Origin of the sequence: Pantoea sp. SIMBA_079, assembly GCF_046940275.1 — a bacterium.
Lineage (GTDB): Bacteria > Pseudomonadota > Gammaproteobacteria > Enterobacterales > Enterobacteriaceae > Pantoea > Pantoea borealis.
In genome coordinates this window covers 229,000-286,670 of record NZ_JAWRYR010000003.1, presented here as the reverse complement: position 1 = coordinate 286,670, position 57,671 = coordinate 229,000, and the positions used below count along the sequence as shown (strand labels likewise).

Here is a 57,671-nt window from a genome sequence, read left to right as displayed (position 1 = left end):
TGCACCACGATCATGCGCAGGAAAGGCTCAGGGGCAAGGCGGAAAAAGGTGGAGATACGGATCTCCGCTTTGGCTTTCAGGTTGCCGCCCTGTACGCGCGAAATCGCCGTGTGCAGCCCCAGTGCATGCTTCATCACTTTGATTTTATTATCCCAGAGGATTTTGCTTACCGGCGGTGCGCTGCGCATATAACGATTTTTTATCGCCTGCGTGTAGTCATACAGCGCGCGATCGCTGACCACGTCATGCGTTTCAGGATAGCGCTGCTGCAGGAACGTGCCTAATCGCTGATGATCGATCAGCGTTTGCACCTGTTCGAGGATATTTTCAGGGTAACCCTGCAGATAAATTAATGACATTGGGATTCCTGACGAAAGACAGTATACTGCGCCCCCCTTTTCAGGGCGAAAATTGCGCAAAGTGTACCACGCCGGAGATTCCATGAGCCAACTTGAACTGACCCATAGCACCCTTACGCTGGAGCGCTTTCCGCCGATGCGTGAAGAGAGCCCTTTACAGGCGTGGGATGCCGCCGATGAATATCTGCTGCAGCAGACGCTGCCGGAAGGTCCGGTGCTGGTGTTCAACGACAGCTTTGGGGCGTTAACCTGTGGCCTGCAGGACCGGGAAATCTGGCACGTCAGCGACTCCTGGCTGAGTCAGCAGGCAGCCAGGCAGAATCTGCGCTTAAACGGCCTGTCTGACGATCGCATTCACTTTATCGACAGCCTGAGCGCGCTGCCTGCAGCACCCGCGGCTGTTTTAATCAAAATTCCCAAAGCGCTGGCACTGCTGGAGCATCAGCTGCGCGCACTGCGCAGCGTGGCCACGCCGGACACGCTGATTCTGGCGGCAGCCAAAGCGAAAGATATTCATAACTCCACGCTGCAGCTGTTTGAGCGCATTCTGGGCGAAAGTAAAACATCGCTGGCCTGGAAAAAAGCCCGCCTGATCTACAGCCGCTACAGCGCACCGGCGCTGGCTGAGGCGGCAGAAACTACCGTCTGGCCACTGGATGAGACGCCTTACCAGATCCATAACCACGCCAACGTCTTTTCACGCACCTCGCTGGATATTGGTGCGCGGCTGTTTATGCAGCATTTGCCACACAATATTGAAGGCGAAATCATGGATCTTGGCTGCGGCAACGGCGTGATTGGCTTAATGGCACTGGAGCAAAATCCGCAGGCTGAAGTGCTGTTTTATGATGAATCTTATATGGCAGTGGCCTCCAGCGAGCTGAACGTTAAGGTTAACCGCCCGCAGGATCTGTCACGCTGCCAGTTCCGCGTTAACAATGTGCTGAGCGGCTTTCCGTCTGACCGGCTGCATGCGGTGTTGTGCAATCCGCCGTTTCATCAGCAGCATGCGGTTACGGATCACCTTGCATGGCAGATGCTGCGCGACGCAAAACGCTGTCTGCAGTATGGCGGTGAGCTGCGTATCGTGGGCAACCGGCACCTCGGCTATCACCAGAAGATGAAGAAGCTGTTTGGCAACTGCGAACTGGTGGCATCCAGCGCGAAGTTTGTAGTGCTGCGCGCGGTAAAACTGCGCTGATCACAGACTCAGCGCGAGCGCGGTAGCCTGTGCAATAGCCCGCCGCGCGTCCAGCTCCTGCGCCACATCTGCGCCGCCGATTACCCGCACCGTTTTGCCACGTGCGGCCAGCTCGTCAGCCAGCAGGCGCAGCGGCTCCTGACCGGCGCAAACCACGATGTTGTCCACGGCCAGCGTGACCGGTTTGCCCTGGTGCCGCAGATGCAGCCCTGCATCGTCAATGCGCAGATATTCCACATCGCCCCACATCTGTACGCCATGCGCCTGCAGACTGGCGCGGTGGATCCAGCCGGTGGTTTTCGCCAGCCCCGCTCCGGGTTTTCCGCTTTTGCGCTGCAGCAGCCAGATTTGCCGGCCGGGTAATGGCGGTCGGGTGGGAACAACGCCGCCGCGCGCCTGCAGCGTGCGATCGATCCCCCAGCGCTGGTAAAAATCTTCCGGGGAATGCAGTAAATAGGCGGCCGTATCAAAACCGATGCCGCCTGCACCAATAATGGCGATGCGCTGTCCCACCGGTTTTTTGTGGTGCAGAAGGTCCAGATAGCTGACCACGCTGGCATGATCGATGCCGGGAATGGAGAGCTGGCGGGGCGTCACGCCGGTGGCAATGACAATTTCATCCGCGTCTATCAGCTCACCGGCACGGACCCGGTGGTTAAGCCGCAGCGTCACCTTAGCTGCTGCCAGCTGATGGCGGAAGTAGCGCAGGGTTTCATGAAACTCCTCTTTGCCCGGGATCTGCCGGGCGATGGCAAATTGCCCGCCAATCTCCGCTTCCGCTTCATAAAGCGTCACCTTATGTCCGCGCTGAGCCGCCTGCAGGGCAAAAGCCATGCCTGCCGGACCGGCACCAATGACAGCCAGCTGCTTTGGATGCGTTACGGGCACAACCGGCATCAGGGTTTCATGACAGGCGCGCGGATTGACCAGGCAGGATGTCACGTTGCCTGCAAAAATCTGATCGAGGCACGCCTGATTACAGGCAATACAGGTATTGATGGCTTCAGGCTGGCCCTGCGCCGTTTTGGAGACAAACGCGGCATCTGCCAGAAATGGCCGTGCCATTGAGACCATATCGGCGGTACCTTCGCGCAGCAGGGCTTCAGCTACATCAGGGTGGTTAATCCGGTTAGTGGCAATTACCGGTACGGAGACGCGTTCGCGCAGGTAGCGGGTTACCCACGCAAAGCCAGCCCGCGGGACACAGGTTGCTATCGTCGGGATGCGTGCTTCATGCCAGCCAATACCGCTGTTAAACAGCGTCACGCCACACGCCTCAAGCGCCTCAGCCAGCATCAGCGTTTCGTCCAGCGTGCTGCCGTGCTGCACCAGGTCGAGCAGCGACAGCCGGAAAATCACAATAAAGTGCTCGCCGGTGGCCTGACGTACCGCCTGCGTCACTTCACGGGCGAAGCGCTGGCGCCGCAGCACATCGCCCCCCCAGCCGTCAGTGCGCTGGTTGGTCTGCGCCGTCAGAAACTGATTAATCAGATAGCCTTCGGAGCCCATGATCTCTACGCCATCATATCCTGCCTGCTGCGCCAGACGCGCGCAGCGGGCAAAATCAGCAATAGTCTGTCTAATTTCTGCTTCGCTCAGCGCATGCGGAGTAAAAGGATTTATGGGTGCCTGGAGTGCGGAAGGGCCTACCAGCGACCGCTGATAGCTATAGCGTCCGGCATGCAGGATCTGCAGCGCAATTTTCCCGCCCTGCGCATGGACCGCGGTGGTGATCTGACGATGCCAGTCGCACTGGTTTTCCCGGGTCAGCATTGCGCCACCCTGTGCCACCACACCCTGCGCATTCGGCGCGACGCCACCGGTCACTATCAGCGCCACCCCTTCACGTGCGCGCTCGGCATAGAAAGCAGCCAGGCGTGCAGCGCCGTCGGGATGCTCCTCCAGCCCGGTATGCATCGAGCCCATCAGAAAACGATTTTTTAACCGGGTAAATCCCAGATCGAGAGGCGTGAATAAGCAGGGATAGTGCTCGATCATAATCAGGCGCTCAAAAGTGGTCGGATGAGTCAACTCTAACGGTAATCGCGCATGATGGAAGAGAGGAACACTCAGCGTGTGAGTGACGTCAAAAAAAGCAGGGCGGCAGGTTACGCACGAGGTTTCAGCTTGCCTTCGTTACGCACGGGAAGGACCGGCACGCCCTGAACGGGTCAGAGTACAGGGCTAATGACTTAGCACTTTTTTTAAGGTCAGCATGGATTCCTTTTTCTGAAAAGCCCGGATAATAACTACACAGCGGCAAGAACTGTTTATCGCAACCGGGCGGGTTTTTAAACATTATAGTGGGAAAGTAATCTGGAAATAAGCCTTCAAATAGCGCCAGGAAGAGAATTTATCATTTTAATCGCTATTTTAATGTTATTAATAATGCCTGTTAATCCCGGAGTGTAGCTGAATGGCGTTATCTGGTGAGTGTTATATTTATTGCATGCCGTGCCGGGAAGATAGCGGCAGTTATCAGCAGAAGTGCGTCATTTGCCAGGTGATTTCACTCTCTCTTTTATTTGTGAAGTGGATGATTTTATATTTTAATAATTTTTTATTTTCCAGCTTTATATAATTACCTGAATAATCACATTGTGAAGAAGGTTTTCCTGCTATTACCAATGAGTTAACTGAAAAGGTTAAACGATATAACCTTTTACCTGTAATGTGCTTTTTAGAGGAGAGGCAGATTGGATTCAAACACTCAGCCAGTCCGTGTTGCTGTTCTCGACGGTCACCCTATGATCCGTCTGGTTTTTGAGTTGTGTCTGAAAAACCATCCCGATATTCAGCTTGTTGCCGCCTGGTCGTCCGGCAGCGAGCTTTTCAATGCGTTAAATACGCACAGGATCGATGTTCTGATCCTGGATTTTCTGCTGGGTGAACGTGAAGTTGATGGCCTGACGTTAATAAAGCAAATACGTAACCACTATCCGACGCAAAAAATGCTGGTGTTAACCTCTGCAGAAAGCCCGGCAGTTGCCAGGATGGCGCTCCGGGCCGGCGTAAACGGTTTTATCGGAAAAAGTCATCCCTTTGAAGAGGTGCTGGCGGCGGTCAGAGTCGTTGCTGAGAATAACCTGTTTTTAGCCGCACACCTTGCTGAAGAAATTCAGACGCTTTATGCCATTTCCGAAAAAATAGCGGATGAGCATTTTTGTATCGGCTGCACACCAGCGCTTCACGAAAAAATAAGGTTATTAAGCCCGCGTGAAGCGGAGGTAATTCGCTGCTTTCTTGATGGTATGAGCGTTTCACAAATTGCGGCCAAGTTCAGGCGGAGCCGGAAAACGGTGAGCGGGCAGAAGCAGTCGGCGCTGAAAAAGCTTGGCGTCCGTTCTGATTCAGAATTATTTAAATATAGCCGGGAGTTGCTGTCAGCCCGGTAATCAGGCAGAACGACCGGGCCCGGTTGCAGTAACCTGACAGCCAGTTCACGTTCCCGGTAACATCTTTTCTGTAACATTGTTCTGAGTGATGTTCATCACAGTTTTATACCGTTTAACCCGTTTTTATAGTCATCACATAAACAGACTCACGGGAAAAACATGAACATCGAAACGCAATCCTGCGTCATCAGCGGCAAACAGCAGGTCAGTGTCGCACAGCAGAACGTGCAGTGGGATGGCTCCGGCACGCTGGTGCGCATTACGCGCGGCGGAATCTGTGGCTCCGATCTGCATTACTATCAGGAAGGAAAGGTCGGCAGCTTTGCGCTGCAAATGCCTATGATACTCGGGCATGAAGTAATTGGTTATGTCATAGAAAGCGACGATCCCCGCCTGCAGCCACAGCAAAAAGTGGCTATCAATCCGGCGAAACCCTGCGGTGAATGCAAATATTGTCAGCGGCAGCAGGAGAATCAGTGTACCGCAATGCGTTTTTTTGGCAGCGCAATGTATGTCCCGCACGTTGATGGCGGATTTACCCGGCACAAAGTTGTGGCGAGCAGCCAGTGCGTGCCTTTTCCAGCGGATGCCGATGAAACGGTAATGGTGTTTGCTGAGCCGCTGGCAGTCTGCATTCACGCCACGCATCAGGCTGGCGATCTTGCCGGCAAACGTATCTTTATCTCCGGCACCGGGCCGATTGGCTGTCTGATTGCCGCCGCCGCACAGGCGCGTGGTGCTGCAGAGATTATCTGCAGTGATATCAGTGAGCGTTCGCTGGATATGGCGCAGCAAATGGGTGCTACGCAGGTGGTTAACGCTGCAAGCGGCGATTTCACTGCCTGGATGGCAGATAAGGGCTACTTTGATGTGGCGTTTGAAGCGTCCGGTCATCCGGCGTCACTGCAGCGCTGCCTGGAGGTCGTGTGTGCCAAAGGCACGGTAGTGCAGGTAGGGATGGGAGGCGCTTTTCCTGATTTCCCTCTGATGATGCTGATTGCCAAAGAGATAACCCTGACAGGCTCGTTCCGTTTTACACATGAATTCAATACGGCGGTTGAGTGGCTGGCGCAGGGCGTTATCAATCCGCTGCCGCTCTACAGCGGTGAATACCCGCTTCAGGATATCGATGCGGCGCTGCAGTTTGCCAGCGATAAAACCCGCGCGGCAAAAGTTCAGCTGACTTTTTAGGGAGACAATATGAGCGCACTCTTTTCTCTGACCGGCAAGCGCGTACTGCTGACCGGTTCAGCACGCGGTATCGGGTTTCTGCTGGCGCAGGGCCTGGGTGAAGCCGGGGCCGAAGTGATTATCAACGCGACCACAGCTGAAGGCGCAGAGCGCGCCGCCGGCGCGCTGCGTGAGCAGGGGATCGCTGCCCGGGCCAAAGCCTTTGACGTAACAGATTCCGGTGCGGTGCATCAGGCGATCGATGAAATTGAAGCGCAGTGGGGCGCCATCGATATCCTGGTGAACAACGCCGGGATCCAGCGGCGTCGGCCTTTTCTGGAGTTTCCGGAGCAGGACTGGCACGACGTGATTGCGGTAAACCAGACCGCGGTGTTTCTCGTCTCGCAAAAAGTGGCACAGCAGATGGTGACGCGCCAGCGCGGCAAAATTATCAATATCGGCTCGATGCAGAGTGAGCTGGGCCGCGACACGATCACCCCTTACGCAGCCTCCAAAGGCGCGGTCACCATGCTGACGCGGGGGATGTGCGTAGAACTGGCACGCTACAATATTCAGGTTAATGCGATTGCGCCAGGCTACTTTGTGACCGAGATGACGCAGCCGCTGGCTGACGATCCTGCGTTTACCGGCTGGCTGACTAAGCGTACGCCTGCTGCGCGCTGGGGTAAGCCGGAAGAGCTGATTGGTGCCGCCATTTTTCTGGCATCTTCTGCCTCAGATTTTGTTAATGGCCATCTGCTATTTGTTGATGGCGGTATGCGCGTAGCCGTGTAATGCGTGGTGCGTAGCCGGATAGTCTGTCTGGCTGCGCCGGCATACGGCTGACTTTTCTCTCTTTACCGGACTAATAAAAATGCCAATTACGATAATTGTGCTGGGCGTGATCCTGCTGCTGGTACTGATGATTGTTTTCAAAGTGAATGGGTTTATCGCGCTGGTGTTCGTCTCAGCGGTGGTCGGTATTGCTGAAGGTATGACGCCGCTTAATGTGATGGCGTCGATTCAGAAAGGCATCGGATCAACGCTGGGCAGTCTGGCGATGATCCTGGGGTTTGGTGCCATGCTCGGACGACTGGTCTCTGATACCGGTGCCGCACAGCGGGTCGCCACTACGCTGATTGCGGCCTTTGGTAAACAGCGGCTGCAGTGGGCGCTGGTAGTGACAGGGCTGATCGTCGGCCTGGCGATGTTTTATGAAGTGGGGTTTGTGCTGCTGTTGCCGCTGGTGTTTACCGTGGTCGCCGCCGCCAGACTGCCGCTGCTGTATGTCGGCGTGCCGATGGTGGCCGCACTCTCAGTCACCCACTGTTTTCTGCCCCCGCATCCCGGGCCCACGGCGATTGCCACCATTTTCGGTGCGAATCTTGGCACCACGCTGCTGTATGGCATGATCATCACGATCCCCACGGTGATTATTGCGGGCCCGGTGTTCTCTAAATTTTTAAAGCGGTTTGAAAAATCACCGCCTGAAGGACTCTACAATCCGCGTATTTTTTCAGAAGAGGAGATGCCAGGCTTTGGGATCAGTATTTTTGCTGCGGTGATCCCGGTGGTGCTGATGGCAATAGCGGCAATATTCGAACTGACCACACCTAAAGACGATCCGCTGCGACAGTTTTTCGAATTTATTGGTAACCCGGCGGTGGCGCTGTTTATTGCTGTCGTGATTGCCGTATTTACGCTGGGATTACGTAACGGCCGCCGCATGGAAGAGGTCATGGATATGTGCGGCAGTTCGATTGCGGCTATCGCCATGATTATCTTTATTATCGCAGGCGGCGGCGCTTTCAAGCAGGTGCTGGTAGACAGCGGTGTGGGTAACTATATTGCCGATATGATGAAAGGCTCTTCGCTCTCGCCGCTGCTGATGTGCTGGACCGTCGCGGCCATGCTGCGGGTAGCGCTGGGATCGGCAACGGTAGCCGCGATCACCACTGCCGGCATCGTTACGCCGATTATTGCCGTAACGCATACCGATCCGGCGCTGATGGTACTGGCAGTCGGATCGGGCAGCGTGATCGCGTCACACGTCAACGATCCGGGCTTCTGGCTGTTTAAAGGCTACTTCAACCTCAGCGTAACAGAAACGCTGAAAACCTGGACCGTTATGGAAACGCTGATCTCATTGCTTGGCCTGGCGGGTGTGCTGACGCTTAACGCCCTTATCCACTAACCGCCCGTTTTCCCGGGCAGTAAAGCGGTTAACGACGGCGGATCCACGAAAAGCGCGACTGGTATCCACAATCGAAGTGGGTATTGCGCCGGTAGCTGGAGCCCGCCTCGGCCATACAGTAGGTGCATACCTCTGCCACATCAATCTGCGCTGCCCCGAGCCCATGCTGCAATAAAATGCTGCGTGCCAGCCCGGGCAGACTGAACCAGACCCCCTGCTGCTGCGCCTGCGCCTGCGGACGTACCGCCTGCAGGTTCACGGGTTGCTGCGCTGTCCACTGCAGCGGCGGGAGATCGCTGCGCTGCTGCATCTGCCGGATGCGATCGTCGCCTAACTCATAGCAGCAGGGACCAATGGCCGGACCGATGGCGACGCAAAGCGTATCAAGGCTTGCTCCGCGTGCAAGCAGGGCATCAAGCGCACTTTGTAAAATACCGTTCAGAGTGCCGTTCAGCCCGGCATGGATCGCCGCCACCTGCTGCTGCTCAGGATCGGCAAACAGTACCGGCAGGCAGTCGGCAGTGTAAACGGCTACCGGATGGCTATCTTCAGCAATCACACCGTCAGATTCACAGCTTTTTGGCGGCCGGTTCTGTCCTGACAACACCACGCGGGCGCTGTGGCGCTGATGTCCGTAAGCGGCAGCTTCAGGCGCAGGCAGACCGGCAGGCTGAAAGGCATATTCCAGCCATGTCAGGCTATCAAGCAGTGCTGAACGCGGACCGCAGACTTTACTCTCCATACTTCTCTCCTGTGACCTGACCGTAACCGGTGACTGCGCACAGCTTACGTTAACAGGTACGTTTTTGCAGCGCGTCCGCAGATATCTTTCACATACCGGATAACGTCATACACTCGCCCGTATTACCGGTCCGTGCCTCACGATTATGCAGGCTGCGGTATGGTGCAAAAGCGGAAAACTGCATAAAAGGATGGGACGACAAATAATTCGGCAACTGAAAAAACATCCGGTCGCGCAGGGAATTGCATTTTACCGTCAGATCCACGCATATTTACATTTTGCGTTAGCTGTCAGGCTGTGACGTAATCTCCCGATATATCACCAGATTATCCGTTGGTCATCAGTGAATTATTTCGAGTCATCTGGCTGGTTACAAATTATCGTGCTAATCATTAATTTTAATAACTAAGAACTATCCTGGTTATAACGTAGTAATTCACCATGGCGGTGCACGCATTCCCTGAATGATATGTAATTTTTTGTCAGTCAATTCTGTACGGAAAATTTTTATATTTTTTAAGTGCTGAAATGAAACAACTTTAACTAATTATTTTCTTTTAAATATGCTTGCTCAAACTTACTTATTAGTTACCTTTCCTGACCTTTATTTTACAGAGCGGCTGTCATCTCAGGGGGTTAAATAATTAAGGTGCAACTTAAATCTTAAGCAGCTATAACCAATTTTTGTGAGGCAACGCTGCTTTGTATCCGCTGCAGCTATTTATGGCCTCTTATACAGGGAATGTATTACCCGCAGATCGGTTACGCAGGCATAAAGAGAAGATGATTGTGATGACACAAAAACCAATATTAGTGAATTATCGCGGAGCCGGTTTGCCGCGTCATAAATATAGCGCAGGCTGTGCTGAACACTACCCGCGTCATCTGTACTGCAATCAGCTGAGGACAATGTGCCATGAACGTTAAAACGCTGCGGCAGGATATTCCGGCCGGCCTGGTCGTCTTTCTGGTTGCGCTGCCACTCTGCCTGGGGATTGCTCAGGCCAGCGGACTGCCGCCTTTTGCCGGTCTGCTTACCGGTGTGATCGGCGGGCTGCTGGTGACCGCGCTGAGTCCGTCGCGTTTTGCGGTCAGTGGTCCGGCCGCCGGACTGGTAACAATTGTTGTAGCCTCCATTCAGACGCTGGGCAGTTTCTCTGCCTTTCTGACCGCGTTGATTCTGGCGGGAGTACTGCAGTGTCTGCTGGGGCTGCTGCGCGCAGGGCGGTTTATCGCGCTGGTGCCAGGCAGCGTGATTAAAGGCATGCTGGCGGCAATCGGCATTTTGCTGATTATGCAGCAGATCCCGGTAGCGCTGGGCGCAGCCGGTGAGGGCGGGCTGGGGGCGCTGGTGTCAGGCAATATAGCGTTTTCAGCCAGTGCTATTGGGGTAGCTGCCGCGGGCCTGCTGACGCTCTGGCTCTGGACCACGCCGCTGATTAAGTCAGTAAAGGCGCTGAGCTGGATCCCCGGACCGCTGGTGGCGGTGCTGATTGGCTGTATGGCAACCCTCGCCGGAGATAAGCTTTTTCCGGCGCTGGCTGACGGGCTGCCGCGTATCACGCTCCCTGCCTTTGACAGCTTTTCCGCGCTGGTGGCTGAGCTGGAAACGCCGGACTGGCTGGCGTGGCAAAATCCCGCTGTCTGGGTGGTTGCGGTCACGCTGGCTCTGGTCGCCAGCCTGGAGACGCTGCTCAGCCAGGAAGCGCTGAAAAAACTGCGTCCGCAGCATCCGGCTCCTTCGCCCAACAAAGAGATGTTTGCGCAGGGGATAGGGAACTTAACGGCAGGGTTACTGGGCGCGATGCCGATTACCGCCGTTATTGTTCGCAGTTCGGTTAACGTCAGCGTCGGTGCACAGAGCAAACTCTCTATTCTGATCCATGGCGTGCTGCTGCTGGTCTGCGGCCTGTGGTTCAGTTCGCTGCTTAATGCAATTCCGCTGGCCAGCCTGGCCGCCGTACTGCTTTACACCGGCTATAAGCTGGCAACCCCGCGCCTGTTTGCTGAGCAGATCCGGATGGGGTGGGCGCAATATGTGCCTTTTCTGGCTACCATTGGCGGTATCATCCTGCTGGGTATGCTGGCCGGTATTTTCCTCGGGATTGCCGTGCAGATCCTCTGCAGCATTTATCAGAGTCACCGCAATGCGCTACAGCTCACCCGCCATGACGATCACTATGTCCTGCGTTTTCACCAGAACCTGACGTTTATGCATAACCCTAAGCTGCAGGGCGTGCTGGCAGAAATCCCGGAAAACAGCGTGGTCATTGTTGAGCAGGGTAACGCTGAATATCTCGATCCGGATGTGAAAGCGGTTCTGCGCGACTTTGGTGAGAATGCGCCGGAGCGGGGCATACGGCTGAGCCAGTGGCCGGTAGCCGTTAAATAAGTAAATGATTGTACCGGATAAAAATCGGCTATCACGGATAGCCGATTTTTGTTCGTGCGTGGCATAATTGGCCGCACAACATCTGCGTGAACCGGATGCCTTAGCCAGCCGAACAGGAGAGTAAACCGAAGCCTGTTCGCTGAATTGACACCGGACGATCTGATGTTCAATAAGAGGGGTGCCACTGCAACGCGGCAACGATTTCAGGTTACAGGATGCGGATGAATGCGCGTTTCGCTGTTTGATGAACATAACGTTAAGAAAAATGCTCTCACGCTGTTCTTTATCACGCTCTTTTTCTGTTTTCTTGGCAGCCACCTGCGGGTTCCTGAAGAGTTCTCACTGTTCTGGCCTGTCAACGCGCTTATCGCCGGGCTGATTGTCCGTCAGCCCTTTCTGCATAATCCTTCCAGCTACCTTGTTGCTCTGGCGGCGATGATTTTCAACGACACGGTGTTTTCAGGCTGGGCCTTTGCCGCTGTGACGATCAATATTGCCAATATTCTGTTTACCCTTGTGGCGGTCTGTATGCTGATCAGGCCGCTGCAGACACCGGCTGCCAGCAGCCAGGTCGTCAATGCGATGCGCATTTTTCCCGCCTGTTTACTCGGTGCTGCCGCCTGTGCGACCTGGGGCGCCTGGGCGCAGGGCATCGATTTCAATGCGCGCTTTGTGGTCGCATGGGCTGACTGGTTCAGCGAACAGATCTCGACCTCGCTGATGCTGCTGCCTGTCATGCTGGCACGTCCGCTGCGCAGCGTTTCCCTTCGCCAGCTGCTGACGCCGGCAACGCTGCTGCCGCTGGTCGCCGTGGTGCTGTCGCTGACAGCGGGCGCGCTGATTGGCGGCGCCGGCAGTCTGACCTTTCCGGTACCGGCGCTGATCTGGTGCGCTATTGTGCTGCCTATGCCGGTTACCAGCGTGGTGATCCTGCTGACCGGTATTACAGAGATTGTGCTGGTTTCTCACGGCGTAATGAATATACAGGGCAACGATGCGCTGTTGCCGATTGGCCATCTGACGTCAGCGCGCCTTGGCGTGGCGACCGTTGCACTGAGTCCGCTGCTGGTGGCGGTCAGCATGGACGCTATCCGGCAGCTTAATCAGCGTCTGGCGCTGCGGGCAAATGTGGATGTACTGACGCAGCAGCTCTCGCGCTCTGGCCTGTATGAACAGCTGAAACAGATGCCGTTCTCTCTGCATCGCCATACCGGCGTAATTATGCTGGATGTCGATTACTTCAAAACCATCAATGACAATTTCGGACACGACGCCGGTGACAGCGTGCTGGAAGAGATTGGACGCCGCATTCAGCAGGTTGCACAGCAGCAGGGCATGATCTGCCGCTTTGGCGGCGAAGAGTTTGTGATTGTGGTGTTTGATGCCGTGCCGGAACAGCTCTACCGGCTGGCGGAGTCCGTGCGCCAGGCGCTGGCGCGCGAAAAGTTCTGGATCAAAGGCAACAGCGTGACGGTGACCGCCAGCATGGGCCTGGCGTGGGATTGCGCCAGGCATGAGCGCGAGTGGCCGGAGGTGATTAACCGGCTGATTTCCGCAGCAGATAAACATCTCTATAGCGCCAAGCACAATGGACGTAACCAGGTGGCACCCGCCTCTGCGCTGAGTGCCAGCAACGTGGCCTGAACCACGTTGCTGGCGCTTACATAGTGCTGGCCAGGCGCTGACGCTGCTGATGCCGCGCCTGCGCCAGCTCAATCAGGCGGCTGATCAGATCGCGGTAGCTCAGATCCGCCGCCTGCCACAGCTTGGGATACATGCTGATATTGGTAAAGCCGGGCAGGGTATTCACTTCGTTAACCACGATCTCGTTGCCATCCGTCAGAAACACATCGACACGCGCCATGCCGAAGCACTCAAGCGCTTTGAAGGCGGCAAGGGCAGTAGCCTGGATAGCCTCGCTGTTTTCCCGGCTGATGTTTGCCGGCACCACCACCTGCGCACCGCTGGCGCTGATATATTTGGTGTCATAGGCGTAGAACGCATCCTGCACCACCACTTCACCGCAGGGGCTCGCTTCCGGTGCGTCATTACCCAGCACCGCGCACTCAATCTCGCGCCCCTTAATCCCGGTTTCAATCAGGATTTTGCGGTCAAAACGGAACGCCAGATCAACAGCAGCGTTAAACTCTGCGGCATCGGTAACTCTGCTGACGCCTACTGACGAGCCCTGATTAGCCGGTTTGATAAACAGCGGCAGACCCAGCTGTGTGATAACGGCTGCAGCATCCAGCGTAGCGCGCTCTGCCTGCGTTACGCTGATCCACGGCGCAACGCGAAGACCGGCATCACGCAGCAGGCGTTTGGTAAAATCTTTATCCATGCTCACCGCGGATCCCAGAACATCGGAGCCGACAAACGGGACATCCGCCATGCGCAGCAGCCCCTGCAGTGAGCCATCTTCCCCCTGCGTACCGTGTACAATCGGAAAAATAACATCAAGGCGGGGCAGCGGCTCTGCGTGTTCACAGCTGATAAACTGCGCGCGTTCGCTGCCGGGCACCAGCGCCACGGCTTCTCCCTGCGGGTGCAGCGCAATGCGCGCCGGATCCGTGGCGTTCAGCAGAAAGCGATCGGCGTCATAGCGCTGCCAGCGGCCCTGCTTATCAATGCCCAGCAGCACCGCGTCATATTTTTGCGCATCCAGCGCATCCAGAATATTTTTTGCTGATTGTAACGAGACTTCATGCTCAGCAGATTTGCCGCCGAAGACAATGCCCACGCGCTGTTTTGCCATTGTTTCTTATCCGATTGCAGTTAAGCGAGCAGCTAAGATAGCACGCGTATTCCGGGTCAGGGGAGCGCAAATCGCATCAGAACGGCGCGCATTGTGCCGTGCTCCTGCTGTTGCAAAAAACGGTCAATCTTCCCTAAACAGACGGGAAATCAGTTTGATTACGCGATGCTCTGTGCTTAAAATCGCGGCGGTTTACTTAACAGGAGCACTATTTTGGACAACTGTTCCGAACGATCGCAAAAGGCGCCTGCGCTAAGATAGTGTTCCCGCTGTCTTGACCGCGCGTTGAGATGGCTTATTCCCTCATGAATTGCCTCTGTTTACCTGCTGCCTCACATGCAGCACGTCGCCCGCTGCGATCCATTCTTTCATTCTGAGCTGTTGTCAGCACCTGCTGACATGCGGAGGATAAAATGGACTGGAAAATTTTCCTGCTGCGGGTGACTGCAGCACTGATTCTGGGTGCGCTGATCGGCAGCGAACGCCAGCTGCGGCAGCGCCTGACCGGCCTGCGTACCAACGCCCTCGTCAGCACCGGCGCCTGCCTGTTCGTACTGATGACGCAGAGCGTGCCCGGCATTGCACATGACGCATCGCGTATCGCCGCCTACGTGGTCTCCGGCATCGGCTTTCTCGGTGGCGGCGTAATTATGCGCGATGGCCTGAACGTGCGCGGGCTCAATACTGCTGCCACGCTCTGGTGCACGGCAGCAGTAGGCGTGCTGTGCAGCATGGGCCTGCTGCTGGAGGCGGCTATCGGCACCCTGATTATCCTGTGCGCTAATATTCTGCTGCGCGAACTCACCCGGAGCATCAACCGTCAGACGCTGGTACCTGCTGCCGAAGCGGTGCAGCACTATACCGTGCAGATCACCTGTCTGGCGCAGGATGAGGTGCAGGTGCGCAGCCTGATGCTGCACAGTTTAGGCAACAGCGATCTGCGCCTGCAGTCGCTGCAAAGTGAAGATATCGAAAGCTCGCAGCGCATGATGGTCAGCGCCGAAGTGCTGGGGAAGCCCAGTCTGACCCAGCAGCTGGAAAATCTTGTCAGCCGCATCAGTCTGGAGAAGGGCGTCAGTGCGGTGCGCTGGCAGGTGTGCGGTATGGAGCGCGATTAACAGCGTCGGGCTTCACCTGCCTGTTAATTGCATACAAAAACTGTTCCTGAAAATAACAGTTAAATAATACTGATCGTCCCTGCCTGTCAGAGGGCCATAACCTGGCGGGAAGAAAAGTACAATCGATAAATTTTAAGATAAATCTGAGCGAAATTTTAAAAATCAATATCAATGTCTTAACTCAAATTCCGGCTATTTTACTATATAAATCAATCATAATAATTTAACCCATGCGGTTGATTTATTAATCCGGCCTATTTTATATTCACGCCTTGTCCCTAAGGAAGCCGAGGGATTATCTGTTTTTTTCGCCATTTTTACAGGAGTAAATATGAGCAATTCTTATCAAAACGAGATCCCTAAAGCACGTATTAATTTGCGCCTTGACCTGCATACCGGTGGGGCACAGAAGAAAACTGAGCTGCCGCTGAAACTGCTGGTAACAGGAGATTTCAGCAACGGCAGAGAAAATCGTGTGCTTTCTGAACGCGAAAAAATCAGCGTTAACAAACACAACTTTGATAGCGTGCTGAGCGAGTTTGCCCCTGCCGTGCATTACGCTGTGCCGGACGCCGCCGCCGCTGACGGCAGTGAACAACAGGTCAGCCTGACATTTCGCAGCATGAAGGACTTCGAGCCGGAACAGGTTGCCCGTCAAATCCCGCAGCTCAATGCGATGCTGGCCATGCGCAACCTGTTGCGCGATCTGAAATCCAACCTGCTCGACAATGCGACCTTTCGCAAAGAGTTTGAAACCATTCTCAAAGATCCGGCGCTGAGCCGCGAACTACGCAGCGAGCTTTCAGCCCTTGCCAGTAACCACGACTGAATTCTCCTCTTAACGGACTAATACGAGAGACAATCCTGATGTCAGTTCAGAATGAAACCCTGTCTGCGGGCAGTGCCGCCGTGCCGCAACGCCCGGCAGCAGAGGGCGTTTACGCCTCGCTGTTTGATAAAATTAATCTCAATCCGGTCTCTGAGCTCAGCGATCTGAACGTCTGGCAGGATAGTCAGGCGCTGTCAGACGCCTCGGCCGATGAGCGCGTTACCGCGGCCATACAGGTGTTGCTTACCCGCCTTAAAAGCAGCGACACACAGGTTGAGAAACTCGACAAACATCTGCTGGATCACCACATCGCCGATCTTGACGCGCAGATTAGCCGCCAGCTGGATGCAGTGATGCACCATGAGGCGTTCCAGAAGATTGAGTCGGTGTGGCGCGGCCTTAAATCCCTGGTAGATAAAACCGACTTTCGTCAGAACGTGAAGCTCGACGTGCTGGACATCTCAAAAGATGACCTGCGCCAGGACTTTGAAGATGCGCCGGAAATTGTCCAGAGTGGTCTCTATTTGCAGACCTACGTTGCCGAATACGATACGCCAGGCGGTGAGCCGATTGGGGCGGTCATTTCAGCGTATGAGTTTGATGCATCCGCACAGGACATAACGCTGCTGCGCAACATTTCTAAAGTGGCCGCCTCTGCGCATATGCCATTTATCGGCTCAGCAAGCCCGGCCTTCTTCCTGAAAGACTCAATGGAAGCGGTCGCGGCCATTAAGGATATCGGCAACTACTTTGACCGCGCTGAGTACATCCGGTGGAAAGCTTTCCGCGACACCGATGATGCCCGCTACATCGGCCTGACCATGCCACGCGTGCTGGGCCGCCTGCCATACGGCCCCGACACTGTACCGGTACGCAGTTTTAACTATGCAGAGGAAGTGAAAGGCCCGGACCACGATAAATACCTGTGGATCAACGCCTCGTTCGCCTTTGCCGCTAATATGGTAAAAAGCTTTATCAGCAACGGCTGGTGTGTGCAAATTCGCGGTCCGCAGGCGGGCGGCGCAGTGGACGACCTGCCTATCCATCTTTACGATCTCGGCACCGGCAACCAGGTGAAAATCCCGTCAGAGGTGATGATCCCGGAAACCCGCGAGTTTGAGTTTGCGAACCTCGGCTTTATTCCGCTCTCGTACTATAAGAATCGCGACTACGCCTGCTTCTTCTCGGCAAACTCCACGCAGAAACCGGCGCTGTATGACACGCCTGACGCGACGGCAAACAGCCGTATCAACGCCCGCCTGCCCTATATTTTCCTGCTGTCACGTATTGCGCACTACCTGAAGCTGATTCAGCGCGAAAACATTGGCACCACCAAAGATCGTCGCCTGCTGGAGCTGGAGCTCAATAACTGGATAAAAACGCTGGTGACCGAGATGACCAACCCCGGCGATGCGCTGCAGGCTTCGCATCCGCTGCGTGAAGCGAAAGTGGTGGTGGAGGACATTGAGGACAATCCAGGCTTTTTCCGCGTGAAGCTGTTTGCGGTGCCGCACTTTCAGGTGGAAGGCATGGACGTCAACCTGTCACTGGTATCCCGGATGCCAAAAGCGAAAGCGTAAGGCGGCTATCCGGAATGAAAATTTACCGTCCGTTATGGGAAGAGGGCGCGTTTCTGACGCCGCAGCAGTTTCAGCAGCAGGCGATGTGGGACGCACATGTGGCCGGCGCAGCAGCAGGTATGATGCTGGCACATCCGTGGGGCGTGCTCTGTGCGGAGTTTGACGACGGCGCGCTGGCACTCTCAAAACTCAATGCGACACGCATTGCCGTCCGCTTTACCGATGGCACGCTGGTTGATACCCGTCTGGCTGATGCGCTTCCGCCAGTCTGTGATTTAACAAAAGTCGCGGACCGGAATGTTGTGGACGTGGTGCTGGCATTGCCGCTCATGGACGCAAGCGGCGGTAATCTGGAAAACGGTGCGGAGAGCGAGCGTCCGCGCCGCTGGGTTGCCGCCCGGGAGCGCGTGCAGGACCTGGCCGGTCATGAGCTTACGGAGATCGCCGTGCAGCGTTATGCCCTGCGTCTGCGGCTGGCGCATCAGGAAAACGCAGCGTACCTGACCTGTCCGGTCGCCCGTCTTGAGCGTAACGCGCAGGGGGAGTGGATGCGTGACACTGCGTTTATCCCGCCCGTGCTGGCACTGGCTGCCTGCCCGGCGCTGGTTGCGGAGCTGGGCGACCTGCTGCACCGCCTGCAGGCGCGGCGTCAGCATCTGATGCAATTGCGCCGCGAAAGCAATGAGCGTATGGCGGATTTCGCCGTTTCCGACGTTTCCCTGTTCTGGCTGCTGAATGCGCTGAACAGTGCCGAGCCGGTATTGATGGAGCTGTATCACGCTCCATCGCGTCATCCTGAACTACTTTATCGTGAGCTGGTGCGTCTGGCGGGCAGTCTGCTGACGTTTTCCCTCAGCAACACGCCGGATGATATCCCACGCTACCGGCATGACCTGCCGGAGCAGGTTTTCCCGCCGCTGTTTGCGCTACTGGATACGCTGCTGGAGGCGAGTCTGCCTTCCCGCGTTATCGCCATTGAGCTGGAGAATCAGGGCGTGCTGTGGAAGGGAAAGCTGCACGATGCCCGTTTACGCGAAGGAGCAGATTTTTATCTCTCCGTTCGCTCTTCGCTGCCAAATCACGAACTTCAGGCGCGTTTTCCGCTGCTGTGCAAGGCTGGCAGTCACGCTGACGTTTCTGAAGTGGTGAATATTGCCCTGAGCGGTATGACGATCCGCCCGTTATCCCAGGTGCCTGCGGCTATTCCGCTGCGCCTTGAGAACCAGTACTTTGCGCTGGATCTTTCAACGGATGCGGCGAAAGCGATGCTTGCCTCCGGCGGCTGTACTTTTTATACCCCGGAATCGCTGGGTGAGCTGAAGCTGGAACTCTACGCGGTGCTGCGCTCATGAGTGATATTAACAGGCTGATTGAACGACTGTTTTTTCAGGGCTGGCTGATGGTGAGCCAGCTGCAATGCGGGCAGCAAATTGAAAACGGGGACGCGCTCTATCGCGAGGCCGTTAACTGGGTAACGTCAGCCCGTGAAGCGCTGTCAGAGGCCGGAGTCAGCGAGGCCAGCTGCGACCATATGTTGTATGCCTTCTGCGTGTTGCTGGACGAGGCTGTGCTGAACCGGGATACGCAGGATGATGGCTGGGCCCGCTGGAGCCGTGACCCGCTGCAGGTCCGTTTTTTTGGCTCCCTGAACGGCGGTGAAGCGTTATGGGATCGCATCCGTACCGTACTGCATCAGCCAGCACCGGACGTCACCGTACTGACCTGCTTTTATCGCACCCTGCAGCTGGGTTTCGTCGGGCATTATCGCGCCCAGGATGATGAGCGGCGTGAAGATGTGGTGAATGCGCTGGCGGCCCTGGTGCCGCCGTTTACGCTACCGGAAGATGCGCCGCTGGTTATCCGGCCCGCAGGTCTGCGTACCGGACGCCGCGTTTACTGGCTGAGCTGGGTAATGGCTGTGATGCTGCTCGCCGGGCTCTGGTTCATGCTGGAGTCAGCGCTGGCAGATATGGTGTCGCACATTGCGGGGGCTCAGTAATGTTCCGACCCGACTCACGCCAGGGCCTGACGCTGCTGGGGAGCGGGCTCGCCCTGCTGCTGGCAGTGGAGTACTGGGGGCTGAAGCCGCTCAACAAGGCGATGTTCTGCGGGCTGATACTGCTGGTGGCTGCATATATTCTGTGGCGTCTGCGGCGCTCTGCCTCTGATGGTCACTCTGCTGCGGATGCCAGCCTGCCACCTGAAAGCTGGTGCCGGCCGGTGATCCTGGTGACAGGAGACACGGTTCCGCTGTTTGGCAATCGAAACCATCATGAGACCGGGCAGGGTTGGTACCTGAACGTACGCCAGCCTGATGAGTTATTCGCGCTGGCAGAACGGCTGGCTCTTCACTCTCCGTCACTGCTGCCGCAGCTGTCAGTGATGCTGGCAGTTGTTCCCGGACTGCACGCCTCCGCAGATGTATTTACGCAGCAGCAGAGCGGGTGGCTGCGGGCATTTTTACAGTGCCGCCGCGTGCTGAACGGATTGCCGCCGCTCCGGACAGTGATATGGAGTTCATCCGGCGATGACGGTACATACTGGTTCAGCCTGACGGCCGAGCGTCCACAGTTGCAGTTTCTTCCGGAAAAGCGTGCCGGCCTGCCACTGAGTGAATGGGTGGCACAGAATGCGCGCTATGTTCACCTCGCACTCAGGCTGCAAAGCGTGATGCAGTGGTATGCGGGGCAGTTCGCAGCTTCGCACTCAGCGAGTCCCTGCCAGATCGGTCTCTGCCTGACGCCGGTGCCGGCGCTGGCAGACAACCTGTGGCAGCAGTATGTCGCCGGACTGACCACGCTTGCACCTGAAAACACGGTATCCCCGCTTTCACTGCCGCTGCCGGATCGCCTTCTGTCCGGCATACCGCGGCGGTCGGGTATCAGCCGCGGGCTACGTACGGTGCGTATGGCGGGCCTGATGCTGGGTCTGTTTCTGGCACTGGCCATGCTTTTTTCTTTCATTCACAACCAGCGCCTCATACGGAGCGTGACCGATCATCTTGCCCTGTGGCGCAGCCTGCCTGATGAGGCCACTGCGGCGAAAACCCTTGCGCGCAATGCGCTTATCCGCGACCGCACGCTGCTGGATGAGTGGCAGCGCAGCGGCGAGCCGGTGCGTTTTGGTCTGGGGCTCTATCAGGGCATGCGCCTGACCGTACCGGTGAATGCGGCCATTCACCGCTGGGCACCGCCCCCGCCGCCGGTGCCGGTTATTCAGCAGGTCGTACAGGGGCCACAAACGGTGCGCCTTAACAGCCTGTCGCTGTTTGAATCGGGCAGGGCCACGCTTAAAGCGGGTTCCGGCAAGGTGCTGATCCACGCGCTGATGAATATCAGGGCCCGGCCTGGCTGGCTGATTGTGATAGCCGGCCACACCGACAGTACCGGCAGTGCACACAGCAATCAGCTGCTCTCGCTGAGACGCGCGGAAGCCGTGCGCAACTGGATGCGCGACACCGGCGACGTGCCGGAGAGCTGTTTTGCGGTGCAGGGTTACGGTCATGACCGCCCGGTTTCTGCCAACGATACGGCCGCGGGTCGCGCGCGCAACCGCCGCGTCGAAATCAGTCTGGTACCGCAGGCTGACGCCTGTCGCGTAGCAGACGAACTCACCCGGTCATCACAGGATGATGGCCATTTTTAATCTGAAAAGGAGCAATACCATGGCAATTCCGGTTTATCTGTGGCTGAAGAATGACGGCGGAGCGGACATCAAAGGATCTGTAGATGTGAAGAGTCGCGAGGGCAGCATTGAGGTGGTGGCACAGGAGCATAACCTGTACATCCCTACCGACAACAACACCGGCAAACTGACCGGCACCCGTATTCATACGCCCTTTCTGCTCACTAAAGAAATCGACGCGTCAAGCCCGTATCTCTACAAAGCGGTAACCACCGGACAGACTCTGAAATCGGCGGAGTTCAAATGGTATCGCATCAACGAAGCGGGTCAGGAAGTTGAATACTTCAACACAAAGCTTGAGAACGTGAAGGTGGTGAAGGTGAATCCGGTAATGCACGACACCAAAGATCCGGCAAAGGAGAAGCACAACCATCTGGAGCACGTTGAGCTGCGCTACGAAAAGATCACCTGGACCTATAAAGAGGGCAACATCATCCACTCCGATTCCTGGAACGAACGCGCTACCGCGTAACTGATTCACCCTGCTCAGGGCGTTGTGCTCTGAGCACCTGCAAATGGAGGCGTTATGTCGCATCTCGCTAACTGGGCAACCAACTGGCAGAAAGATCCGCGTTTCAGCAAGAACTATACGGAACGCCTGATTGAAAAAGCGTGTGCCATCGATTCTCAGCTTAATGATGCTTATTGCAGCGGTACGCTCAAGGTGATTGCCGGACCACACCGGAAAGCGGGGCCAAATGGCGGCGGTGATGCCCGCTGGCATATGACACTGCAACCGGATACGGGCAGCTCCTGCTGGCACGTCATTCTGGATAACAGCGTCACCCGGCCAATTGATGTCAATAAAAGAGAGCACCTCGGCCACAGTTTTTAAACCCTCTGTGGCGACACCTGTCGCCACGTTCAGTGAGCGTTTTTACACCAGCGCTCAGCCAATCCTGTTTTTAAGCCTTATGGGCCTCGGTAAACGGCCAGGGGCGGTAGCGTGCCTGAAACGGAGAGAAAATATATGGAACATGCGTCTGCAGCGCTGCTGCGCCGGCTTAACCCTTTCTGCGCGCGGGCGCTGGAGGCCGCCGCCTCGCTGTGCCAGACCCGCGCACATGCAGAAATCTTACCTGAGCACTGGCTGCTTAAACTGCTGGAGCAGGGAGAAGGGGACATCACGGTCATCGCGCGTCGCTACGAGTGGGACATGGATGGCGTCTGGCAGGATCTGCTGAGCTTTCTCGACGGTCAGCCCCGGCAGGTGCGTAGCCGGCCGGCGCTGTCGGCCCGCCTGCATCATCTGCTGAAGGAGGGCTGGCTGGCTGCCTCCATGGCCGGGGAGGAGCGTATCCGCAGCCTGCACCTGCTGCTCGCCATGGCCGATCATCCCTCACTGATGCGCTGTGACGCGCTCTGGCCAGTTCTTACCCTGAACCGGCCCCGGATAGCGGCGCTGCGCCCGCTGCTGGATGCTCAGTCGGATGAACGTCCGGACGCGGGGCCGCCGCTGATACCGGATATCACCGTTCAGCAGTCCGATCTTACCGGAGAAAAAAAATCCGCTGCCTCAGAGGCGCTGCTCCGCTTTACCCGCGACATGACTGCTGATGCACGCGACGGAAAGATCGACCCGGTATACGGGCGCGATAATGAAATCCGCCAGATGGTGGATATTCTCTCCCGCCGCCGCAAGAACAACCCGATTCTGGTGGGCGAGCCGGGCGTGGGTAAAACTGCGCTGGTGGAAGGGCTGGCGCTGCGCATTGCCGAAGGCAACGTGCCGGAGAGTCTGAGCACGGTCAGCGTGCGCACGCTTGACCTCGGTATGCTGCAGGCGGGCGCGGGCGTGAAGGGTGAGTTTGAGCAGCGCCTCAAAACCATCATTACTGAGATACAGCAGGCGGAGCAGCCGGTGCTGCTGTTCATTGACGAAGCGCACACCCTCATCGGCGCCGGTAATCAGGCCGGTGGCGCAGATGCGGCTAACCTGCTCAAACCCGCGCTGGCGCGTGGCGAGCTACGCACTATCGCGGCTACCACCTGGAGCGAGTACAAGCAGTACTTCGAAAAGGACGCCGCGCTGGAGCGTCGCTTTCAGAGGGTAAAAGTTGATGAACCGGATGATGAAACCGCCTGCCTGATGCTCAGAGGCCTGAAATCGCGTTATGCAGAGCATCATAGCGTACATATTACCGATGCCGCCGTCCGCGCGGCCGTTACGCTTTCCCGGCGTTACCTTACCGGACGACAGCTGCCTGATAAGGCAGTAGACCTGCTGGATACCGCGAGCGCCCGCGTACGTATGAGTCAGGATACGGTGCCGGAAGCCATCACGCGGTTACGTGCCCGCACGGACGCGCTGAACGTTGAAAAACGCGCCATTCTGGATGATGAAGCGCTGGGCGGTCCCGTCCAGGCAGGGCGCATGCATGACATTCTGAGCGAGCTGGCCCGCGCTGAGGAACGCCTTGAACAGCTGGAGCTGCGTTACCAGGCCGAGCGCGAACTGATGGAGACGCTGCTGGCCTGTCGTCAGGACGCGACGCAGAACGTCAGGCGTGGCACGTTACACTCTGCCCTGCAGACGCTGCAGCAGGGTGAGCCGCTGATCACGCTGGACGTAGACGCGCATACGGTAGCGGGCGTCATTGCCGACTGGACCGGCGTACCGATCTCTTCCTTAATGAAGAATGAGCAGACGGCGCTGCTGACACTGGAAAAGACGCTGGAAACCCGCGTGGCAGGCCAGCCGGCAGCGCTGAACGCCATCGCGCAGCGACTGCGGGCGTCGAAAACCGGCCTGACCGCTGAGAACGGCCCGCTGGGCGTGTTTCTGCTGGTGGGCACCAGCGGAACTGGTAAGACAGAGACGGCGCTGGCGCTGGCTGACACGCTGTACGGCGGCGAAAAGTCGCTGATCACCATTAACCTCTCTGAGTACCAGGAACCCCACACGGTGAGCCAGCTCAAGGGCTCACCGCCGGGCTACGTGGGCTACGGGCAGGGCGGCGTACTGACCGAAGCAGTGCGCCAGCGCCCGTATAGCGTGGTGCTGCTTGATGAGGTGGAGAAAGCGCACCGCGACGTGGTTAACCTGTTTTATCAGGTATTTGACCGGGGCTTTATGCGCGACGGCGAGGGACGGGAAATTGATTTCCGCAATACGGTTATCCTGATGACCTCCAATCTCGGCAGCGACGCGCTAATGCGGTTGCTCAGTGAACGGCCGGACGCCAGCGAGGCGGATCTGCAGCAACTGCTGCGTCCGATTATCCGCGACCATTTCCAGCCGGCACTGCTGGCGCGCTTTCAGACGGTAATTTACCGCCCGCTGAGCCGTGACACGATGCGTATCATCGTTGAAACGAAGCTTGAGAAGGTCAGAGATCGCCTGCAGCGCCACTACGGCCTGCACACAGATATCGCGGACGCACTGTACGATGCCCTCACCGCCGCCTGCCTGCTGCCGGATACCGGCGCGCGCAACGTTGACAGTCTGCTCAGTCAGCAGATTTTGCCAGTTGTGAGTCAGCAGTTACTGCAGTATCAGGCCAGGGGGCAGTTGCCAGAGAGCATCAGTCTTGACTGGAATGAAGAGGGCAGTGTACTGATTGGATTCAGAGGCTGAAACGGATGGACAGCGCAAAGGAGATTGCCCGAAAAATGCTGGCTGTAATAAACGCCGATCGCGATGGAATAATGGTAGCGTTTACAAAAAGTTTTATTCGTTTACCCGTATCACTGGCTTATCTGGGATATGACTTTCTTGATACTGACAGCCGCAGTAGCCGTTTTGACGATAAAATCCGGTTTGCTGAGTTAATAAAAAACAGCTTATCAGAACAGGACGTTCTGCCACGTGCGATTGAAGTGTTCACAAACGAGTTTACTGACAGAATTGACAGATATGATGTTCTGAAAGGCATGGGTAACGTATCCGCTACGGTAATAGGTGGGGCAACTTTTACATCACTGACAGGCGTCAATCTGGGAAAGGTATTGCTGAGCAGTATGCTCGGTTCCATTATGTCTGGTTTTGCGATATCAGGAATTCTGACAGTTGGGGCCGAACAATCCAGGGCAATTTATACCTCACTTGCATTAAGGCAAAGAAATTTTGAGCGCTGGTATAAGCTTAAAAGCAGAGGGGATCTGGATTTGCTCTATTTCATTATAGAAGATGTTGTTGGGCCTTATGAAAAAGCATGCGATATTGCTGAATATAATCCGGAAGAGTTTAAGGAAATATGCAAATATTTCTTTGAGGGCTTATGAGAGCAAGACAGATAATATTATCATTTCTTTCCAGACTCATTCAGGGGCTGGGAACGGGGCTTTTTATTTCCGGTTCCGGATTTTCAATATGGTTTTTCTTTTTTTCCATGAGTCAATGGAGAGTAGGATGGGGCGTATTGTCGCTGCTTGAAATGGTTGTCGGCTACATGCTTTACAGCTTTGCTATTAAGAGAATATTTGATGATACAACCAACTGGCATTAGAGAAAAAACGCAGAGTCCATGGTTGTACTCAGCTTAATATGCTGTGGTCTGCGCTAACTGGTTAAAGATTTTAGTAAATATTAATATCTTTCAGGTCAGTAAATAATACTGTTAATAACTCTGAGTTACTCTCTCTGCACTCAGTGAGGGAGATAGAAATCCGTCATCACGGAGCGAATGATAATGATCCCGACTGATTTACTACAACGTGCAGCATCGGCAGTCTCCTCTACGCTTAATCGTTATTCTTTATTAATTCCATCCTGTGCCTCTCCGGTTGATGTGGAAAACCTGACCGGTACAGAGGGCATGAGCGAAAATTACCTTTACAGCGTGATGTTCACCAGTCCGGATAAAGACATCCAGCCGGAGCAGATGTTGCGCAAAACGGTCACGCTAACCATGCGAACCGGTTTACTGCCTGAATCTGAATCATATAAGGTTGTTCACGGTTATATCACCGATTTCCGCCGTCTGACGGGTTCCGCAGACCAGGTCAGCTATCTTATCGTCATAGAACCCCGATTCTCGCTTCTGGATAAACAATATCGCTCACACCGATTCTTTGTGAATAAATCCGTGCCGGAAGTGGTCAGTCAGATACTGGATGATCATGGTTTTCAGAGGTGGGAATATGAATTCAGCCTGAAGCAGGATTACCCCAAAAGAGAGCAGATTAACCAGTATCAGGAGAGTGACCTGCAGTTTATACGGCGTCTGTTGTCGGAAACTGGCATTTTTTACTTCTTCACACTGCAGCCAGACACAAAGACTGAAGTCATCCGGTTTGGCGACGCGCAGAGCGCCTATGACGGTCAGAGGTCACTGCCGCTGAGCAATCCATCGGGTCTGAACGACAATGCTCAGGAGTCCATCTGGAACCTGAATATCACATATAACGTGGCTGAAGCGGGCGTCACCGCAAAAGATTATAACCATCGCGAAGCACACCGCGTGCTGCGGTCGGTGCAGGCAGACGTGACGCGAGGGGATGGTGAAAACATCTCTTATGGTCAGGTTTATCACTATTGCCCGCGCCACCCGCAGAGCGGCGATAAAGTTTATCCGGAACCTGAGACCGCCAACTTCTATGCCCGCCTCGACCACGAGCGTTTTCTTGCCCGACAGACGCTGATAACCGGGATATGCAATGACGCTTTTGTCAGCCCGGGACTGGTTTTGTTAATTACCGGGTCAGGCATAGCCACTCTGCCTGCACAGCTGCAGAGTCCTGCATTAATAACCCGTATCAGCGTCAGCGGGAGCCGGTGTTCAGCCTTTCAGTCCATGCTGGAAGCGGTACCTTACAGTGAAACCCTCTGCTGGCGTCCCGCTCTGCTTGCCCGCCCAAAAGTCAGCGGCACCATGACGGCGCGTGTGACCAGTGCGAAAGATAACGATATCTACGCCTGGCAGGACGCAGCGGGTTTATACCGCGTGGTATTTGATGCTGACGAGGAGAGCCGGGAGCGCGGTCTGGAGAGCATGCCTGTTCGGCTGGCGAAACCCTACGGCGGCGATATGTACGGCTTTCACTTCCCGCTGATACAGGGCACCGAGGTAGCGATAGCGTTTCGCGAAGGCGATCCGGATCAGCCTTATATCGCGCACGCGTTACACGATTCAAGGCATGTCGATCACGTCACTGAAAAAAACAGCACGCGCAATGTCATCCGTACGGCGGGCCTTAACAAGCTGCGCATGGAGGATAAGCGCGGTGAGGAGCACATCAAGCTCAGCACGGAGTATGGCGGGAAGACGCAGCTGAATCTGGGGCATAACGTTGACGCGAGCAGGGTTCTTCGTGGTGAAGGGGCTGAACTGCGGACGGATAAGTGGGTAACCGTTCGTGGCGGAGCCGGTGTATTCATCAGTGCAGACAGCCAGCCATATGGCAGCAATAAAATGCTCTCCATGAAAGAAGCTGAGGCACAGCTTGAACATGCGTTGAGTATTGCCAGAAGCCTGTCAGGTGCGGCAGAAGGTGCACAGGCATATCCAGCGGATATTCAAAGCCAGAAATTAATGACAGACGCACTGACAGAACTGGTACAGCCAGGGATGGTATTGAATGCACCGCAGGGAATAAGTATCAGCAGTCCGGAAGGCGTACGCGTCTCCTCGGGAAGCGCCAGCGTAGGGATCGTAGCGCAAAAAAATGCTGATATCAGCGTGATAAAGCGCTTTACGGTAGCGGCAGGTGAAGCCATCAGTATGCTGGCACGTCAGGCTGGTATGAAACTATTTGCGGCGAAAGGAAAAGTTGAAATCCAGGCGCAGGATGATGCGCTGGACGTCATAGCGAAGAAAGATGTCACCGTAACCACCACCGAAGGTAAAATTAATATTACAGCAACAACGGAACTGGTCATTAACTGCGGTGGTGCTTACATCAGGTTAAGTGACGGAAATATTGAACTGGGCTGCCCGGGAAATATTCTGCTGAAATGTGCCAATGTGCAGAAAATGGGAGCAGCTTCTGCAGACACTCCTGCTCCTGAATTTCAAAAAGGCTATGGCGGTGTTTACTCCCTGACTGACGAAGCAGGCAATATTATCCCCCGGACTGAATATAGGGTAACAACTGCTGATGGGCAGGTATTCCATGGAGTGTCAGATGACAGCGGAAAGACGTTGCCGATATATACCGCAATGCCTGGGAAATTAAAAATTGAGATCCTTGGCACTGGCAATTCAGTAGCAGGGAGTAAATAACTATGCCTGATTATCATGCATGGGAAGCCACTGAATGCGAGCATTTTACTGATGTAAACATTTCAGAGAAAAAAGTTGTCTGTAAGCGTAAGCCTGTTCCAGGAATAACAATTATTATTGGGGTTTTCTTTGATGGTACGGGAAACAACACATTTAACACTCAGAACCGCATTCTGGAGTCATGTTCTCATCTTGATGTTGGAATGAAGGCAGAAGATGCAAAAGCTTGCGCCAGGAAACTGGGCTGGAATGTCAGCAGTGCCGGAAGTTATATTGGGTATTATTCTAATATCCACTGGCTGAATACGCTTTACGCTACCGATGACGAAGTGATTGAGGGGCAGGCAGTTTATCAACGAGCAGTCTATGTACAGGGCATTGGTACTGTCAGAGGTAGTAGCGATAGCTCGATAAGTATGGCGACAGGCGGCTGGTTTTATGGCGTAGTTGATAAATCTGATGAAGGCGTCGCTCTTATCACTGAGCAAATTTCGAAATTCCTGGCGCTTAACCAGGGAGTAAATTTTGCCATTGAGAAAATTCAGTTCGATGTTTTTGGATTTAGTCGTGGAGCAGCCGCAGCCCGCCACTTTGTAAACCGTGTAAGAAACGACGATAAAGCCATACGGCTGGCAATAGCTAAAGGGCTGGGCGGTCGAAATCACCATGGTAAACCTGCAGGAGAAACCCGCTTTCTGGGGTTATTTGATACTGTGTGCGCGGTAGGTACGGTAAGTAATTTATTTGATGTACATAATGGTGTGAACCCTGGCGTTGAGCTGGATTTACCTCCGGGTATTGCACAGAAAGTCTTTCAAATTACGGCGATGCATGAGTGCCGCTACAACTTTAGTCTTAACAGCATCAGGGAATCGTGGCCGGAACTGGCCCTGCCAGGCGTGCATTCAGATATCGGCGGTGGCTATAACCCGAGGGAAAAAGAATATCTTTATCTGACCGAACCCCGGAACGAAACTGTTAATGAAGGTATTTCTTCTGAAATGACCAATGTCTATCGGCGTTCAGTGGCAGAAATATCCGATCTCAATAGTAATCCAGGGCTAAGTGCAATTATTCCGAGCGGTGAGGTTAAGACAGAGACCTGGTATGACTATCTGGTCAACGAGGATAAAAAACGTGGTGGCACCCTACAAAAACGTGTTGGGGCGGCAATAACTATTGAGAGGGTAGTGACTAATGACTGGAGCAAAGTGAGTTTACGGGTAATGCTGGATGCTGCCCAGGAGGCTGGAGGCATTTTCAAGGCTTACGACCCACTATCACCAGATATGAAACTTCCTACTGAGCTTGAGCAGTTGTGCCAAAAAGCAATTGACCAGGGAAAAATGGTAAGAAGCGGTGGTGTGATGACGTCGTTTTCCTCATCTGAATTAGAAACTATTGGGAAATATATTCACTGCTCTGCTCACTGGAACCCTGTAGTTGTTAAAGATGTCTGGCTGGACGGGAAGAAAGTAAAAACTATCTATGGCGCTGTCAAATCATCTGATTTGTTTTTTTATATCAATCGTCCGAATCCTGGCTGGGTTCGCGCTGTGTGGAATATGCAGGGAGGAAAATCATGAGGTTAATTACCAGACCAATTCAGCTTTTATTGCTTGTGTGTACTGCTACCGCCTGTACCAGCAATAAACCTGACAGTTACAAGACTCCCTGGGAGATGTGGTATTTTGCTTTTACTACTCCTAAATCTTTGCCGGCACAGGTAACATTGTTAAAGCTGCTGGACATAGATGGCTATGCATCTACATATCGGACTATTGATCAACCTCGGGGTATCAGCACAGGACGCTGGAGTGAAAAGAATTCAGCAGGAAATACGCAATTTAACCAGGCCGAAAGATTGCCGCAAATAATGATATTTTGCTGGGATTCAATAATTGATAAGAAAACTTACCAATCCACTCTATTTTTCACTCAGGATACATGGAAAAAAATGATTAGCCCTTACCCTGACGTTTTGAAACCGGAAAGAAATGCATACCGCCAGACGATGCTGATAGGTCTGGCGCCTGAGGGAAAAGTCCGCGTCTGGCTGAGGCAATATGGTCATTCAGATATTCCATTAAATGATACAGAAATAATGACTGTTTCAGGAGCGGGGCTTGATATGTGTAAAGGCGAAACGAACTTTCCTAATGGGTACAAATATAATGAGAGTATAAAAAAATTTATAAACGGGAAAAGATATCCTTATGGTTCATGGTGAATAAATTTGTTTTAGAGTTGGGGTGTTCCATTTTAATAACCCATCTGAACCTCATTTCGGTTTTCGCCGCCTTCAATAAGAAGAGCGGTTGCTCATGAAAAATATTATTAGATTAATTTCGGCCTTCTTAATTTTAATTTTTACTGCCGCCTGTGCCAGCGATCAGTCTGACAATCTCAAAACTCCCTGGGACAGGTGGTACTTTGCTTTTACCACCCCTAAATCTTTGCCGGCACAAGTGACATTGTTAAAGCTGCTGGACATAGATGGCTATGCATCTACATATCGGACTATTGATCAACCTCGGGGTATCAGCACAGGACGCTGGAGTGAAAAGAATTCAGCAGGAAATACGCAATTTAATCAGGCCGAAAGATTGCCGCAAATAATGATGTTTTGCTGGGATTCAATAATTGATAAGAAAACTTACCAATCCACTCTTTTTTTCACTCAGGATACATGGGAAAAAATGATTAGCCCTTACCCTGACGTTCTGAAACCAGAAAAAAATGCATACCGACAGACGATGCTGATAGGCCTGGCGCCTGAGGGGAAAGTCCGCGTCTGGCTGAGGCAATATGGTCATTCAGATATCCCATTAATCGAGACAGAAATAATAACTGTTTCAGGTAAAGAACTAGATATGTGCAAAGGTGTCACAGGAAGTAATTTTTCCTATGGTTACAGCAATGAAACGAAAGCGTTTATTTCAAATAAAAAATATCCTTATGGCTCCTGGTGAATATTTTTTAAATGCGGGGTAACTATTTATTAAATATATTGTCAGTTCGTTGTGCGTAGCCTGCAAAAAGAAAGTGAGGGTGGCTATGAAAAATATATCCAGGTTGATTTCGGTTTTCTTAATTTTGATTTTTACTACCGCCTGTACCAGCAATAAACCTGACAGTTACAAGACTCCCTGGGAGATGTGGTATTTTGCTTTTACCACGCCTAAATCTTTGCCGGCACAGGTAACATTGTTAAAGCTGCTGGACATAGATGGCTATGCATCTACATATCGGACTATTGATCAACCTCGGGGTATCAGCACAGGACGCTGGAGTGAAAAGAATTCAGCAGGAAATACGCAATTTAACCAGGCCGAAAGATTGCCGCAAATAATGATATTTTGCTGGGATTCAATAATTGATAAGAAAACTTACCAATCCACTCTATTTTTCACTCAGGATACATGGGAAAAGATGATTAGCCCTTACCATGACGTTCTGAAACCAGGAAAAAATGCATACCGGCAGACGATGCTGATAGGTCTGGCGCCTGAGGGGAAAGTCCGCGTCTGGCTGAGGCAATATGGTCATTCAGATATCCCATTAATCGATACAGAAATAATAACTGTTTCAGGTAAAGAACTCGATATGTGCAAAGGTGTCACAGGACATCCAGATGGATATGTATACTATGGAGATACTCCTGATTTTATTAAAGATAAAAAGTATCCTTATGGAATCTGGTAAGTAACCATATTTAAAGTAAAATTAGCAAAACAACCTCCCTCTCATCTAAATGGATTTTTCATGAAGCCATCGAATAGCTTATTTTTTATTTTTATCTCTGCTTGTTTATTTTCTGCAACAACCATTGCCGATACCATATCAACAACCAGGGCGGACGATGCAAATAAAATAGCTAATATGTATCATTTAGGTATGGGGGTTCCGCGGGATATGAAAAAAGCCTTCGAGTTCTACCAGATCGCTGCTGAACTCGGAAACACGGATGCTCAGGTTGATTTAGGTGATATGTATTATTACGGAAAAGAAACCGCGCAAAGCTACGAAAAGGCGAATTACTGGTATGAGAAAGCAGCGAAAAATGGCAATGCCACTGCCCAGATGAATTTAGGCTATGCATACCTCAATGGTAAGGGAGCTGAAATGAACTATGCCAAAGCCAGAAGCTGGCTTGAGATTGCAGTAAAACAAGGCCAGCCTTCGGCGATGTATCACCTGGGCACGATGTACTTTGATGGCAATGGAGTTGCTGAAAACAAGGAGCTGGCCGTCGAACTTTTCAAAAATAGTTGCTCTAAAGGTGATTACAATGCGTGTGATAAGTTAAAAGATATTAAGCAAAAGAACTAATAAAATTACATGCATAATGAAATTTATATGCGAAATTAAAGATGGGTCTCAATATGTCGAAAGGTTTTGTGTTGCTGGGTGATAAAACCACACATGGTGGACAGGTCATTTCCGTCTCATCAACAATGGTAATTAATGGAAAGAGTGTTGCCCTTGTTGGCGATAAAATAAGTTGCCCGATAAATGGCCATGGCATTAATGCTATTATCGATGGCTCGCCAGAATGGATATCAGATGGTAAAGCCGTGGTTGTTAATGGTTGCCACTGCGAATGTGGCTGTCAGGTTATTTCCAGTGCGCCGGATTGCGCAATAGGATAAATAATGAGTTGGGAGCGTCAAAAATCAATAATATCAGCTAAGCCCGAAGAGCCTTCATTCACCCTGTGGATAATGGCAGGGGTTCTGGCACTGGTCGGGTGCATACTATTATTTGTCCTGCATGCTAATAAACTGGCAGGAGTACTTAAAGCATATAATCTTTGGGCTGCCACCTCATTTCCTGCTGTTATCTGGATATTCTTTCTCTGCCTGCGCAGCTGGCTCTACAACAACGCGTTTAACAGACATGAATTTGAATTAAATGAAGCAGAATTTGCACAACAGCAGTGGGAAGAGTGGGCTGGCCGCAACATCGCAGTCCTGCACAGCGGTGTTATATTGCCTGCAAATCTGACATCTAAAATTCTTTTGGCTTCTCCGCCAACACTGGAGCAAAGCACATTTTTATCCCGACGAATCGCTCTACACACTCCTGAGGCGCACTTTTCTGTTTTGCTAGCAGGGGTAAATCAGGCTTTGGCAACGTTGCCTTCAGGTATCGTACCTGTCGTTACATTGCTGACCGATTTTTCTGATGATTTGCCTGCGTTGCAGGCTGCATTTATGAATGCCTGGCAGAGAGATATTCCCGATCGCCCGGGACCCCGGTTGACCATTCTTAAGTCGAAGTCCTTCCTTTCACTGGATGAGCGAATTCGCGCGCCTGCGCTGGATGTGGAAATAATCCTGATTCATCAGACTCAGGGAGGAGATGCGTATAGTGATGCGCTGGCTCTTCTTATGATGACCTCCGATGATGTGGTCACAAAATTCAACCTCTCTTTCAACGCCCGTATTTTGCGTCCAATGGCACTTGACAGGGAAATATCAGAAACGTCGCTGGATACGTTTTTCTCAACGCAAACGCAGGCCTGTTCAACGGTCAGTATCGTTGGTGACAAAGTGGATTGGGGTAATGCATTTTTTCGTTTGCTTAATTCAGCCAGAGAATATGGCGGTTACTGGAAACCTGAACAGCTTCACTGGCTGGAAAAATATGCCGGAATAAGTGGCCCCTTCTCTCCATGGATACTAGCTGCTGTAGCCAGCGATATCGTCAATATACAAAAAGCGGACTGCCTGATGCTCTCAAAGGATGATGAGCAGAAATTTATTAATACGGTGCAAACAGGGAATATAACTAATGAAAACAGGTGACTCTTTATGGCGTGGAGAATGGGGCCGGCTGGGATTCTCCGCCCTTATTGCAGGAGGGATTGTCTGGCTGATATGGCACTTTGGCGACAGGATTGGGCTACATACTACGCTTATGAAAATGCTGGTACTTGCCGGTGCGTTATTTCTGTTGATGATGCTTCGTCATGGCAGAACAATGTGTCTGGCTATTCAGCAGGGCTGGCATCGCTTAGAGGCTAAGCGAAAGAATGTCCTGCCTGCTGATGAAAGTCGTGTTGCACAGACCGCACCGCGTAACGTCACCGTTGATGCTATCCGCCTTACCCTGCGTAACCTCCACGGTCGCCGCTGGGCAGGTAAAACGCGCATCCTGCTGATAACCGGCGCAGTTGATGAAGTGGAACAATTAACCCCGGGCCTGCCGGCTCAGCTCTGGCAGGAAGACCGTGGCACGCTGCTGTTGTGGGGTGGCGATCTCAACACACCTCCGGACATAGCCTGGCTGATGGCGTTACGCAGGTTGCGTCGCCGTCCGGTTGATGGAATGGTGTGGGTGACCCCGGCGTTCGACCAGCTGTCAGCGCCGGGACTGAAGCAGCCGCTGTCGCTGCTTTCTGAGAGCAGCATGGATCCCCTCTCTCATGCCATTCGCGCCCGGATGGATGCGCTGGGCTGGAAGCTTCCGCTATATGTCTGGTCCCTGCATACGTGCGCCGGTAAGCCGGAAGGTCGTATCACGCAGGCCACTGGCTGTCTGCTGCCTGCTGCCTGTCATAATGAGGCTTTAACAGAAACGCTGACTGCCCTGACGCCGGCACTCATCTCGCAGGGGCTGCAGCAAACCTGTGGTGAGGCAAAACATAACTTTCTTTTGACGCTCGCTGACCAGCTCAGCCGCGGGGCGGAGAACGTGTCTGCACTCCCCTCAGTGCTGCTCACTCCATTTAGCCCACTACCGCTTGCGGGGCTGGTGTTCAGCCAGCCTTCTGCGGGTGCCAGGCAAGCTGCTATGCACCACTGGCGCATGGATAAGTGCTGGGATGTTCTGCCTGCTTCAGTTCAGACACTTCCTGCAGAGCTTCGGCCACGTAAGCCGGGCGTTCCATGGCAAAAGGTGATGGCGTCTTGTGCTTCTCTGGCAGTGGTGGGTTGGGCTGCGTGGATAGGCATGGCATACGTAACTAATTACAGACAGATTGCTGAGGTAAATGCTCAGGCCGCGCTTGCCGTCAGGCCGAATCAGTCGCCTGAACAGCGCATGAACGCGTTGACTGCATTTCAGAATACGCTGGCTCGCCTGGAGTATCGCGCGGAACATGGCGTGCCATGGTATCAGCGCGCCGGGCTTAGTCAGAACGAAGAACTGCGGTCTGCCTTATGGCCACGCTACCTTGAGGCAGCACAGTCTCTGCTGCGCGACGCCGCCGCAGACTGGCTCACCGATGCACTGCAGGCTTATGCCGCACTCCCGCCCGACAATCCGCTGCGCGAAACGCAGGCAAAGCAGGCCTATGTGCATCTCAGACTCTATCTGATGCTGGCGCGTCCTGAACGTATGGATGCCGCCTGGTTCAGCCAGACGCTGATGCAGAGCTGGACGCAGCGGCAAGGTCTGGATGACGCTCGCTGGCAGGGAAGCGGGCAGCTGCTGCTGGCCTTCTATGCGGAGCATCTCATTACGCATCCCGAATGGGCACTGAAAGCCGACCCGGATCTGGTCGGGCAGGTACGCACTCTGCTGGTACGCCAGATGGGGGTGACCAACAGCGAATCGCGGCAATATCAGCGGGTGATTGCCCGGATAAAGCACCAGTACGCCGATATGCGGCTGGCCGATATGAGCGGGGATACGGATGCCGGTCGCCTCTTTACCACCGATGAGGTTGTGCCCGGCATGTTCACCCGGCAGGCGTGGGAAGAGGGTGTTAAACCTGCCATTGAACAGGTGGCACGTGAGCGGCGTGAAGAGATTGACTGGGTGCTGAGTGATGCACCGCCGCCCGCGGGTGATGCTGCTTCGCCTGAGGCACTGGAAGCGAGGTTCGCCAGCCGCTACTTTGCCGATTACAGTGCGGCCTGGCTGCACTTCCTTAATAGTCTGCGCCTGCAGCCCGCGCCAACGCTCTCCGATGCAATTGACCAGCTCACGCTGATAGCGGACGTCAGACAGTCGCCGCTGGTAGCGCTGATGAACACGCTCAACCTGCAGGGGCGTACTGCACAGAGCGGCGACGCGATGAGCGACTCGCTGGTGAGATCGGCGCAAAACCTGTTTAACCGGGAGAGGCGCCCGGCGATTGACCAGCGCAGCGGCCCGCGGGGGCCGCTTGATGCCACCTTCGGACCGCTGCTGGCGCTGACCGATAATCAGAGCAGCAGCACCCTGAGCCTGCGCACTTTTCTGACGCGCGTGACCCAGGTACGCCTGCGTCTGCAGCAGGTCACCAGTGCGGCAGATCCGCAGGCGATGACGCAGGCGCTGGCGCAGACGGTATTTCAGGGCAAGAGCGTTGATCTGACGGAGACACGTGACTACGGCAGCCTGGTCGCCGCCGGACTGGGACAGGAGTGGAGTGGTTTCGGGCAGACAGTGTTTGTGCGCCCGATAGAACAGGCGTGGCGGCAGGTGCTGATGCCGGCTGCAGGGAGCTTCAACGCACAGTGGCAGCAGGCCGTGGTGAACGAGTGGAACCGCGCATTTGACGGCCGCTACCCGTTCAGAAACGTCAGCAGCGAGGTATCACTGCCGCTGCTGGCGAAATACCTGAATGCAGAAAACGGACGCCTTACCCGCTTTCTGCACGCTCGCCTGAGCGGCGTACTGCACCGCGAAGGGACCCGCTGGGTACCGGACCGCATTAACGCCCGCGGACTGACATTTAATCCGGCTTTTCTGCAGGCGCTTAATCAGCTCAGTCAGATTGCTGACGTGGTATTTATCAGCGGTGATGCCAGCCTGCATTTTGAGCTGCGTCCGGGAACGGCAGCAGACGTGATGCAGACTGACCTGATAATCGACAGCCAGAAGCTGACTTACATGAACCAGCAGCCGGTCTGGCGGCGCTTTACCTGGCCTGCCGACACCGAAGCGCCGGGCGCATCGCTGAGCTGGATCAGCACCAAAGCAGGCAGCCGTCTGTACGCTGACATGCCAGGCAGCTGGGGATTGATTCGTCTGCTGGAGAAGGCGCAGGTCAGTGCCAGACCGGGGTCCGGCAGCAGCTGGCAGCTTACCTGGCATGCCCCTGACGGACGGCCGTTAAATTATATCCTGCGTACCGAAGCCGGCGAGGGGCCGCTGGTGCTGCTGAAGCTGCGCAACTTTACGCTTCCGTCCGATATTTTTATCACCGGCAGCACCCAAAGCCCGTCGGATGATGCTGACTTCAGTGAGGAGGAGTGATGCCCCTGCAATCCCTGATTAGCGCCTGCGGCATGGATGCGGAACACCTCCGCGTACAGGCTGCTGAGCACATTCTTTTATGGGAGCACTGGCTGCAGCCTGTGAATGCCAGCCTCCCCGCCGGTGAAGATCCGACCTATACCGATGCGTTTCAGCAGATGCAGGAAGAGATGAACCGGCTGTCTGGTGCGGATACGACGCTTATCTGTTCGCTGGCAGCGCAGATACTGACGTCGGAAGCGAAAGATATCCGCGTAGCGGTCTGGTATAGCCTCGCCCGCCTGCAGCAGGATGGCGAAGAGGGGTTTGCTGAGGGCCTGGCCCTGCTGGCGGGTCTGCTGCAGCGCTTTGGTGACGACCTGCATCCGCAGCGAACGCGCAGTCGCGAGGCGGCGCTGAATTTTATATCCAGCGCGCGCGTGCTGGACACGCTGACGCTCTATCCGGAGGTGACGATCGCGACGGCGCAGCGCACCGTGGCGGCGCTGCTGGCTATTGATGACATCTGCAGGACGCAGGGCGGCACCCATTCCGCAGGGCTTTACAGCGCGCTGGAGTCCCGGCTGCTTAACGCAGGCGGTCCTGATGCGATAGTGCCGCTGACCACAGCAGACAGCCGGCAACCAGACGCGTCTTCAGCCTCAGCTGCGCCAGCTCTGGCTGCCATCAGCTCCGGGCGGGAGCTGATGGAGCAGGCGCGAGCGCTGGCAGCTTATCTGCGCGAGCAGCCAAATGGCGCGCTGGCCGCACACCGGCTGATGAAAACCCTCCGCCATGACACGCTCAGTCAGCTGCCGCTGTTGTCAGGTAACGGCAACAGTCGTGTTACGCCACCAAAATCTGACCAGCGCGCGCTGCTTAAACGCCTCTGGATCCAGCAGAGCTGGGCCGAGCTGGCTGAGCAGGCGGACAGCCTGTTCAGCCGGGGAACAAACCACTTCTGGCTTGACCTGCAGTGGTATCAGCACCAGGCGCAGCTGCGATCGGGGCATACGGAGTTTGCGGCTATTGTTCAGGATGACCTGAAGGGGCTGCTCTCACGCCTGCGCGGGCTGGAAACGCTGGCCTTCAGCGACGGCATGCCGTTTGCGGATGAGGTGACGCTGAGCTGGATCCAGCAGCAGGTCATGATAACGGAGAGTGCGTCCGGACCCGATCCCGCCGCTGTGACGGGCATGCCGGAAGATGACGTGCTGTTACTGGAGAGTGAGGCCACTGAGCTGGCAGAGAGGGAGGGCATTGAAGCTGCGCTGGCCTGGCTGCAGCAGCGACCCGGTATTCGCACTCCCCGCCAGCAGTGGCTCCTTCGCCTGCTGATGGCACGGATCGCTGAACAGTCTGGTCGTCAGGAACTGGCACTGCAGCTGCTGGGCGCGCTCGATGATACCGCAGAGAGTATGACGCTGGCGGAGTGGGAGCCAGCGCTGTTATTTGAAGTAAAGTCCCGCCGGCTGAAGTTACTGCGTGCCCGCACGGGCCGGAGTGAAACGGATAAAACCCGTATGCAGTCTGACATGGAGCAGCTGCTGGCCGGGCTGGTGACTATCGATGCTGCACGAGCGTCAGTGCTCTTTCCTTAATACGGCCTGACCTCTTTCTTTAATTTAAAAAAAATGGTCCAAAGGAATGATGACATTAATCAGGTGCTTGGTGTGTGCGTTTGCTATTTTAAGTCTGTGTGGCTGTACAGTTTTGATCTGGGGAGTTAACCCATCGACTTCACAACAAATTAAATACCGAAAAGTAGCCAGTGATAATATCGGCGGTGTATACCGCTATAAAGGACTTCAGGCTTCAGTGGTAAATAACAGGACGAGCTATCCTGTGGGTATTCCGCCTGATGGCCTGGCGTTTGTAGGTAAAAAAAATATCTACGTAGTGACTGCGGGAGGTGAACATCTTCTGAAAACAGATGCACTACACAGCCGATATCAGCTTGAATTGAAGGGGAATGATAGAAAAATAAAGCTGGGGCTTGTGTCACCCGCAACTAAACGTTCAGTGGCAAGATTCGAAGGTGATTTTAACGTTATCGCGCGGAACCGTCCGGGGATGACCAGTCCATGCGAAGCACAGGATATGCAGTCACTCGGCTTCCATTACTCTGATAATGCGTGTGTCAGCAGGATAAAAATAAAAGGCGTCATTGTTCCTGAAAAAAGCCTCGGTTTAAGAGATGAACAGCTGAGTAAAACTGCCAGTCAGTACGAAATTGAATTGTGGACCGATAAACAGGTCACCGATATTCATGCCGGTAATATTCTGACCAATGTGATTCTTACCCCGGTTGCGGCTGCAGCGGACATTATTTTCTTCCCGATATCGCTGACGTTTCTCAAATTGATGATTGATATGGGTGCGTTCAAATAAGAGAGGCTCGTCAGAACATGAAAAACTTAACCCTGCGCTATTACGATATCGAAATGCGCTATCTGCGTGACGCCGCAAAAGAATTTGCCGAAACCCATCCTGACCGCGCCGCCATGCTCAACCTGGATCGCGCTGGCACGCCAGATCCCTTTGTGGAACGCCTGCTGGAAGGCTTCGCCTTTAGCGTAGGGCGACTGCGTCAGAAGATTGATGATGACCTGCCGGAACTGACCGAGGGCCTGGTCAGCATGCTCTGGCCGCACTATCTGCGCACCATTCCGTCACTCGCCGTGGTGGCGCTGACGCCGGACCTGCCGAAAATGAAGATAGCAGAGACGGCGCCTGCAGGGCTGGAGATCTTTTCCCGTCCCGTGGGGCCGAAAAATACCGTGTGCCGCTATCGCACCACAAAGCCGGTCACGCTTAACCCGCTGGCAGTCGCCGGAGTTGCTATGGGCACTGAACCGGATGGGCGCTCTGTGCTACGCCTGCGCCTGACCAGCAGCGGACAGGCAGACTGGAGCCAGTGTGACCTGCGTCAGCTGAGCCTGTGGCTGGGAGAAGATGTGCCCGTGGCGACGGCGCTGCATCAGAGGCTGACCCGCCGTCAGGCGGCGCTGTACATTCGTCTGGCCGGGCAGCCGGAGCGTAGCGCCTTTGACGGCTGGTTCAGCCCGGGCGGATTTGACGAGGATGACCGGCTCTGGCCAAAGGGAGAGAGCGCCTTCAGCGGCTATCAGCTGCTGCTGGAATATTTCACCTTTCCTGAGAAATTCCGCTTTGTGAACCTGAACGGACTGGAGACGCTCTCGCTTCCACCCGGGCTGGCATACATCGATATCGAGGTGGTGTTCAGCGAGCCGTGGCAGAGTGATTTACCGGTGAAAGAGCGCTCTCTGCGCCTGCACTGCGTACCGGTGATTAACCTGTTCGACCTGGAAGCCGATCCGCTGACCGTGAACGGACTGGAGAGCGAGTATCTGCTGCGCGCAAAGCGCCTGCAGGATGGGCACACAGAAATTTACTCAGTGGATGCGGTCAGCGGTTCAGGGCTGGCCGGGGCAGCTGAATATGTTCCGTTCACCAGCTTCCGGCACCGGGGCGGCATGATGCGACGTCATGCTCCGGAGCGCTACTTTCATACCCGCGTGCGCCGGGGGGTTACCGGCCTGCATGACACCTGGCTGATCCTCGGCGGTCAGCAGTGGGAGAAAGACGATGTGCTTTCCCGCGACACGCTTTCGCTGCGCATCACCGGCACCAACGGCCAGCTTCCGCGTCGCGCGCTGCAGAGTACACTGCTGGACCGCTGCGAACAGGTGCTGCAGACGCCGGTAACGGTGTGCAATCTGACCCGTCCGACGCTGCCTGCTTATCCACCCGCTGAGGACCGTTTTCACTGGCGGGTCCTGAGTCACCTCGGCTCGGGCTTTATCAACATGATGAACAGTGCGGAGGTGCTGCGCGGCACGCTGGCGCTCTATAACTGGCAGGATGACGAACTCTGTAACCGCAGGCTGGAGGCGATTCTTGACGTGCAGCATCACCGCCTGCAGCGGTTTGAATCAGGTTATCTGCTGCGCGGTCTTGATGTTGAAGTGACGCTCGACAGCAGCGGTTTTACCGGTGACGGCGACATACATCTGTTTGGTGAAATGCTTAACCGTTTCCTGTCGCTGTATGCGGACATGAATCAGTTCATTCAGCTCTCGCTGATTATCCGGCCTGAAGGAAAATGTCTCCGATGGAAAGAGAATCACAGCCAGCGTCTGCCCGGCTGATAGCACGGCTGGGTAACCAGCTGCCCTGTATGAATTTTTACCGTTTTTGCCAGCTGCTGGAGAAGTGCGATCCTGAAGCGCCGGTACCAGGCAGCGGCTGGCAGGTGCGACACGAGCCGGTACGGTTCAGGCCGCACCCCGGCATGGGGTTTCCGGCAGGTGAAATTCGCGGGGCTGACACTTCCGGGCATCCGCACCTTCCGCCCACGGTACGCATCAATTTTATGGGGCTGTATGGCACGGCATCTCCGCTGCCAACGCACTATATCGACGATATCACCCGTCAGCGCGAGGGCCACGAGGCGCTTCAGGATTTTCTGGATATTTTCAGTCACCGGCTGACCACGCAGTTTTACCGTATCTGGCGCAAATACACCTATCCGGCCACGTTCGCACCTGGCGGCACCGATAAAACCTCTCAGTACCTGCTGGGGCTGGCTGGTCTGGGGATAAACGGCTGTGCGCAAAACATCGCCACGCCGGTTTCCCGCTTTCTGGCGCTGTTACCGGTCATGATGCTGCCTGCCCGGACCGCAGAGGGCATGAGCTCGCTGGTGATGCTGCTGGCACCGGATACGCGCGCGCAGATCGTTCCGTGGGATCCATGCCGTGTTCCCCAGCCCTGCCGTTTACGTCTGAGCACGCAGCAACCGGTCAGTCTGATGCGCCGTCCGGTCATGGGGACGCATGCCACCGACGTTAACGGACAGGTATTACTGCGACTGCTGACCGGTAACCCGGAGGAGGTGCGTGGCTGGCTGCCCGGCGGACAACTGCACGGCGATCTGATGGCGCTGCTCCATGTCTACCTCGGGGCAAAGCTGGATGCGCGGCTGGAGCTGTGCGTCGAGCGCGCCATGCTGCCTGATGCGCAGCTGAGTTGCCGGACAGAAGCGGCACAACAGCTGGGCCGCACCGCGTTGCTGCCTCAAAGAAACCTGAATGCCTCACGCAAACCTGATTTACTCACCATTCCGCTCGGTCGTTATCAGCGCGTCCGGGTACAACTTTCAAGGAGTGAAACCGATGAACAGGGCGACTACCGCTGGTAAGACGCTTATCCCTCTGATGCTGGCGCTAAGCGCCAGCGGCTGCGGTCTGACGCAGAAAGTATCCGAGGGCACCGCCTCCGTCACAAACTCTCTTTTTTACAAACAAATACGCACGCTGCACCTCGACTTTCGCGCCCGCGAAGGCGCCAACCGCAACGCGCAGGGCGCTGCGCTCTCAACCGTGGTACGCATCTGGCAACTCAGCGACCGTCAGGCCTTTGACGCCGCCGACTATCCTGCACTGTTAGCGGCTGACAGCCACGTGCTGAGGGCAGAGCTGATGGCGCAGAAAGCGATCCGGGTGCGTCCCGGTGAGTCGGTCAGTATTGATATGCCGATGGAGGAGAGAACAGAATTTGTGGCGGTGGCCGGGCTGTTTCTGTCGCCAGATACTCAGGATGATACGTGGCGACTGCTGCTGACCCGCGCAGACCTCCATCCGGACAGGGCAAGGGTAATTGAGCTGGGTGACGGCACGCTGACGCTGGTAGCGGAAAAGGGGGAAAGACCCTGATGCAGCCTTCACTTTACGACATGCTTTACGGCAATTTTAGCGGCGGCCTGGATCTGGATGCGGTGAGCGAACGGGAACAGATGATTTTGTCAGTGCTGGATAACCTGCAGCGCATTCTTAATACCCGCGCCGGCGCTCTGGCTCATCTGCCCGATTATGGCCTGCCGGATATGACGCTCATCCTGCAGGGGTTGCCCGGCACCGCACATCAGCTGGTGCATATTCTCTCTGACGTATTACTGAAGTATGAGCCCCGGCTGAAACAGGTTGATGTGGTGATGCTGGAACAGACGCAGCTTGGTGAGCTGCGTTATGCCATTGATGCCGGGCTGGACGTCGTGGGTAGGGTGCGCTATGGCACTGACTTTATGCCGGGAGGAAAGGTGCTGCTGCGGCATCTGCGCCAGCAGAATGTGATGACTTAAGCCATAGCCGTCAGCCAGCCATGCAGATGAGATCTCCGGTCTGGCACTTCGTCTTTACTTTCCCGCTAACGCTCTGATAACGGACCTGCTTCCGGCAGGTCTGCGGATAACTATGACATTTTCATCTCAGAAATCGCACGTGCTGATGACCGGCGGAGACCCTCGCCTGCATCCCGAATTTATTACTCTGCAAAACGAAATTAAAAAGCTCAGCCATCCCGCCCGGCCCGATATTAACTGGCTGCAGGTGATGGAGAGCTGCACCCGGCTTTTCGGACAGGCTGGAGCAGATCTGCAGTCAGTTTGCTGGTTTACGCTGGCGCTCTCCCATCTTGACGGCGCTAAGGGGATGCGGGAGGGGCTCAGGGTCACGGAGGCACTGATGCGCTCACGCTGGCAGACGCTCTGGCCCCACCAGCCTGCAGACCGGATAGCGATCCTGAGAATGCACTTTCAGCGCCTGCAGTTTCTGTCACGCACCTGGCCAACAGATAAGCCGGATACGCAGATCCTGCTAAGGGAGTGCGCAACATATCTGGATCTGATTGAGCAGCATCTGGCGCAGGCGGGCCTCAACGCCGCGAGCGGTATCCGCAAGCTGTGCGATAACGTCAGAACAGCAGCCGAAAACGCGGAGACGTCACCGGGCCAAAGCGACATAGCAACTGCACGCAGAAGCCGCCCGCGCGAGGCGTTTTCCGACCCGGCTCCGGCAACGGCAAAGTCACCAACCTTTATCATTCGTCCTGAAACAGAGCCTGGACCAATGTTTTCAGGCCGCTATGTCAGACCTTTTATCGCAGGCATGGCCGCTATGCTGGTGGTGGTTGCAACAGGCGCAGGCGGCTGGCTTTATGCCCGCCAGCCCGGTGAAAATACGCGTATGCTCTCTGCTGCCGTACCTGCGCTTCCTCATCCGCTGACAGAAGAGCAGCGGGCAGGCATCCGGCAGGATCAGCGTATCAACGCAGCAGAGTGGATCAACACGATCAAAACACAGGCTGAACGGTTTGATGCCGCCGGCATCGGCAGGGCGGGGAGCTACAGCGTCGATGTTGCGCTGCTGGCCGGCTCGCTCTGGCCGGCTGAAGAGTTAACACGCCGACTGCTGACAGACGCGGTCGCCAGAAGAGAGGCGATGACAGCCTCGCCGGAAGCGGCAGGCGCCTGGCAGCAGGGGATGGAAAAACTCAGCCTGCTCAGTGAAAAGCTCAATGCGCTTGATGAGAAGCGGGGGCGTTACCTGACCGTCAGTGAGCTGAAGTCAGCAATATTTTCCACTCAGCAGGCATTCAGCCTGCATATCCCCGCCGAAGAGTGGCTGCGCCAATATGAAGATTCTGCCTCTCCGGCCGGGGAGGCGCAGTTTAAACGGGCAATCAGTGAACTGCAGGCGCGGTACGACATGATTCGCCTTCGCAGGGCACTAAGAGACCCACAGTAAAAACGGAAAAACTCAGCCTGTTCGTTTGCTGATATTTAAATCCGGAGCGACAGCATGACGCTATACAATATAAACCTGAATTTCAGAAGCTATTAAGACTTCTCATTATCAGACTTTACTCCCGGGGGATCGCTGCAAACCCGGTAACGATAGTTGCTATGCTTTTTTCTTTGGCATGAGGAATAACATTGATGTGCTTTCCTGAACCACGCTTTGTTATCAGTCTGATAACGCTCTGTTCTTTCGCACGACATTAGACGTTATCGATGGCATGTTAACCCGGTAGTACAATCAGCAATCCTCAGCAATAAAATAACTGAAAAGCACAGTGGCTGCTGAATTACTCTATATTTCAATTGTTCGGCCGTACATGCAAAACCTTTTCACTATAAGCAGTGGTGTTATCGGGAAGGTCTCTATTTACAAAGGACATAGCGCCGATCACAACGTTATCACCGATCCGGATCCTGTCAGCGATGATGCAGGAACCTGCACCAATACTCACATTATTGCCAATAACAATTGATATTGGCTCTTTATCAGCATTTGCGCCGGTAATGCCAATCGTGGTGTTTTGTCTTATCCGCAAGGAATGACCTGTGACGACCGAACCGTTTATCACAATTCCCTGATGATGAGAAATCACCATGCCGGGGCCGATATTTGCCCCTAACTGAATTTCAGTTCCATATTTGAAAATGAGGCGTCTGTTTATGTTTATGGCCCGTTTTTTCAGAAACTTATTGCCTGAGTGGTGCCAGTACGACGCTATGCGCCACCAGAAGTGATAACGGCGATTCGGGCATTTAATCGCTTTATGCAGCGTCCCAAACCACGAAAAATCCTTAGAACTCATCATCACTTCACGGCGTAAGCATTCGTGTAAGTGCTCCAGTCTGGCTTGTTTATCCACATCTCACCTTTCATTTTTCGCGGGGATCTGAAGCCAAAAGCCTGCGGGAAACAACCCTGAAGATATGAGTTAGGCGGGCAAGGCTTTGTGAGTATTCAGAAAAATGCGTATCTCTACAACTTTTGTGCTCAGCAGCCAACAAAAAAGCCACCCTGAAAGGTGGCTTAACTGCATGATTAATATCATCAAATTTGGTGGCCCCTGCTGGGTTTGAACCAGCGACCAAGCGATTATGAGTCATATGAATAGCTTGTTTCATCATTTTCCATCTTTAATCATGCCATCTTTTTAATAATATAAATCAGTTGGTTACCTTTGCGTCTTCGTTTCATGTTGTTCCGGGTTTTTCCTTTCAGTATCATCCTTACGTCACCTGCTACATCACCCAGAAAACGGCAGTAAAACTTTTCTCGTAAGGATTTTCTTTTGGCAGATAATTTAACGGACTCAATGGTACGCGGACTGAAAGCGCGCGATTCAGCTTATCAGGTATGGGACAAGAGTGGTGAGCGTGGAGCAGGGCGTCTGGGGGTTAAAGTTGAGCCATCCGGGCAGCGGGTTTTCTACTATCGCTACTACTGGGATGCTAAGCGCCACTTTATTCAGTTGGGTCGTTATCCTGAAATGTCATTAGCTCAGGCTCGTCAACTTGCGAAAGGTTATGCCGGTACGCTGAAGGAAGGGAAGAACCCTAAGGTCGAAAAGGCTGAACAGGACATCGCGCTGGAAAAGCAAAAGCGTGCCGAACAGTTAAAGGGCAGCATCGAGCAGCTTATTCAGGGCTACACCAACAAAATGCGGGAGGATGGAAAGCGGACATGGCAGCAGGTGCTGTACCGTCTGGAAAAGGAAACCTATTCCATCATCGCCAAAGATACGAAAGCTAACGAAGTCACACCGCTACATATCAAACAGATTTTGTCTGCCATCATTCAGCGCGGGGCGAGCGTTGAAGCGAACCGTGTGCGCTCTTATCTGATGGCAGCTTTCAACTACGGGCTAAAAGCGGACAACGATCCGGCCAACCACCAGCAGAACGTGATGTTTGGACTTGAGATGAACCCGGTGAGCGTCATTCCTAAGCAGTCGGCTGCAGAGAAAGCGGGAACCAACTGGCTGAAGTTGAATGAGCTGCAACAGCTGATGGGTGACTTTCCCAAAACGCCAAGCGTTGGCAGCACGGTGAGCTTGCTGCTTAATTTATGTGTTTACGCTGGTGGGCAGCGCCCGCATGAACTGGCTTCCAGTCGGTGGGATGCCGTGAACTGGGAAGAGAAAACGCTGTTGATTGTTGCTGACGTCTCAAAGAACAAGCGCGACCATTTGGTGCCATTAACGGATTCAGCGGTTGATATTCTTGAAAGGCTGAAGGTGGAAAACAACAACGATAGTCCGTTTATCTTCCCGCAGCGACTGGATCCGGCCAAGCACCTACGGACTGACAGCTTTGCGCAGGCAATCATCTATTATCGCGAGCATTTTCCTGATCATCCGGTATTTGTTGCGAGAGATTTGAGGAGGACCTGCAAAACGCTGATGGGCGAAATCGGTGTCTCGAAAGAGTTACGTGACCGTATTCAAAACCATGCATTGCAGGATGTCAGCTCGAAGCACTATGACCGTTATGATTATCTTGTAGAGAAAAGAAGGGCATTAGAACAGTGGGAAAACAGGGTTAATCATGTTGAGCAGGCCACCAGCAACGTAGTGAACTTATTCCAGAGAGGATGAGAATTAGCCAAAGATAGTCTCAATTCTTTGAAAAGCATTTACCAGACTGGTTCGTCGGATAGCGTATTGTTGAATAGACTGGGCATTATCGATGAAGCAGAATTTGATGTGTTATCAGTTCAGGCAGATCCTGGGTTACAGTCTTTTTGGAAAGCATAAAGCGTTTTAAAGGCTGTTCAGGCCAAAGTCTCAGACAACTATATGCCGATGATACAGCTTGTTAACGATATTTTGCCGAATTAGCGAGCTAAACCGATAGCTTTTGCTTCAGCTTGATACTGCTTGAGATTTTGCTCAATTTTCTGCACAGCTTCACCCGTTTCAATAGCCGTTGAGCTAGCAACAGAGCGGTAAATTTGTTGTTTGGTGATTTTGGCGCTGGTGGCTCGACTTTGCATTGTGAGGTCCTCATTGTGCTTATTGGATTTGTGGTGGGTGGGTGATGAGCTTACAAAGTGGTTCATCAGATGGTGTTTACCGGGAGGTAGCCCACCATCGAGGTGGGCTAAGCTGCTTAATCCTGTTACCTGGCTCTTGCTCTCATTTCCTGCATGTTCATGCCGTGATGAAAACGCTGATGTCCACACATCCAGCATGAACAGAGGCATGGCGTATGGTAAGCCTTACCGATATTGACGATAGTCGCGCCTTCAGGCCAGCTGTAAGCCGTATTATTATAGCGACCGCGTTTAGTTTTGAGCCTTTTCATATGATGGCGACGAAACGCTCGATTTCTTGTATGCATGGGTAATCCCCGAATATACCGTCGGGGCAGCCACACCTTCGTGTGACCGCCGGAACGGGTATTCGGAGTGGAGGATTTTACGCATTGTTATGATCCTTATTAAAATCCATTCGCCTGAATGCCGGAAAATTCTACTCGTTAGTATTCCAGTTTCTGAAGTGATTTTTCAATCTTTCAACAGTGTGTCGCCACTTTGGCGTTGTCGGTTTACAAACGGTATTTTGATTACCGAAGAACCCAAGTTCATTTACTGCATCCTGTTCACTACGGGTTTCAAGCCATTTAACTGAGACAAAATACTCAGATTTATCGGGATCACCTGAGTTATCGCGATAAAGGTTTCCATGCTTAAGCACGTCCATTGCGAGTTTTTCACCAGCTTCAGTATTGATTGTAAAGCTGCTGGCTGGCTCAACGGCACTTTGCACAATACCGACGCCTACATAACCTGTTTTTGGGATGTTAACCCAGACGCGTTGACCGGGCTGAAGCTGTTTTAAAGTCTGGCTGTACCAGCTTCCGCCACCGGCACTGATAAAGCCATAACGGCGCGCCTCTTCCCAGTTACGACTATTTGAGTCACCGAACGAGACATAGAACTCTCCGTTCCAGGGTTCTTTTGATTGAGCACTCGTACCTGCGGTGGCCTGAGCAGCGTTAGTTTGCGTCTCGCTGGGATCGAGAAGCCAGGCGCGACTTAAAAACTGTTCATCTCCGTGCTGAAAGACTTTGAAGAACAGCACGTTGATAGAGATACCATTTTTGCTCAGGTAGTCGACAATTCGTTCGGTGGACGGATCCAGTTCCGCCGCTACGATAATGATTTGATGCGACTGGTTAATAGACTCTTCTTCTAACTCAGTATTGAAATGTTGCTTAAAGGCGTCACCCAGATTACCGCCGCCAGAAAATTTTTCATAAATCTGTGACAGGCGGTCTGCAGTTAAATCATCTACCCATGAAGCGTAATCCAGCGCCTGAGCGACTACCTCGCGCGGTGTGCGGTCGCGTTTCAGCTCTATCAGGATTAGCGAGGCATCAGGCGCTATCGCCAGCAGATCAATACGCCCCTTATCGAGCGTATTTTCCTGATGGCCGATAATCATCCACTGGTCTGAAAGAATGGTTGGGTCGTTTAAGATCATTCTTTCCAGCAAGCTCTCACTAGCCAGTTTGCTGATAGTCAGTGGCTGAGGGTTATCACCTACACGCCAGATTGCATGGTGAACCGGCATCCTCTGCCCCTTAGCTTAGCGCTGCGTCTGTGAGTGCATCCGCCAGGTGTAGCTGGGTTTGCTGGGCGGATTGCAGGCTAGATTTAAGCGCTTCGCAAAAAGATATTAGTTCATTAAATTTTTTAAAAATTCTTTTCTGTTCATTTAATGGAGGTAACATTATCGATATTGGATAAATTTTATTTGCAGATATAACAGGCTGAGCTGTAGCATTTTCATTTTCTTTGAGATTTGTGCCCTTTAATAAAATTGATAAGAATTTAATGTCAATATTGCTGGTGGAATGGAAAGTTCGGAAAGCATTATCTGTTACCCATGCTAGTGATGGTGTTATATGGATTGAACCGCAATAATAGCCAACTCTTCCAATAACAATTGTAGGTTTTTGTATGTTCCAGTCGTTATGATATCCGGTAATGCCGTTTCCTCCATAAACAGGGATTTTTCCATCACTATCCATTTGCTTGAGCGTTAATCCATCACCAGATGAAATAGCTATTACATCCCCTAAGTGACATTTAATCCAGCCGTTCGGTAACGTGTGTTTATTTTTATCGGCCATCTTAGTAAAAGCTTTTCCCTTTTTAATTTTACCTTCTTTCACCAGTTGCGCTTTTTCCTGCTCAATACGTTTAAGCAGTTCGGATGCGGGCTCATCATTCGGGTCCTGCGGCACTAGTTTTCCCATGACCGCCAGTTGCAGAATGGTTTGCTTAAGCGCATCAATGCTGGCTTCGGTGGTAAACAGAGTGTCGAAATGCTGGCTGATTCGCGCCCAGTTTTCGGCTAACTCTTCGGCGTTCTGGCTATTGGTGAGTGTTGCCAGCAAAGTTTCAACCAGCTGGGAATGTGCCTCCAGACTGGTCAGAGATTGCTGTTCCAGTTGGTCGCACAACGCCATGAGTTCGCCGACCTTATTTACGATAAGATCTTGCTCATTAGAAGGAGGTATAGCAATGAGACCTGAGAAAAATTGTTTATCATTAATAGCTGGATAAGCTATTCCTGTTTGACATCCTTCTACATAAGTAATGAATGTTGATGAGCGAAGATAATAATAAATGTAATTTGAAAGTATCCCTTTAAAAGGGTGGATGATGGCAAATGCAGTGCTGGCAATTGGCTCTGGGTCGAATTTTTCTGAAACTATTGCAATGTTTAATAGATATGGTCTTACAGTTGAGTAAACAACTGTACCTTCTTTTACTATCTTTCTTGCCCTAGATGGTGCATTTTCCGCCTGAACAATTTCAGGTTCACTGATAATACCAAGTTTTTTATTGATTGAGCCTACATCAATATAAGTAAATTGAAGATCTGGTGTTTTTTGACCCCAGTCATGCCCTATTTCAGAAATTCTGACCCACTCCCAACCAACCGGTAATTCAAACGGCTTCTCATCTTCACTGATTTCCGTCAAAGGCTTCTGCTTTTTAATTTTTCCCTGCTTCACCAGCTCGGCTTTTTCAGTGGCAATGCGTTTTAGCAACTCAGACGCAGGTTCATCATTTGGGTCCTGAGGCACCAGCTTGCCACGTACAGCCAGTTCCAGAATCATTTCGCGCAGTTTTTTAATGCCATAAAGATCAATCTTGCCGTTGTTGCCGCGTCCAGCCGTTGAACGTGTCTGTAAGGCAGATGTCCAGGTAATGATATGTTGGGTGATCAGTTGCTCAGCAGACATTAGTTGACCTCCTTGCCCGCAAGCGCGGCACCGAGGATATCGCGTAGCTGGTGGCGCAGCTGGTTGATTTCGTTTTGCTGCTGCCGATACTGCGCCAGCAGCTCATCGGGATCATGGCTGATTGCTTCTGCCTGATGCGGATTCTTGATATCAAGGTTGAAGTTACGTGCAATGACTTCATCAATGCTGACTTTCCAGGCGTGTTCGTTTTCAACACGGCTGGCAAAGCCGTCGGCTTCATTGCCCCACCAATCGATCTCCGGCTGAAACTCTTCAACCTTCATTGGGCGAGTTTTGCTGTAGTTTTTCACGCCTTCAGGATAGGGATGTTCATAGAACCAGATGTCGTGTGTCGGCTGGCCTTTGGTGAAAAACAGCAGGTTAGTTTTGATGCCGGTATAGGGATTAAACACGCCATTCGGCAGACGTACGATGGTGTGCAGGTTGCACTCTTCTGTCAGCAGCTTTTTGATTTTGGTTTTAACACCTTCACCAAATAGCGTGCCATCCGGAAGAACGACAGCTGCGCGTCCTTTATCCGCCAGCACTTCCACAATCAACTGCAGGAAGAGGTCTGCAGTTTCACGCGTTTGCGTTTCAGAGGGAAAGTTTTTCTCGATGCCATCTTCTTCGGTGCCGCCAAATGGCGGGTTGGTAACAATCACATCGAACTGCTCATCCCATGAAGAGAGCGGTTTGCTTAACGTATTGTCATGGCGAATCTGCACCGGAACTTCAATGCCATGCAGCAGCATATTGGTGGTACAAAGCAGGTGCGGCAGCTGCTTTTTCTCTACGCCATGAATCTGCTTCTGCAGCGTTTGGTGATCGTCGGTACTGTGAACGTAGTTGGCTTTGATATGATCAACCGTGCAAGCCAGAAATCCACCAGTGCCGCAGGCAGGGTCAATCACGCGCTCGCCCAGTCTGGGATCGATACGGTTAACCATAAAGCGGGTAACGGCGCGTGGTGTATAAAACTCACCAGCGTTACCGGCGCTTTGCAGGTCGCGCAGAATCTGTTCGTAGATATCGCCAAACAGATGACGTTCGTTGCTGTCGCCGAAATTAATCTCATTCAGTTTGTTGATGACCTGACGCAGCAGCGTGCCGTTTTTCATATAGTTATAGGCGTCGCTGAAAGCTTCCCGTACCACAAATCCACGTGGATTTTTATCGCGAGGCGCAGGCAGGTTTTTCAGGGCAGGGAAGAGATCGTCATTAACGAACTCAAGTAGCGCGTCGCCCGTTATACCTTCTGCATCAGCCGCCCAGTTGCGCCACAGATAACGTGCGGGAACCGGCAGACGATACTCTTCAGCATCCATTATGGCTTCCAGCTCTTCTTCCTGAGTGTCAAAAATTTTTAAAAACAACAGCCATGAAAGCTGACCCAGACGTTGCGCATCGCCGTCCACACCGGCGTCTTTACGCATAATGTCCTGTAAGGATTTGATAACTGAACTGATAGACATGTTTGTTGCAATTTCCGTAATAAAAAAGTCTGCCACCGAGCGGTCGCTACGGTGACAGACATTGAAAGGGAATCAGGCCGAGCGAGGAGGGAGTTCGTAAATTTCGTTTTCCAGTTCACTCACTGCACTCATGTAGCTTTCCTTGTCACCAAAGTTCTTTTTGATGATCTCCAAAGGGCGGCCCATGGTATCAAAAGGTCGAAGCTTCAGTACCTGAATATCTTCGATTTCCTTTACGCCCGCATCAGCGTATTTATCGAGCAGATTGCTCAAGACGGCCTGAGCCGACTCAGAGTATTTGGTAAAGTAGTTACGTTTACGCACATTATCGGCGCGTTCACGGCGGGTGAGCGGCGGCTGACCGTACACGACATGACAGAGCATATCGAACGGATCCAGCTCTTTGCCGACCTCTTCCGTCAGCACATCCCAGATAATGCCCTGCTGTTCGAGCTCTTCGATAATGGCCTGTTTACGTTCAGCACTCTGCCAGCGCTGAACAAAATCGTCCAAAGATGCGTACTCTTTCATCAGTGTACGACGTGTGTAATCCTGAAATGATTCGGTAACCAGCTTACCGTCAGCGTCATAATACTGAACGCGTTTAGATAACACGTTAACAGCAACGCCTTTAACGTAAAACTTTCTGCGTCGTTCTTCGTCAGTTTCGGGCAGTTCGCCATCAGGTTCGGTTTCTGTTGAGGTGCCAGAGGGATAATCCGGCGATGGTTCTTCTGCATGGCCTGTTTGACCTGCTCCATCTGATACTTCATCTTCCAGCTGTTCATCAAAATCGGACTCTGGATCGGCGACCTCATCTTTTGTGGTGGTTATGACTTTTACCGGCAAGCCATCAAAACGTTCATCTGCAAACAGCTCGGTGGCCTTTCTGAAATCCAGAATGGTAAACCACAGCTTGTTGTAGCGTTCATCAATACGTGTACCACGTCCGATGATCTGCTTAAATTTGGTCATCGACTGAATATTTTGTTCAAGCACAACCAGCTTACAGGTTTTGGCATCTACACCTGTTGTCATCAGTTCTGATGTTACGGTGATAACCGGGTAGGGCTTCTTCGGATTGATGAAGTTATCGAGCTGATTTTTTCCCTCGGTCTCATCGCCTGTAATACGCATAATGTATTTATCATTTTCTTTCATTTGCGCTGCGTTGAGATTGACCAGGGCGCGCCGCATCCGCTCTGCATGAGGTATGTCATTGCAGAAGACGATGGTTTTATCCATGGGGTTGGTGCGTTTAAGGTAATCCGTAATGGTTTCCGCCACCAACTGAGTGCGTTCATCAATAACTAAATTGCGATCAAAATCTTTTTGGTTGTAGATGCGATCTTCGATCAGCTCACCATTTTTATCGACTTCCCCTTTCGCTGGACGCCACCCTTGCAGGTCAACATTGATATCAACGCGTACCACTTTATAAGGTGCCAGAAATCCATCCTCAATGCCCTGTTTAAGCGAATAGGTATAGACCGGCTCACCGAAATAGTCCGTGTTTGAGACCTCATGGGTCTCTTTCGGTGTCGCTGTTAAACCGACCTGAGTCGCACTACTAAAATATTCCAGAATCTCGCGCCAGGCACTGTCTTCAGCGGCGCTGCCGCGATGGCATTCATCAATGATGATCAGGTCGAAGAAGTCACGCGCAACCTGCTTATATGCTTTTTCATGCTCTTCGGTTCCTGTCATCGCCTGATACAGCGCCAGATGGATTTCGTAAGCGGGATCGACAGTGCGGCCAGTGATTTTGGTCATTGCCTGCCCAAAAGGCTGGAAATCATTGGTGCGGGTTTGATCAACAAGAATGTTGCGATCGGCAAGGAACAGAATGCGTTTCTTGTGCCTGCCTTTCCATAACCGCCAGATAATCTGGAAGGCAGTGTAGGTTTTGCCGGTGCCGGTTGCCATCACTAATAAGATGCGGTTCTGGCCTGCTGAGATAGCCTCAAGTGTTTTATTGATTGCCTGAAGCTGATAATAGCGCGGCGATTTACCAGAGCCATCTTCATAGTAGTCCTGCGTAATAACAGGCAGCTGTGCGGCGGTATAGCCTTTCCAGCGACAGAGCTTCTCCCATAACTCAGCAGGCGTTGGGAACTCTTCAAGTGTAATCTCTCGTTCCAGCTGATCGGAGTTCGTTTTGTCGTGAAATACGAAGCCATCACCATTGGAGGCAAAGACGAAAGGAACCTCTAACAAGGCAGCATAACCCAGTCCCTGCTGCATCCCTTTGCCAATTTCATGCTTGTTTGCTTTCGCTTCAATGACGGCCAGCGGTAAGCCAGGCTTATGGTAGAGCACTATATCTGCTGATTTGACTTTCTGACGGGATGCCAGCTTACCCCGCACAACTACCTTGCCATCACGTAACTTCACCTCCTGGCGAATTTGCGTCATGTCATCCCATCCGGCCTTCTTGACCGCAGGCAGAATAAATTTAGTTACGATGTCGGTTTCAGTCAGTTGAGCTTTGTTCACGCCAGCCATAGCATTTCCGGTCAGATTAAAGTGAAGGAATATGGACCAATTCTTGCACAAATAAAGAGCTTCGTTAATGCCTTTAGCCAACAAAATCAGTCCTGTGAAATCTTTCATCATGCTAATTCAAATTTGCAGCTTGGTGCTTTTTGTTAAACCTTACTTATTGATTATTCTCTTGTGTCCATCACTGCTCAGGGTCACCGCTATAATGGCTTGTAATTGCAGCAGAGTGCTCTCTTCAGTTAGCTGGCTTAGGAAAAGTTTAATCAGTAACGCCTTTAACAATAGGACGCTTGTTACATGTATTCTGGGGAGATAGTGTGCGATGAGTAAACGTTTGTTCCGTCTGGCAACATGGCGCGCTCATCGTCGTGAGAAGCCTAATACTGAAGTGGTAAGGAACGGGCAGCCGGACGAAGGGATCGGGGCGGAGGCTCCTATTCGAAAAGCATCCGAAGATCGTCTCAGAAGAGCTGAATTTGCGGCTCGTATAGCCGACGTGCTTTCGGAGCTTAGTTTGCGCGAAGGCCGTGTATTTGCTATTCGCGGAGGGTGGGGCTTCGGGAAATCATCTCTTAAAAACCTCATTACCGAACAGCTCAATGATAAGAGCAGCGGAGCGGACTGGCTCGATTTCAACCCCTGGCAATGGGGGGACGGCGATGCAATTGCCAGCGCGCTATTTGGCCAGATAGCAAATAGCTTGGGAGGCGAGCATTCGAAGGCTGCACATGACCGTGCCGAAGCACTACGACGCTACGGCGCGATCCTAACCGGAGTCGGTAAGCCTCTTAAAGAGGCTGGAGGCTCAGGCCATCTAATCTCGATGGTACTAACAAATGCCTCAGTTTTAGCAATCGCTTCGGCCATTGGATATGGCCTTCCTACCGTCACAAAAGTTGCAGCTGTTCTTGCCTTTCTCTCAGTCGGAATACCTTTTGTTGGACGCGTGCTTTCATATCTCGGGCGAGACCATACCGGCGAGTCTCTCGACAAGATACGCAGTTCGCTTGAAGCTCGCCTTCGCGAACTTGACCGACCGCTGGTTGTCTTTGTCGATGATATTGACAGGCTTGAGCCAGAACAGATTAGGATGTTACTTAGGCAGGTAAAGGCAAATGCTAACCTCCCTAACATTGTTTTTGTGCTCCTATTTCAACCCAGTATCGTAGAAAGGGCACTCGATCCGGTCGCTGCCAACGACGGGCGAGCCTTCCTTGAAAAGATCGTGCAGGTTAGCTTTGACTTACCGGCCGTTCCAGCATCGTTCGTGCATCGTATGTTTAAGGAGGAACTCTCAGAAATAGCGGGCTCCTACGCGACTGAGGCTAACGGGTTTTCTCAAAGACGCTGGGGTAATGCTTGCATCGGCTGCATCCAGCCCCTGCTTCGCAACATGCGCGATGCACGTCGTCTCATCTCGTCCATTGCTGTACACATGCCATTGCATGTGGTCGGCCACGTATTCGAGGTAAATATTGTAGATTTCCTGCTTCTTGAGACTCTCCGGGTCTTCGAACCAGATCTCCACGATGCACTGTTTCGTGAGCGAGAATTGGTTCTTCAGGAAATGCGCTTTTCCAGTGATGGACGCCGAGAGGTAGACCAGGCAGCGGCTAAGGAGCTTCTTGAGACAGTCTCAGAGCAACGCCGCAATATCATTAGCAATGCGCTCAAAGACTTATTTCCACCTCTCGAATGGGCATTTGGAGGAACAAGATATGCGGACGGCTTCAATCGCCAGTGGTTGACTGAAAAACGAGTATGCACATCGCGCTACTTCCCACGTTATTTTGAACTCCAGACTAGTGTTGGAGAAATGTCTGAACGCCGTTTCTTTGATTTTCTCGAAGCAACAGCGACAGAGGGTGAGCTCTTAGCTGCAATCACTGCCCTCGAAGCTGATGGGCTGCTAGGTTCGCTCGTTGCGAGGCTCGACGAATCCGTTGATCGATTACCCTTCGAACACGCAGCTGTTCTACTTCCAGGTATGTACCTACTCGCTGAAAAACTCGCAGGTACTGACAGC

The 57,671-nt window shown here is 53.3% G+C and carries 45 protein-coding genes and 1 tRNA gene (2 of these 46 only partly in view); 35 read left to right on the top strand and 11 right to left on the bottom strand.

Annotation, left to right across the window (positions count from 1 at the left end; all coding sequences use genetic code 11):
• A protein-coding gene (locus SB719_RS07045) for a M48 family metallopeptidase (RefSeq protein WP_304235815.1) crosses the window boundary here: on the bottom strand, window positions 1-359 show its 5' portion. It extends 142 nt beyond the left edge of the window; only the first 359 of its 501 coding nucleotides appear in the window; its start codon is at window positions 357-359; its stop codon lies off the left edge, out of view.
• Window positions 360-441: 82 nt separating this feature from the next.
• On the opposite strand from SB719_RS07045, the gene rlmG reads away from it, so the two are divergent.
• Complete coding sequence (gene rlmG, locus SB719_RS07040) at window positions 442-1,560, top strand: 23S rRNA (guanine(1835)-N(2))-methyltransferase RlmG (protein WP_304235818.1); 1,119 nt, start codon at window positions 442-444, stop codon at window positions 1,558-1,560.
• On the opposite strand, the gene SB719_RS07035 is transcribed toward rlmG, so the two are convergent.
• Window positions 1,561-3,558 (bottom strand): FAD-dependent oxidoreductase, encoded by a 1,998-nt coding sequence (locus tag SB719_RS07035; protein ID WP_412159081.1) that lies wholly within the window; start codon window positions 3,556-3,558, stop codon window positions 1,561-1,563.
• A gap of 698 nt (window positions 3,559-4,256) precedes the next feature.
• Between SB719_RS07035 and SB719_RS07030 the strand changes: the two genes are divergently transcribed.
• The 4 genes from SB719_RS07030 (at window position 4,257) to SB719_RS07015 (ending at window position 8,319) form a co-directional block, all read left to right on the top strand.
• A complete protein-coding gene (locus SB719_RS07030) occupies window positions 4,257-4,955 on the top strand; it encodes a response regulator (protein WP_412159080.1) in 699 nt (232 codons plus the stop codon).
• A 159-nt stretch (window positions 4,956-5,114) separates the two neighbouring features.
• The gene (gene idnD, locus SB719_RS07025; protein ID WP_304235824.1) at window positions 5,115-6,146 is read left to right on the top strand and encodes an L-idonate 5-dehydrogenase; all 1,032 of its coding nucleotides are present in this window, start codon (window positions 5,115-5,117) and stop codon (window positions 6,144-6,146) included.
• Window positions 6,147-6,155: 9 nt separating this feature from the next.
• Window positions 6,156-6,920 (top strand): gluconate 5-dehydrogenase, encoded by a 765-nt coding sequence (gene idnO / locus SB719_RS07020; protein ID WP_304235829.1) that lies wholly within the window; start codon window positions 6,156-6,158, stop codon window positions 6,918-6,920.
• Between the two features lie 79 nt (window positions 6,921-6,999).
• Window positions 7,000-8,319 (top strand): gluconate:H+ symporter, encoded by a 1,320-nt coding sequence (locus tag SB719_RS07015; RefSeq protein WP_065648145.1) that lies wholly within the window; start codon window positions 7,000-7,002, stop codon window positions 8,317-8,319.
• Between the two features lie 28 nt (window positions 8,320-8,347).
• Here SB719_RS07015 and SB719_RS07010 read toward each other — a convergent pair whose 3' ends face one another.
• Window positions 8,348-9,061, bottom strand: coding sequence for a polyphenol oxidase family protein (locus SB719_RS07010; RefSeq protein ID WP_065648146.1), 714 nt, complete (start codon window positions 9,059-9,061; stop codon window positions 8,348-8,350).
• 916 nt (window positions 9,062-9,977) lie between these two features.
• Here SB719_RS07010 and SB719_RS07005 point away from each other — a divergent pair.
• A complete protein-coding gene (locus SB719_RS07005; protein WP_292977248.1) occupies window positions 9,978-11,453 on the top strand; it encodes a SulP family inorganic anion transporter in 1,476 nt (491 codons plus the stop codon).
• Between the two features lie 225 nt (window positions 11,454-11,678).
• Complete coding sequence (locus tag SB719_RS07000) at window positions 11,679-13,097, top strand: GGDEF domain-containing protein (RefSeq protein WP_065648148.1); 1,419 nt, start codon at window positions 11,679-11,681, stop codon at window positions 13,095-13,097.
• Between the two features lie 16 nt (window positions 13,098-13,113).
• Here the strand turns inward: SB719_RS07000 and ddlA are convergent, their stop codons facing one another.
• Complete coding sequence (ddlA, locus tag SB719_RS06995; RefSeq protein WP_304235834.1) at window positions 13,114-14,208, bottom strand: D-alanine--D-alanine ligase; 1,095 nt, start codon at window positions 14,206-14,208, stop codon at window positions 13,114-13,116.
• A 413-nt stretch (window positions 14,209-14,621) separates the two neighbouring features.
• Here ddlA and SB719_RS06990 point away from each other — a divergent pair, with 413 nt between their 5' ends.
• The 26 genes from SB719_RS06990 (at window position 14,622) to SB719_RS06865 (ending at window position 45,360) form a co-directional block, all read left to right on the top strand.
• Window positions 14,622-15,326 carry an MgtC/SapB family protein gene (locus SB719_RS06990; protein WP_304235836.1) on the top strand — a complete coding sequence of 235 codons (705 nt, stop codon included), beginning with the start codon at window positions 14,622-14,624 and terminating at the stop codon, window positions 15,324-15,326.
• 331 nt (window positions 15,327-15,657) lie between these two features.
• Entirely contained in the window at window positions 15,658-16,155 is a 498-nt protein-coding gene (gene tssB / locus SB719_RS06985; protein ID WP_412159079.1) for a type VI secretion system contractile sheath small subunit, read from the top strand.
• 32 nt (window positions 16,156-16,187) lie between these two features.
• Entirely contained in the window at window positions 16,188-17,735 is a 1,548-nt protein-coding gene (gene tssC, locus SB719_RS06980; protein ID WP_412159097.1) for a type VI secretion system contractile sheath large subunit, read from the top strand.
• Window positions 17,736-17,749: 14 nt separating this feature from the next.
• Window positions 17,750-19,087: a type VI secretion system baseplate subunit TssK gene (gene tssK / locus SB719_RS06975; protein WP_412159078.1), complete on the top strand. Its 1,338-nt coding sequence runs from the start codon at window positions 17,750-17,752 to the stop codon at window positions 19,085-19,087.
• Window positions 19,084-19,734 (top strand): type VI secretion system protein TssL, short form, encoded by a 651-nt coding sequence (gene tssL / locus SB719_RS06970; RefSeq protein ID WP_314686998.1) that lies wholly within the window; start codon window positions 19,084-19,086, stop codon window positions 19,732-19,734. The genes tssK and tssL overlap by 4 nt, the downstream gene beginning before the upstream one ends.
• A complete protein-coding gene (locus SB719_RS06965) occupies window positions 19,734-21,380 on the top strand; it encodes an OmpA family protein (protein WP_412159077.1) in 1,647 nt (548 codons plus the stop codon). The genes tssL and SB719_RS06965 overlap by 1 nt, the downstream gene beginning before the upstream one ends.
• A gap of 19 nt (window positions 21,381-21,399) precedes the next feature.
• Window positions 21,400-21,891 carry an Hcp family type VI secretion system effector gene (locus SB719_RS06960; RefSeq protein WP_412159076.1) on the top strand — a complete coding sequence of 164 codons (492 nt, stop codon included), beginning with the start codon at window positions 21,400-21,402 and terminating at the stop codon, window positions 21,889-21,891.
• 54 nt (window positions 21,892-21,945) lie between these two features.
• Complete coding sequence (locus tag SB719_RS06955; protein ID WP_304235850.1) at window positions 21,946-22,254, top strand: hypothetical protein; 309 nt, start codon at window positions 21,946-21,948, stop codon at window positions 22,252-22,254.
• A 135-nt stretch (window positions 22,255-22,389) separates the two neighbouring features.
• Window positions 22,390-24,996 (top strand): type VI secretion system ATPase TssH, encoded by a 2,607-nt coding sequence (gene tssH, locus SB719_RS06950; RefSeq protein ID WP_412159075.1) that lies wholly within the window; start codon window positions 22,390-22,392, stop codon window positions 24,994-24,996.
• 5 nt (window positions 24,997-25,001) lie between these two features.
• Window positions 25,002-25,643, top strand: coding sequence for a hypothetical protein (locus SB719_RS06945; RefSeq protein WP_314687007.1), 642 nt, complete (start codon window positions 25,002-25,004; stop codon window positions 25,641-25,643).
• 407 nt (window positions 25,644-26,050) lie between these two features.
• The gene (locus SB719_RS06940; RefSeq protein WP_412159074.1) at window positions 26,051-28,582 is read left to right on the top strand and encodes a DUF2345 domain-containing protein; all 2,532 of its coding nucleotides are present in this window, start codon (window positions 26,051-26,053) and stop codon (window positions 28,580-28,582) included.
• A gap of 2 nt (window positions 28,583-28,584) precedes the next feature.
• Complete coding sequence (locus SB719_RS06935) at window positions 28,585-30,168, top strand: DUF2235 domain-containing protein (RefSeq protein WP_314687012.1); 1,584 nt, start codon at window positions 28,585-28,587, stop codon at window positions 30,166-30,168.
• Window positions 30,165-30,812, top strand: coding sequence for a DUF2931 family protein (locus SB719_RS06930; RefSeq protein WP_412159073.1), 648 nt, complete (start codon window positions 30,165-30,167; stop codon window positions 30,810-30,812). The genes SB719_RS06935 and SB719_RS06930 overlap by 4 nt, the downstream gene beginning before the upstream one ends.
• Window positions 30,813-30,906: 94 nt before the next feature.
• Entirely contained in the window at window positions 30,907-31,554 is a 648-nt protein-coding gene (locus SB719_RS06925) for a DUF2931 family protein (protein ID WP_412159072.1), read from the top strand.
• Between the two features lie 85 nt (window positions 31,555-31,639).
• Window positions 31,640-32,287, top strand: a complete 648-nt coding sequence (locus tag SB719_RS06920) for a DUF2931 family protein (RefSeq protein ID WP_412159071.1) — start codon at window positions 31,640-31,642, stop codon at window positions 32,285-32,287.
• A gap of 60 nt (window positions 32,288-32,347) precedes the next feature.
• A complete protein-coding gene (locus SB719_RS06915; protein ID WP_314687018.1) occupies window positions 32,348-32,914 on the top strand; it encodes a tetratricopeptide repeat protein in 567 nt (188 codons plus the stop codon).
• Window positions 32,915-32,967: 53 nt separating this feature from the next.
• Complete coding sequence (locus tag SB719_RS06910) at window positions 32,968-33,234, top strand: PAAR domain-containing protein (protein WP_288653644.1); 267 nt, start codon at window positions 32,968-32,970, stop codon at window positions 33,232-33,234.
• A 3-nt stretch (window positions 33,235-33,237) separates the two neighbouring features.
• A complete protein-coding gene (locus SB719_RS06905; protein WP_108569926.1) occupies window positions 33,238-34,392 on the top strand; it encodes a hypothetical protein in 1,155 nt (384 codons plus the stop codon).
• Window positions 34,379-37,774: an ImcF-related family protein gene (locus SB719_RS06900; RefSeq protein ID WP_314687026.1), complete on the top strand. Its 3,396-nt coding sequence runs from the start codon at window positions 34,379-34,381 to the stop codon at window positions 37,772-37,774. Before SB719_RS06905 ends, SB719_RS06900 begins: the two co-directional genes overlap by 14 nt.
• Complete coding sequence (gene tssA, locus SB719_RS06895; RefSeq protein ID WP_412159070.1) at window positions 37,774-39,354, top strand: type VI secretion system protein TssA; 1,581 nt, start codon at window positions 37,774-37,776, stop codon at window positions 39,352-39,354. The genes SB719_RS06900 and tssA overlap by 1 nt, the downstream gene beginning before the upstream one ends.
• Before the next feature lie 46 nt (window positions 39,355-39,400).
• On the top strand, window positions 39,401-40,144 hold the full coding sequence (locus SB719_RS06890; RefSeq protein ID WP_412159069.1) for a hypothetical protein: 744 nt from the start codon (window positions 39,401-39,403) through the stop codon (window positions 40,142-40,144).
• Between the two features lie 17 nt (window positions 40,145-40,161).
• Window positions 40,162-41,925: a type VI secretion system baseplate subunit TssF gene (gene tssF, locus SB719_RS06885; protein ID WP_314687033.1), complete on the top strand. Its 1,764-nt coding sequence runs from the start codon at window positions 40,162-40,164 to the stop codon at window positions 41,923-41,925.
• On the top strand, window positions 41,880-42,977 hold the full coding sequence (gene tssG / locus SB719_RS06880; protein WP_304236233.1) for a type VI secretion system baseplate subunit TssG: 1,098 nt from the start codon (window positions 41,880-41,882) through the stop codon (window positions 42,975-42,977). The genes tssF and tssG overlap by 46 nt, the downstream gene beginning before the upstream one ends.
• Window positions 42,952-43,491, top strand: a complete 540-nt coding sequence (gene tssJ / locus SB719_RS06875) for a type VI secretion system lipoprotein TssJ (RefSeq protein WP_314687037.1) — start codon at window positions 42,952-42,954, stop codon at window positions 43,489-43,491. The genes tssG and tssJ overlap by 26 nt, the downstream gene beginning before the upstream one ends.
• Window positions 43,491-43,916 carry a type VI secretion system baseplate subunit TssE gene (gene tssE, locus SB719_RS06870; protein WP_304236228.1) on the top strand — a complete coding sequence of 142 codons (426 nt, stop codon included), beginning with the start codon at window positions 43,491-43,493 and terminating at the stop codon, window positions 43,914-43,916. The genes tssJ and tssE overlap by 1 nt, the downstream gene beginning before the upstream one ends.
• 112 nt (window positions 43,917-44,028) lie before the next feature.
• Window positions 44,029-45,360: a VasL domain-containing protein gene (locus tag SB719_RS06865; RefSeq protein ID WP_314687041.1), complete on the top strand. Its 1,332-nt coding sequence runs from the start codon at window positions 44,029-44,031 to the stop codon at window positions 45,358-45,360.
• 352 nt (window positions 45,361-45,712) lie between these two features.
• On the opposite strand, the gene SB719_RS06860 is transcribed toward SB719_RS06865, so the two are convergent.
• Entirely contained in the window at window positions 45,713-46,273 is a 561-nt protein-coding gene (locus SB719_RS06860; protein ID WP_304236223.1) for a serine acetyltransferase, read from the bottom strand.
• Between the two features lie 192 nt (window positions 46,274-46,465).
• A tRNA-Met gene (locus tag SB719_RS06855) sits at window positions 46,466-46,555 on the bottom strand.
• A gap of 144 nt (window positions 46,556-46,699) precedes the next feature.
• Here SB719_RS06855 and SB719_RS06850 point away from each other — a divergent pair.
• Window positions 46,700-48,004, top strand: a complete 1,305-nt coding sequence (locus SB719_RS06850; protein ID WP_412159068.1) for a tyrosine-type recombinase/integrase — start codon at window positions 46,700-46,702, stop codon at window positions 48,002-48,004.
• 239 nt (window positions 48,005-48,243) lie between these two features.
• On the opposite strand, the gene SB719_RS06845 is transcribed toward SB719_RS06850, so the two are convergent.
• The 5 genes from SB719_RS06845 to hsdR form a co-directional block, all read right to left on the bottom strand.
• Window positions 48,244-48,612: a hypothetical protein gene (locus SB719_RS06845; protein WP_412159100.1), complete on the bottom strand. Its 369-nt coding sequence runs from the start codon at window positions 48,610-48,612 to the stop codon at window positions 48,244-48,246.
• 268 nt (window positions 48,613-48,880) lie between these two features.
• Window positions 48,881-49,984 carry a nuclease gene (locus SB719_RS06840; RefSeq protein ID WP_412159067.1) on the bottom strand — a complete coding sequence of 368 codons (1,104 nt, stop codon included), beginning with the start codon at window positions 49,982-49,984 and terminating at the stop codon, window positions 48,881-48,883.
• A gap of 10 nt (window positions 49,985-49,994) precedes the next feature.
• Window positions 49,995-51,668 (bottom strand): restriction endonuclease subunit S, encoded by a 1,674-nt coding sequence (locus SB719_RS06835; RefSeq protein WP_412159066.1) that lies wholly within the window; start codon window positions 51,666-51,668, stop codon window positions 49,995-49,997.
• The gene (locus SB719_RS06830) at window positions 51,668-53,143 is read right to left on the bottom strand and encodes an N-6 DNA methylase (protein ID WP_412159065.1); all 1,476 of its coding nucleotides are present in this window, start codon (window positions 53,141-53,143) and stop codon (window positions 51,668-51,670) included. Before SB719_RS06830 ends, SB719_RS06835 begins: the two co-directional genes overlap by 1 nt.
• 72 nt (window positions 53,144-53,215) lie before the next feature.
• Window positions 53,216-55,648, bottom strand: coding sequence for an EcoAI/FtnUII family type I restriction enzme subunit R (gene hsdR, locus SB719_RS06825; RefSeq protein ID WP_412159096.1), 2,433 nt, complete (start codon window positions 55,646-55,648; stop codon window positions 53,216-53,218).
• A 319-nt stretch (window positions 55,649-55,967) separates the two neighbouring features.
• Here hsdR and SB719_RS06820 point away from each other — a divergent pair, with 319 nt between their 5' ends.
• On the top strand, window positions 55,968-57,671 hold the 5' portion of the coding sequence (locus SB719_RS06820) for a P-loop NTPase fold protein (protein WP_412159064.1). Its footprint extends 636 nt past the window's final position; 1,704 of the gene's 2,340 nt are visible here — the first part of the coding sequence; it begins with the start codon at window positions 55,968-55,970; the stop codon falls past the right edge of the window.

Excerpts from the sequence above, each read along its gene's own strand:
- tssF (WP_314687033.1), top strand. The coding sequence starts at position 40,162 with ATGAAAAACTTAACCCTGCGCTATTACGATATCGAAATGCGCTATCTG.
- SB719_RS06960 (WP_412159076.1), top strand. The coding sequence starts at position 21,400 with ATGGCAATTCCGGTTTATCTGTGGCTGAAGAATGACGGCGGAGCGGAC.
- tssB (WP_412159079.1), top strand. The coding sequence starts at position 15,658 with ATGAGCAATTCTTATCAAAACGAGATCCCTAAAGCACGTATTAATTTG.
- idnO (WP_304235829.1), top strand. The coding sequence starts at position 6,156 with ATGAGCGCACTCTTTTCTCTGACCGGCAAGCGCGTACTGCTGACCGGT.
- tssH (WP_412159075.1), top strand. The coding sequence starts at position 22,390 with ATGGAACATGCGTCTGCAGCGCTGCTGCGCCGGCTTAACCCTTTCTGC.
- rlmG (WP_304235818.1), top strand. The coding sequence starts at position 442 with ATGAGCCAACTTGAACTGACCCATAGCACCCTTACGCTGGAGCGCTTT.
- SB719_RS06835 (WP_412159066.1), bottom strand. The coding sequence starts at position 51,668 with ATGTCTGCTGAGCAACTGATCACCCAACATATCATTACCTGGACATCT.
- tssK (WP_412159078.1), top strand. The coding sequence starts at position 17,750 with ATGAAAATTTACCGTCCGTTATGGGAAGAGGGCGCGTTTCTGACGCCG.
- SB719_RS06955 (WP_304235850.1), top strand. The coding sequence starts at position 21,946 with ATGTCGCATCTCGCTAACTGGGCAACCAACTGGCAGAAAGATCCGCGT.
- SB719_RS07010 (WP_065648146.1), bottom strand. The coding sequence starts at position 9,061 with ATGGAGAGTAAAGTCTGCGGTCCGCGTTCAGCACTGCTTGATAGCCTG.
- SB719_RS07015 (WP_065648145.1), top strand. The coding sequence starts at position 7,000 with ATGCCAATTACGATAATTGTGCTGGGCGTGATCCTGCTGCTGGTACTG.
- SB719_RS06940 (WP_412159074.1), top strand. The coding sequence starts at position 26,051 with ATGATCCCGACTGATTTACTACAACGTGCAGCATCGGCAGTCTCCTCT.
- SB719_RS06965 (WP_412159077.1), top strand. The coding sequence starts at position 19,734 with ATGTTCCGACCCGACTCACGCCAGGGCCTGACGCTGCTGGGGAGCGGG.
- SB719_RS07005 (WP_292977248.1), top strand. The coding sequence starts at position 9,978 with ATGAACGTTAAAACGCTGCGGCAGGATATTCCGGCCGGCCTGGTCGTC.
- SB719_RS06925 (WP_412159072.1), top strand. The coding sequence starts at position 30,907 with ATGAAAAATATTATTAGATTAATTTCGGCCTTCTTAATTTTAATTTTT.
- SB719_RS06905 (WP_108569926.1), top strand. The coding sequence starts at position 33,238 with ATGAGTTGGGAGCGTCAAAAATCAATAATATCAGCTAAGCCCGAAGAG.
- tssG (WP_304236233.1), top strand. The coding sequence starts at position 41,880 with ATGTCTCCGATGGAAAGAGAATCACAGCCAGCGTCTGCCCGGCTGATA.
- SB719_RS06845 (WP_412159100.1), bottom strand. The coding sequence starts at position 48,612 with ATGCCTCTGTTCATGCTGGATGTGTGGACATCAGCGTTTTCATCACGG.
- hsdR (WP_412159096.1), bottom strand. The coding sequence starts at position 55,648 with ATGGCTGGCGTGAACAAAGCTCAACTGACTGAAACCGACATCGTAACT.
- tssA (WP_412159070.1), top strand. The coding sequence starts at position 37,774 with ATGCCCCTGCAATCCCTGATTAGCGCCTGCGGCATGGATGCGGAACAC.
- SB719_RS06990 (WP_304235836.1), top strand. The coding sequence starts at position 14,622 with ATGGACTGGAAAATTTTCCTGCTGCGGGTGACTGCAGCACTGATTCTG.
- SB719_RS06935 (WP_314687012.1), top strand. The coding sequence starts at position 28,585 with ATGCCTGATTATCATGCATGGGAAGCCACTGAATGCGAGCATTTTACT.
- tssJ (WP_314687037.1), top strand. The coding sequence starts at position 42,952 with ATGAACAGGGCGACTACCGCTGGTAAGACGCTTATCCCTCTGATGCTG.
- SB719_RS06830 (WP_412159065.1), bottom strand. The coding sequence starts at position 53,143 with ATGTCTATCAGTTCAGTTATCAAATCCTTACAGGACATTATGCGTAAA.
- SB719_RS06840 (WP_412159067.1), bottom strand. The coding sequence starts at position 49,984 with ATGCCGGTTCACCATGCAATCTGGCGTGTAGGTGATAACCCTCAGCCA.
- SB719_RS07035 (WP_412159081.1), bottom strand. The coding sequence starts at position 3,558 with ATGATCGAGCACTATCCCTGCTTATTCACGCCTCTCGATCTGGGATTT.
- SB719_RS06945 (WP_314687007.1), top strand. The coding sequence starts at position 25,002 with ATGGACAGCGCAAAGGAGATTGCCCGAAAAATGCTGGCTGTAATAAAC.
- SB719_RS06910 (WP_288653644.1), top strand. The coding sequence starts at position 32,968 with ATGTCGAAAGGTTTTGTGTTGCTGGGTGATAAAACCACACATGGTGGA.
- tssL (WP_314686998.1), top strand. The coding sequence starts at position 19,084 with ATGAGTGATATTAACAGGCTGATTGAACGACTGTTTTTTCAGGGCTGG.
- ddlA (WP_304235834.1), bottom strand. The coding sequence starts at position 14,208 with ATGGCAAAACAGCGCGTGGGCATTGTCTTCGGCGGCAAATCTGCTGAG.
- SB719_RS07000 (WP_065648148.1), top strand. The coding sequence starts at position 11,679 with ATGCGCGTTTCGCTGTTTGATGAACATAACGTTAAGAAAAATGCTCTC.
- idnD (WP_304235824.1), top strand. The coding sequence starts at position 5,115 with ATGAACATCGAAACGCAATCCTGCGTCATCAGCGGCAAACAGCAGGTC.
- SB719_RS06890 (WP_412159069.1), top strand. The coding sequence starts at position 39,401 with ATGATGACATTAATCAGGTGCTTGGTGTGTGCGTTTGCTATTTTAAGT.
- SB719_RS06865 (WP_314687041.1), top strand. The coding sequence starts at position 44,029 with ATGACATTTTCATCTCAGAAATCGCACGTGCTGATGACCGGCGGAGAC.
- SB719_RS06900 (WP_314687026.1), top strand. The coding sequence starts at position 34,379 with ATGAAAACAGGTGACTCTTTATGGCGTGGAGAATGGGGCCGGCTGGGA.
- SB719_RS06920 (WP_412159071.1), top strand. The coding sequence starts at position 31,640 with ATGAAAAATATATCCAGGTTGATTTCGGTTTTCTTAATTTTGATTTTT.
- SB719_RS06915 (WP_314687018.1), top strand. The coding sequence starts at position 32,348 with ATGAAGCCATCGAATAGCTTATTTTTTATTTTTATCTCTGCTTGTTTA.
- SB719_RS06930 (WP_412159073.1), top strand. The coding sequence starts at position 30,165 with ATGAGGTTAATTACCAGACCAATTCAGCTTTTATTGCTTGTGTGTACT.
- tssE (WP_304236228.1), top strand. The coding sequence starts at position 43,491 with ATGCAGCCTTCACTTTACGACATGCTTTACGGCAATTTTAGCGGCGGC.